This window comes from Streptomyces sp. NPDC059906, from assembly GCF_042730645.1.
Classification (GTDB): Bacteria; Actinomycetota; Actinomycetes; order Streptomycetales; family Streptomycetaceae; genus Streptomyces; species Streptomyces rubrogriseus.
In genome coordinates, this window is record NZ_JBHWKU010000028.1 from 1 (window position 1) to 57,357 (window position 57,357).

The following is a 57,357-nucleotide window of genomic DNA, read 5'->3' on the forward strand; positions in this document are numbered from 1 at the left end:
GGTCGAAGGAGCGCGGCCAGGACCCGCGGCCGCCCGCGCTCCTTCGACCGGGCGACGGCGCTGGAGGCGGCGCTGCTGGCCTTCTGGGAGCACGGGTACGAGGCCACGTCCGTGTCCGACCTGACCCGGGTCATGGACATCGGGGCCCCGAGCCTCTATGCCGCCTTCGGCGACAAGCGCTCGCTCTTCGAGGAGGTCGTCCAGGAGTACGGGGTGCGGTACGGCTCGTTCGGCGAGCGCGCCCTCGCCGAGGAGCCGAGCGCGCGTGCGGGCATAGAGAGGATGCTGCGCGAGGCCGCCGCCGAGTACACGGCCCCCGGCCGGCCGCACGGCTGCCTCGTCATCCACGCGGCCGCCAACTGCTCGACCGCCGAGGTGGAGGAGTCCCTGCGTGAGCGGCGCAACGCGAACATCGCCGCCATCGAGAGCCGGATCGGCGCCGACGTGGCCGAGGGCGTGCTGCCGCCGGACACGGACGCCGCCGCGCTCGCCCGGTACACCGGCGCGATGATCCAGGGCATGTCCCAGCAGGCGCGCGACGGCGCGAGCCGGGCGGAGCTGGAAGCGCTCGCGGAAATTGCCCTGGCGGTCTGGCCCCGAGGTTGAGCCAACGGGGTTAGGCTTCTGGCGGCTGCCCGGACGGCGGTGCGGTCGGCGCACGTACCAACAACAAACAACGTCCACCGCATGGACACGGTTAGTGGTCTAGTCCACAATGGTTGCTGAGGAACTGACCGTGTCGCTCACGCAAGGTGATCGTCAGGCTTCCGCCCTCCCCGCACAGGAGGACGGACCGAGGAACCGGCGCTCTCTGCCCTGACTGCTCCGGCTCCTCATCCTTCGGCCGACCGGGACCGCACACCCCACGGCCGATGTTGCTCCGGGCTGCGGTGCCGAGAGGGCTGAGGGTCCCTCTCAGGCGCCGCGGCCCGCGGGTGTTTCCGGGGGACCCGCCGACCGCGTCGGGGCGGGGGCGTCGGAGGCGGGGCGCAGTGGAGAGTGGCTGGTTTCGAGCGCTGTCCGTACCGCCAGGTACGCTCGGCCCCGTGCCCTCCATGAACGAACTCGTACGCCAGCACACCGCGCTCGACGACTCCGACCTCGAGTGGCTCCATCTGCTGGTCTCGGAGTGGCAGCTCCTCTCCGACCTCTCCTTCGCCGACCTGGTCCTGTGGGTCCCCACCCGCGACGGCACGCGCTATGTATCCGTCGCCCAGATGCGGCCCAACACCGGACCCACCTCGTACCAGGACGACATGGTCGGCCACCTCGTCCCGCGCGGCCGGCGCCCCATGCTGGACGCCGCCCTGGACGAGGGCCGCATCGTGCGCGAGGGCGACCCGGAGTGGCGCGAGGAGGTCCCGGTCCGCGTCGAGTCCATCCCCGTCCGCCGCCAGGGACGCGTCCTCGGGGTCATCGCCCGCAACACCAACCTGCTCACGGTGCGTACGCCGAGCCGGCTGGAGCTCACCTATCTGCAGAGCGCCTCCGACCTCGCCCAGATGATCGCGGCCGGCGCCTTCCCGTTCGAGAACCAGCAGGTCGACATGGACGCCTCGCCCCGCGTCGGCGACGGCCTGATCCGGGTGGACGGCGACGGCATCGTCCAGTACGCCTCCCCGAACGCGCTGTCGGCCTACCACCGCATGGGCCTGGCCGCCGACCTGGTGGGGCATCACCTCGGCCGCACCACCGCGGAACTCGCCCCCTCCCGCGGGCCGGTGGACGAGGCGCTCGCCAAGGTGGCCAGCGGCTGGGCGCCGCGCGAGTTCGAGATCGAGGCGCACGACGGGGTGATCCAGTTCCGCGCCATCCCGCTCAAACCCAAGGGCACCCGCATCGGTTCGCTGGTCCTCCTGCGCGACGTGACGGAACTGCGCCGCCGCGAACGCGAATTGATCACCAAGGACGCCACCATCCGGGAGATCCACCACCGGGTGAAGAACAACCTCCAGACGGTGGCGGCCCTGCTGCGCCTGCAGGCCCGGCGCATCGAGTCCGACCGGGGCCGCGAGGCGCTGGAGGAGGCCGTGCGCCGGGTCGGCTCGATCGCGATCGTGCACGAGACGCTCTCCCAGAACCTGGACGAGCGCGTGGAGTTCGACGAGATCGCCGACCGCGTGCTGGCGATGGTGGCGGAGATCTCGCCGGGCAAGGTCACCGGCCGGCGCACCGGACGCTTCGGCATCCTCGACGCCGAGGTCGCCACCCCGCTGTCCATGGTGCTGACCGAGGTGCTGCAGAACGCCCTGGAGCACGGCTTCCGGGACGGCGACACCGGCACGGTCGAGGTCTCGGCGGTCCGCGGCGGCACGACCAAGGAGGCCCGGCTGCTGGTCACCGTCCAGGACGACGGGGTCGGCCTGCCCGAGGACTTCGACCCGCACCGCTCCGGCAACCTCGGCCTGCAGATCGTCCGCACCCTGGTCGAGGGCGAGCTGGGCGGCGCCTTCGACATGGTCCGGGCCGCGGAGCGCGGGTGCCGCGTGATCCTCGACATCCCGGTGCCCGCAGAGAAGTAGCACGAGAAGCGGAACGAGCGAACGGGGAGTGGCGCGAGAAGCGGACCGGGGGAGCGGCACCGGAAGCGGGCAAGCAAAAAGCCCCGGACCGGTGAAGGTCCGAGGCCAGTGCTCGTGCGATACATCGTCCGATGCGCATCGGGGGTACTGCGCGCTGCGGCTCGGGAGCGGGGGATGCGTACTCGCTGTACGCGCCGCCAAGCTGAGGCTGTCAGTAGGGGTGGGTTGTCAGGCGGAGGCCTGACGAGCCCGGTTGCGGGCGGCACGGCGCTTCATTGCGCGGCGCTCGTCCTCGCTGAGACCACCCCAGACGCCGGAGTCCTGGCCGGACTCGAGCGCCCACTGCAGGCACTGCTCCATGACGGGGCAGCGACGGCAGACGGCCTTGGCTTCCTCGATCTGCAGCAGCGCGGGACCGGTGTTGCCGATGGGGAAGAAGAGCTCGGGGTCTTCCTCGCGGCAAACGGCGCGGTGACGCCAGTCCATGGCTGCTACCTCTCCTTGGTATTACATGCTGGGATGCTTGTGAATGTGAACGCTTTCACGAATCCCTCAACAAGGGAAGGGCCTACCGCCAGGTTCCCTGGCGTGGTCCTGTGGTTTGAAGAGGGGTTCCGGTGATCTGTGGATGCCGGTCCTGCGGGCTGTCCCGATCGCCAAGAAGAGACTCGCAAACCTCGGCGGCGGATACAACCCCTTCCGGAAAGTTTTTTTTGATTCTTCGGTGTCGACTAGGTCACAGCCGTACTTCCATGGGGTGGATCCTGGTCTAAACGTTCGAGTGAAAGGACTTTCGCCCCTTCTGCTCACACAATCACACGCAGTGCACGGCGTACGCCTGTGAACGTCACGCTGGTCCGCAACCCCAGGTGGTCACCGTCCATCTGAAGGGGCAGGGGCACCTTCGAATGCAAGGTGAACTCGGTCAGATCGTGTAGGGAGACCGCGTGGCGGCCCCGCGGCCCGCGCTCGGGGGACGAAGTGAGCAACTGGGTGCCATACCGGGCAACCGCGGCCGTCGACAGCCGGCTGAGGCCGAACACGTCGAGGGCGGTGTCGAACGACGCCTCGGGAGAGGCGTAGATCGGGCGGTTCCCGAGGAACGTCCAGGGGCAGGTGTTCGAAACTATGGACAGGACCAGATCGGTGACCGGGTCCTCGCCCGCCCGCTCCAGAGTGATCGTCCCGCTGCGGCGGTGCGGCTCGCCGATGAGCTGACGCACCACCTGGCGGACGTAGAGGGCGTGCGTCGACTTCCTGCCGCGCTCGCGGTGCTGCTCGACACGGCCGACCACGCCCGCGTCGAACCCCAGACCGGCGTTGAAGGTGAACCAGCGGGCCGGAACCGCCTCGTCCTCCGAGCCGGGCGTCCCCGACGCCAGCCCCAGGCCGACGGTCCGCTCGCTGCCCTCGCGCAGGGCGTCCAGCAGGGCACCGGTGGCCTCCACCGCGTGGTTGGGCAGGCCGAGGGCGCGGGCGAAGACGTTGGTGCTACCGCCCGGGACCACCGCGAGACCGGGCAGGTGCTCCGGGTCGGGGCCCGCGTGCAGCAGACCGTTGACGACCTCGTTCACCGTGCCGTCGCCGCCGAGGGCCACCACCAGGTCGATGTCGTCGCTCTGTGCCGCCTGCCTACCGAGGTCGCGCGCGTGGCCGCGGTACTCGGTGGTGACCGCCTCCAGCTTCATCTCGCTCGCGAGCGCGTGGATCAGCACGTCGCGCGTGCGCGCACTCGTGGTGGTTGCCGCCGGGTTGACCACGAGAAGTGCACGCATGGTGTGCAGGGTACCTACTGGGTGGTACTCGGCCCAGACCGAGGTGAAGATGGTCACCGGCGGGCGGCACGCGTGATACGTGGGACACCGCGGCGGACGCCGGAGCGCCGAGGGCTACCCTTTCGGGGTGAGCAGTGAGCAGACCCCCACCCCCGCCTCCGCAACCGCCGAAGAGGCGGGCCCTCGCCCCGGCCGGCTGACCGCCGCGGCCGCGATCGCCGCACTGGAGGGGCTGGCGCTCCTCGTCGGCGGCGGCTGGATGCTCGTGGAGGGCCTCACCGGACACCCCGACGACCGGACCTCGGCCGTCACCGGCGGAGTCACCCTGATCGTCCTCGCCCTGCTGCCGCTGCTCGCCGCCCGCGGACTGATCGCCCGACGGGGCTGGAGCCGGGGGCCCGCCGTGATCACGCAGATCATGGCGCTGCCGGTCGCCTACAACATGGTGCGGGCCGACAGCCTGGCCGTCCCGGCGGGCATCGTGCTCGGCGTCGTGGCCGTCACCGCGCTGGTGCTGCTCGTCAATCCGACGACCACCCAGGCCCTCGGTATCCGGGGGCCCGGCAGCGCCGGGAAGCAGCCGTAGGGGGCACCCGCCGACCGGCGGTCACTCCTCGACGAGCAGCTTCTCGCGCAGCTGTGCCAGCGTGCGGGCCAGCAGCCGGGACACGTGCATCTGGGAGATGCCGACCTCCTGCGCGATCTGGGACTGGGTCATGTTGCCGAAGAAGCGCAGCAGCAGGATGCGCTTCTCCCGCGGTGGCAGGTCCTCGAGGAGCGGCTTGAGTGACTCCCGGTACTCGACGCCCTCCAGGGCCTCGTCCTCGGCACCGAGGGTGTCGGCGACCGCCGGGGACTCGTCGTCGGTGTCCGGGACGTCCAGGGACAGCGTGGAGTACGCGTTGGCCGACTCCAGGCCCTCCAGGACCTCCTCCTCCGAGATCGACAGCTTCTCGGCCAGCTCGTGGACCGTGGGGGAGCGCCCGTGCAGCTGGGACAGCTCCGCCGTGGCCGTCGTCAGGGCCAGCCGCAGCTCCTGGAGCCGGCGCGGCACACGCACCGCCCAGCCCTTGTCCCGGAAGTGCCGCTTGATCTCGCCGACGACCGTGGGCGTCGCGTACGTGGAGAACTCCACGCCGCGGTCCGGGTCGAAGCGGTCCACCGACTTGATCAGGCCGATGGTGGCGACCTGGGTCAGGTCGTCCAGGGGCTCGCCGCGGTTGCGGAAGCGGCGCGCGAGGTGCTCGACCAGCGGCAGGTGCATGCGGACCAGTCGATTGCGCAGCTCCGCGTACTCCGGGCTGTCCTTCGTCAGCGTGCGCAGCTCGGCGAACAGGAGGCGCGCACCGCTGCGGTCCTGCGGGTCGTGCCGTGTGCCCTGCGTGCCCCGTGCACCCGGCGCGTGGCCCTCGGAGTGTCGCTCGTGCTCGCTCATCGTCCCGCCCGTTGCCCTTTCCCGAGCCCTCGTCTCCGCTCGGACGGGCCGGACGGGGGTCTCCCCGGTCCGCTGCCCCTCGCCCGGAACGACGGCCCCGGGCGAGGTCTCGTCCTCCGGATGCGGCCGGGCCTGCTCGGGGATGCCGTCGATGCCGTCCGCCGTGCGTCGCGCCTCGTTCGGAGAACGTGTGCCCTCGGCCGGCAGCTCCCGTGTACCGCGCTCTTCGTCCCGCACCGGCCCGTCCCCGTCCCTCACGTCGGCCCGGGTCCCGCGCCGCGCTGTTTGTAGAGGCTGATCGAAACGGTTTTGTCCTCGTCCACGGCGGAGGAGACCTTGCCCGCGAGGGCGGAGAGCACCGTCCAGGCGAAGGTGTCCCGGGACGGCGCGTGGCCGTCCGTGGTCGGCGCCGAGACGGTGACCTCGAGCGAGTCGTCGACGAGGCGGAAGACGCAACTGAGCACCGAGCCGGGCACGGCCTGCTGCAGCAGGATCGCGCAGGCCTCGTCGACTGCGATGCGCAGGTCCTCGATCTCGTCGAGGGTGAAGTCCAAACGAGCTGCGAGGCCGGCCGTCGCCGTACGCAGCACCGACAGGTAGGCACCCGCGGCCGGCAGCCGGACTTCGACGAAGTCCTGGGTCGCGGGCTCGCCTGCGATCTGGGACACCCTCACCTCCAAGGTGGTACAAGCGTTACAGGGCCGAGGGACGCCCCTCGGGATAACGCGACACGTGGTTCAGCGGTGACGTTATCGCGCTCCGAAGTTTCCTGTCCCCGAGACCCCAACCCCGTGCTGTCACTCATAGTAAACACGCGAACACGCACAGTGGCTAGGGGGTCGGCGGGCTCAAATCGGAAGAGCGCGCGCCGGGTTGACGTACCCAGACGTCAGACGGTCGAACCGTCCCGGGCACAGGTCACACCAGGACGTGATCGACGAAGCACCAGCGCCAGCTCTCCCCGGGTTCGAAGGTCCTCATCAGCGGGTGGCCGCTCTCCTTGTAATGCGCCGTCGCGTGCCGGTTCGGCGAGGAGTCGCAGCAGCCGACATGACCGCAGACGAGACACAGCCTCAGCTGCACCGGGTCCGTGCCCTCGGCCAGGCACTCGGGACAGGTCTCGCCGCACGGCTCGGGTTCCGGGTGCGGCAGCGCGTCGGCGTGCGTGCACTGTTTCATGATTGCCAGGTTACGACGGGTGTGCGGATGACCGCGCGGAAAACGAGGGCGGGCGAGGACGATGGACGTGATGCCGCTGCTGTTGCTGGTGGCGGGCAGCGCCGCGGTCGCCGCGGCGGGACGACGCGTACCGGTGCCGGTGCCGCTGCTCCTGGTCGCGGTCGGCCTGGCGGTGAGCTACGTGCCCGGTGTGCCCGACTACACCCTCGACCCGCACATCGTCCTGCCCCTGCTGCTGCCCCCGCTGCTCTACACGGCGGCCACCGACAGCTCCTACCTGGACCTGCGGGCGCAGGCCCGGCCCGTGGCGCTGCTGTCCGTGGGCTACGTCCTGTTCGCCACCTTCGTCGTCGGCTGCGCGGCGTACCTCATCGTGCCGGGCCTGCCGCTGACCGCGGCCCTGGTGCTCGGCGCGGTCGTGGCGCCCCCGGACGCCGTCGCGGCCACGGCGGTCGCCCGCCGGGTGGGGCTGCCCTCCCGGATCACCACGATCCTCCAGGGCGAGTCCCTGGTGAACGACGCCACCGCGATCACCGCCTTCAAGGTGGCGCTCGCCGCGGCCGTCGGCGAGGGGGCGACCTGGGCCGGCGGGATCGGCGAGTTCCTCATCGCGGCGGCGGGCGGGGTCGGCGTCGGGCTGGTCCTGATGGTGCCGCTGCACTGGCTGCGCACCCACCTGAAGGAGGCGCTGCTGCAGAACACGCTCTCCCTGCTGATCCCGTTCGTCGCCTACGCGGTCGCCGAGCAGGTGCACGCCTCCGGGGTGCTGGCGGTGGTCGTCGTCGCGCTCTACCTCGGCCACCGCGCGTGGGAGGTCGACTTCGCCACCCGTCTCCAGGAGGAGGCGGTGTGGAAGATGGTCGCGTTCGTCCTGGAGTCGGCCGTGTTCGCCCTCATCGGACTCCAGCTGCCCGTCGTCCTCAAGGGCCTGGGGGAGTACGAGGGTGCCGACGCCGCCTGGTACGCCCTCGCCCTCTTCCTGGTGGTCGCCGTGGCGAGGTTCGTGTGGGTGTACCCGGCGACGTTCCTGCCCCGGCTGTCGGCACGGGTACGCGCGCGCGAGGGCGAGCTCTCCTGGAAGGGGCCGTTCGTGATCGGCTGGGCCGGGATGCGGGGCGTGGTCTCCCTGGCCATCGCGTTCTCCATCCCGCTCACCGTGCACGGGGGCGAGCCCTTCCCCGAGCGCAACCTCATCCTGTTCCTGACCTTCACCACGGTCATCGGCACGCTGGTCGTCCAGGGCGTCAGCCTGCCGCCGCTGATCCGCCTGCTGAAGTTCCCGGCGCACGACGTGCAGGCGGAGACGCTGGCGGAGGCCAACGCCCAGGCGCAGGCCTCGCGGGTCGCGGAACTGCGCCTGGACGACCTGCTCGCCGACGAGCGCAACGCCCTGCCGGCGCCGCTCGCCGACCGCCTCCGCATGGTCCTGGAGCGCCGACGCAACGCCGTCTGGGAACGGCTCGGCCAGGTCAATCCCGTCACCGGTGAGACCGTCGACGACACCTACCGGCGACTCTCCCGGGAGATGATCAGCGCCGAGCGCGAGGTGTTCGTCCGGCTTCGGGACGGCCGCTACATCGACGACGAGATGCTCCGGACCCTGCTGCGCCGGCTGGACCTGGAGGAGGCCGCCGCGTACCGGGAGGCGACGTGAGCGGGCGCGGGGGCAGGCGGGCGCGCCGGGGCGGCGGTCCCGGCCCGCGCTCAGGGGAAGGGCCGGCCGGTGACGACCGCCGCCAGGGTCGTCCCGCGCGGGAAGGCACCCTCCTCGGTGAGGGCGAGCAGGGCGTACAGCATCTTGGCGACGTAGACGCGCTCCACGGGGAGGCCGTGGCGGTGTTCGAAATCCTCGGCGAAGGCGTCCAGAGCGGGCGTCGTGCGGGCGTACCCGCCGTGGTGGAAGCGGTCCTCCAGGCTCCAGTCGCCGCGCGGCCCGCCGAACGCGCGCTCCTGGAGCCGCCGTATGTCAGCCTCCAGGAAACCGCCCTTGAGCACGGGTATGCCGAGGGCCCGCCGCCCCCGGGGGAGCCCGGCGGCGAGGCCGGCGAGCGTGCCACCGGTGCCGCAGGCGACGGCGGCCACGTCGGCGTGGGTGCCCAGCTCCTCGCCCAGGGCACGGCAGCCGCGGACGGCCTCCGCGTTGCTGCCGCCCTCGGGGACGACGACGGCGCCCTCGGCGCCCGCCGCGCGCAGGAGGGCCGCCAGGGTTTCGGGTTCGGACTTGCGCCGGTACGTCGAGCGGTCGACGAAGTGCAGCCGCATCCCGTCGGCGGCGCACCGGGCCAGTGAGGGGTTGAGCGGCAGGCCGGCCAGCTCCTGACCGCGGACCACGCCCACCGTGGGCAGCCCGAGCAGCCGGCCGGCCGCGGCCGCGGCCCGCAGGTGGTTGGAGTAGGCGCCGCCGAACGTGACGACGGTGCGCCCGCCGGCCGTGGCGAGATTCGGCGCCAGCTTGCGCCACTTGTTGCCGACCAGCTCGGGGTGGATCAGATCGTCCCGCTTGAGCAGCAGCCGGACACCGTGCCGCTCGAACCGTCCGTCGGCCACCTCGTGCAGCGGGGAGGGCAGACGGGGCCGCAGGGCCGCGAGCTCACGGGTGTCGATGCCGGTCACCCCGTCATTGTCGCGCCCCCACACACGTCGGCCACCTCACCCCGTCCGCTCCCGGCTCACCCCACCGGTCCGGTCCCGGGCCGACCCGGCCGGTCCGGGAGCGTCGACCGGTGCTGGGGCGCGTCGGCGTGTCCGGGGCATCTCGGCCTGCCGGGGATGGCCCCGGTGGTCCCGGCGTCTCGGCCGGTCTCGGGTCGACTCGGTCGGTGCCGGGCGGCTGCGCCGGGCCGGGTCACTTCAGGCGGTCCCGAATCCGGTTCCGCATCGACGACATCGTGAAACCGCGCGGATCCACCTTGCCCGGCTGCCATTCCAGGTGGCCGATGACGGACCGCTCGTTCCAGCCGTGGTGGCGGCACACGGCCGCGGCGGCCCGCTCGATCGCCTCCAGCTGCGCCGCCGGCCAGGGGTCGTCGCCGTCGCCCAGGTTCTCGCACTCGAAGCCGTAGAAGTGCCGGTTGCCGTCGGTGTTCGCCTCGTTGTCCCGGGGCAGCGCCCTCTCCGCGATCACCGCGCGCAGGACGTCGTCGTCGCCGAGACCGGCGTGGTTGGCCCTGCCGTACCCGACCAGGTGGACCCTGCCGTCCTTGGTGACGACCCCGTGGCACAGGGGGCCCGGCAGACCCTCGTAGCCCTTGCGGCAGATGTCCACCGTCCGCGCGCTGCCCTTGGTGACCGTGTGATGGATCATCACACCGTGCACGGGGCCCCACGGGCCCTTGTGGTTGCGGTTGTGGTCCCGCCAGTCGCCGACCTGGACGACGGTGAGGCCCTCGGCCTTCAGTGCCTTGAGGAAACTGCTCGCGGACATGGGTGAGGCCACGGCCGGCTCCTTCACGCTGCGCGACGACCGCCCGACGCGACCGCCTCGTACGGAGCTTGTACCGAAACGGAGCAACTCCTATTACCTGTTCGGCCCGTGTGCGAGTCGTTTCGGACAATCTCATCCCGGCCAGGGGGTGCCGAAGTCGAAACAAGCCCCCATATCTGCCCCGGCCGCCTGTGATCCATTCCCGCTCGTTCGTGTAATAGCACCGGCACGCTCCGTGAGGAAGGCTGGTCCACGCACATCGATGCCGGGCGCAGCCGTCCGGCACGACCGGGAGGGCAATTCCTTATGTCGGTAGGCGAAGAGGTCCGCACCGAGCAGACCAGGCCGCAGCAGAGCCTCGGCACGGCGGCCGCGCGGAACCTGGCCACCACCACCAAGTCCGTTCCTCAGATGCAGGAGATCAGCTCTCGCTGGCTGCTGCGCTCGCTCCCCTGGGTGGACATCCAGGGCGGCACGTACCGGGTCAACCGGCGCCTGACCTTCGCCGTCGGCGACGGCCGCGTGACGTTCGTGAAGACCGGCGACCGCGTCGAGGTCGTCCCCGCGGAACTGGGCGAGCTGCCGGCCCTGCGGTCGTACGAGGACGACGAGGTGCTGTCGGAGCTCGCGCAGCGCTGCGAGCAGCGGGAGTTCGGCCCCGGCGAGGTGATCGCCTCCTTCGGCGCACGGGCCGACGAGGTCTACCTGCTGGCGCACGGCAAGGTCGAGAAGGTCGGCACCGGCCCCTACGGCGACGACGCGGTGCTCGGCGTCCTCGCCGACGGCGCCTACTTCGGCGACCAGGCGCTACTCGACGGGGACGCCATCTGGGAGTACACCGCCCGCACGGTCACCGCCTGCACGGTGCTCGTGCTGCCCCGCCAGGAGGTGGACCAGGTCGCGGAGCGGGCCGACTCCCTGCGCGAGCACCTGGAGCAGCGGCGCTCGATCCCGGAGCAGCGCACCAACAGGCACGGTGAGAAGGAGATCGACCTCGCGGCCGGCCACAGCGGCGAGCCGGACATCCCGCACACCTTCGTCGACTACGAGGCCCGGCCGCGCGAGTACGAACTGAGCGTCGCCCAGACCGTGCTGCGCATCCACTCGCGCGTGGCCGACCTGTACAACCAGCCGATGAACCAGACGGAGCAGCAGATCCGCCTGACGGTCGAGGCGCTGAAGGAGCGCCAGGAGCACGAACTCATCAACAACCGCGAGTTCGGACTGCTGCACAACTGCGAGTACGACCAGCGCATCCAGCCGCACGACGGCGTGCCCGGTCCCGACGACCTCGACGAACTGCTGAGCCGCCGGCGCGGCACCAAGCTGCTCCTCGCCCACCCGCGCGCCATCGCCGCCATCGGCCGCGAGTTCAACAAGCGCGGCCTCGTCCCCGAGACCATCGACGTCGCCGGGAACCGCATTCCGACCTGGCGCGGTGTGCCCATCTACCCGTGCAACAAGATCCCGGTCACCGAGGCCCGTACGTCCTCGATCATCGCGATGCGTACCGGCGAGCAGGACCAGGGCGTCATCGGCCTGCGGGCCACCGGCATCCCGGACGAGATCGAGCCGAGTCTGTCGGTGCGCTTCATGGGGATCAACGAGCAGGCGGTCATCAAGTACCTGGTCACGGCCTACTACTCGGCCGCGGTCCTCGTGCCGGACGCGCTCGGCGTGCTGGAGAATGTCGAGATCGGCCGCTGGCGGTGACGTCACTGTCCCGAACGCCGTGTCCCCGCCCTCCCGGGCGGGTACACCCCCGGGGTACGGACGGGCCCAGGGGGAAGGTGAGTCCATGACGGAGACCCGGCGCGGCGCCACCGCGACGTGCCGTCCCACCGGGGCGCCGGAAAGGCACGGGACCATCGGCACACAGCGCGAGAAGGAGCCGGGGGAGTCGTCCGACGGACCGGGGCAGGCGGTGGTCGAAGGGCACGAGGCGGCCCTGCTCCTGAGCGAGTCACGAGCGTCGGTCGATCCCGAACTGCGGTCCGCCATCGCGACGCTGCCCGAGTCGATGCGCCGGGTCGCGCTCTACCACTTCGGCTGGCAGCACGCGGACGGCACGCCCGCGGCGGGCAACGCGGGCAAGGCGATCCGCCCCGCGCTCGTCCTCACCGCGGCGGCCGCGCTCGGCGGTCCGGCGGCCCGCGCGGCCGCCGTCCGGGCCGCGGCGGCGGTGGAACTGGTCCACAACTTCACCCTGCTGCACGACGACGTGATGGACCGCGACGCCACCCGGCGGCACCGGCCGACCGCGTGGACCGTGTTCGGCGACGCCGACGCGATCCTCACCGGCGACGCACTTCAGGCGCTCGCCCTGCGGCTGTTCGCCGCCGACCCGCACCCGGCGTCCGCGGCGGCGGCCACCCGGCTCGCCGACTGCGTCATGGAGCTGTGCGAGGGCCAGCACGCGGACACCGCGATGGAGCGGCGCCCGCCGGGCGAGGTGACCCTCGACGAGACGCTCGTCATGGCCGAGGCCAAGACGGGTGCCCTGCTGGGCTGCGCCTGTGCCGTCGGCGCGCTGTACGCGGGCGCCGCCACCGAGGACGTCGAGGCCCTGGACGCCTTCGGCCGTGAGGCGGGGATGGCCTTCCAGCTCATCGACGACGTCATCGGCATATGGGGCGACCCGCGCCATACCGGCAAGCCGGCCGGTGCGGACCTGGCCGCCCGCAAGAAGTCACTGCCGGTGGTCGCCGCCCTCACCTCCGGCACCCCGGCCGCCGCCGAACTGGCCGAGCTGTACACCGGCCCGTACGACGAGAACAAGGAGGACCTGGAGCGCACCGCCCTGGCCGTGGAGCGGGCCGGCGGCCGGGACTGGGCACAGGCCCAGGCGGCCGACCGGATGGCCAGGGCCATGCAGGAGCTGGCGCGTGCCGTGCCCGAGCCGGAGGCGGCGGGCGGCCTGCTCGCGCTGGCCGAGTTCGTCACCCGGCGCAGCACCTGAGCGCCGCCCCGGCCCCCTCGACCGGCCCGGCGTCGTGGATCGCCGGGCCGGCCACGCAAGACCCCGGAGCCCGTGCAGGGCCGTACGGCACCTGACCGACGTACGGCCGCACCGCCGACGGCTCCGGTCCGGCGGGTCCCGCACTTCCCCACGGTGTGCGGGGCCCGCCCCTCTGTCTCTCCCCGTGGGGCCCAGGCCCAGCGGCTAGGCTCAACCGCCGTACAGGCAAGCAGTGTTGAGCCGAAGGGGCGAGGCATGGGTGTGGTGATCCGCACGGCGGGGGAGGGCGACCGGGAACGGGTCGTCCGGCTGCTGGACGAGGCCTTCCAGGACGATCCGGTGAGCGGCTGGGTCTTTCCCGGCGCGGAGTACCGTCGCCGGACCCATCATCGGCTCATGGCCGCGTTCGCCGACGCCGTCTTCGCGGACGGCCGCGTCGACCTCACCGAGGACGGCGCCGCCTGCGCGCTGTGGCTGCCCGTCCCGGCGGAGGAGCACGAGGGTGCCGAGGACGGCCCCGCCCGGATCCGCGAGGCCGTCGACCCGGAGAACGAGCGCGTGGAGCTGATAGCCCGGCTCACGGACGGGATCCACCCCTCCGGCCGGGCCCACGCGTACCTGTGGATGATCGGCGTGGTCCCGGGGCGGCAGGGCGAGGGCCTGGGCACCGCGCTGATCGAGACCGTCCTCGACCGCTGCGATCTTGAAGGGATGCCCGCCTACCTCGAGGCGAGCAGTGCCCGCGGGAAGGCGCTCTACGAACGTCTCGGCTTCGAGTTCACCGGCCGGGCCCTGGATCTGCCGGACGGCCCCCGCATGTGGCCGATGTGGCGCGAGCCGCGGACTCCGTGACCGCGTAATCCATTGATCGTGCAATCCGCTCCTCAAACAACTACGCATGGAGTACTGTGGTCGCAGTGGTCAACATGAAAGGGAGACCGGTTTGCGCAATCTCACGTACTTCATCGCCTGCTCGATCGACGGATTCATCGGCGGGCCGGACGGCGACGCGTCGTTCATGGTCCCGTTCGTCGACGAGGAGTTCTTCGAGTTCCTGAAGTCGGAGTACCCGGAGACGCTGCCGACCCACGGCCGTCGTCCGCTGGGCATCGACGACCTGCCGAACAAGAAGTTCGACACGATCGTGCAGGGACGCGCCAGCTACGACCTGGCCCTCAAGGAAGGCGTCACCAGCCCCTATGCCCACCTGCGCGAATACGTCGCCTCGCGCACGCTCACGGAGTCGCCCGACCCGAACGTCGAGATCATCTCGACGGATCTGGTCGGCAGGGTCCGGGAGCTGAAGGCCGAGGACAGTGCCCTCGGCATCTATCTGTGCGGCGGATCGGCCGTGGCCGGCGAACTGGTCGACGAGGTCGACGAACTGGTCGTCAAGACCTACCCCGTGGTACTCGGCACCGGCATGCCGATGTTCGGCTCCGGCTTCGAGGTCTCCGCCTTCGTGCCGGACTCGGTGCGGACCTTCGGCAACGGTGTCGTGGTGCGTACGTACCACCGCAAGCGCTGACGAACTCCGGGGCCGCCGAAGCCGAGGCACGGCCCGGGAGGCCGGAGCACTCCCGGGAATCGGTCACCGAGAACCCCTGACCACGACAACGCCGAAGGGGCCCGGCCGGGATGGCCGGGCCCCTTCGGGCTGCCCTGCGGCCTGCGATGGTGCACCGATCGCCGGCCCCGGGATGCTGACGTCCGTCAGGCCTTCTTGGTCTCCCAGAAGATCTTGTCGATCTGGGCGATGTAGTCCAGGGCCTTCTGGCCGGTCGCCGGGTCCTTCGAGCCCTTGGCGGCCGACAGGGCCTTCAGGGTGTCGTTGACCAGCTGGTGCAGCTCCGGGTACTTCTCGAAGTGCGGGGGCTTGAAGTAGTCGCTCCACAGCACGGAGACGTGGTGCTTCGCGAGCTCGGCGCGCTGCTCCTTGATGACCGTGGCGCGCGTCTGGAAGTGCGGGTCGTCGTTGCCGGCCATCTTCTCCTGGACGGCCTTCACCGACTCCGCCTCGATGCGGGCCTGGGCAGGGTCGTACACGCCGCAGGGCAGGTCGCAGTGGGCGCTGACCGTGACCTTGGGGGCAAACAGGCGGGAAAGCATGAAGCGTTCCTTCCTCGTGATCGTCTTCTCAGGGGGGACATTACTCCCTGGGAGACCTGATTTCGCGGGTGCCCCCGTGGGCTTAGGACAAAAGTCCGGGGTGAGACTGAGACTGGTGGAGGAAAGACCGGGGAGGTGCCGGGTGATGCCGGAGCAACTGTCGCAGGAGACCGAGCGCGCCAGAGGGGCGCTGCCCTTCGGGCCGGCCGAGGTGACCGGGCCGTCGATGGTGCCCACGCTGCACCACGGTGACGTGCTGCTCGTGCACTGGGGGGCCCGGGTCCGGCCGGGTGACGTGGTCGTGCTGCGGCACCCCTTCCAGCAGGACCTGCTCGTGGTCAAGCGGGCGGCCGAACGGCGTGGGGCCGGCTGGTGGGTGCTCGGGGACAACGCGTTCGCGGGCGGCGACAGTACCGACTACGGGGTGGTCCCGCAGGACCTCGTCCTCGGCCGGGTCCGGTTCCGGTACCGGCCGCCGCGGGCGGGTCAGCGTTCGCCGCTCGCCGTGGTCCGCTGGGTGCTGTCGGCGGTCAGGCCGGTGCTGGCCGACCGGTCCGCCTCCAGGCGCTTGCGGGCGCGGTAGGCCGCCACGTTGGCGCGGGTGGCGCAGCGGTCGGAGCAGTAGCGCCGGGAGCGGTTGGTGGAGGTGTCCAGATAGGCGTTGCGGCAGGGGGCCGCCTCGCACAGGCCCAGCCGGTCCACCCCGTACTCGGTGAGGTGGAAGGCCAGGCCCATCGCCGCGATGGCCGCGAATCCGGCCGTCGCGTTGGAGGGGTGGTCCGCCAGGTGCATGTGCCACAGCGGGCTGCCGTCCTCCGCGCGGTGGTCGTGGCCGGAGATCTGCGGGCTCACCGGGAACTCCAGGAGCAGTGAGTTCAGCAGGTCCACGGCGAGGGTCTCGTCGCCGCCGTCGGCCGCCTCGAAGACCGAGCGCAGCCGCCCCCGGACCGAGCGGAACCGCGTCACGTCGGCGTCGGAGGCGCGCCGGGCCGCCGACTGGTTGGCGCCGAAGAGCTCACGGACGGCCTCCACCGAGGTCAGGGAGTCCTGTCCCCGCGACGGTTCCTCGGTGTTGACGAGACGCACGGCGTAATCCGAGTAATAGGCCAGTTCCACTTGTAGTCCTTACGACGGGGCTCTAGGGTCGTGCCTGCGGTCGGGTAACAGCTGATCGTGCTTCCAGGGTATTACGCGACGCAGTGCGGAGGGGCTCGATGACGAACGCGGACACGACCACGGCCACGGCCACTACGGCCACCACGACCACCACCACGGCCACGACGCCGGCGGCCGGTGCCGACTGGCAGGCCTGGCAGCAGAGCTGGGACCGGCAGCAGGAGTGGTACATGCCGGACCGAGAGGAACGGTTCCGGATCATGCTCGACATGGTCGAGGCGCTCGTCGGTCCCGCGCCACGCGTGCTGGACCTGGCCTGCGGCACCGGCACCATCACGGCCCGGCTGCTCGACCGGTTCCCGGACGCCACGAGCACCGGCGTGGACCTCGACCCCGCCCTCCTCGCCATCGCCGAGGGCACCTTCGCGGGCGACGGGCGGGTCTCCTTCGTCACCGCCGACCTCAAGGACCCCGACTGGCCGGCGAAGCTGCCGTACGACGCGTACGACGCCGTGCTGACCGCCACGGCCCTGCACTGGTTCCACGCCGAACCCCTCGCGGATCTCTACGGCCGGGTCGCGGAGCTGGTCCGCGACGGCGGTGTCTTCATGAACGCGGACCACATGATCGACGAAGCGACGCCCCGGATCAACGCGGCCGAGCGCGCGCAGCGGCACGCGCGGATGGACGCAGCCAAGGGGCAGGGCGCGCTGGACTGGTCCGAGTGGTGGCAGCTCGCCGCCAAGGACCCGGCGCTCGCCGGGCCCACCGCCCGCCGCTTCGAGATCTACGGCGAGCACGCCGACGGCGAGATGCCCTCGGCGGCGTGGCACGCGCGCGTGCTGCGCGAGAAGGGCTTCGGCGAGGCGCGGCCGGTGTGGTGCTCGCCGTCGGACACCCTGCTCCTGGCGGTCAAGTAGCCACGCGCCGAGGAACACGCGCCGAGGGGCGGTACGGAGATCCGTACCGCCCCTCGGCGCGTAATCGTGCGGCTAATCAGAGGACCTTGGACAGGAACGCCTTCGTCCGGTCGTGCTGCGGGTCGGTCAGCACGTCGCGCGGATTGCCCGACTCGACCACCACGCCGTTGTCCATGAAGACCAGGCTGTCGCCGACCTCGCGGGCGAAGCCCATCTCGTGGGTGACGACGACCATCGTCATGCCGGACTCCGCGAGGTCGCGCATGACGTCGAGGACGTCGCCGACCAGCTCGGGGTCGAGCGCCGAGGTCGGCTCGTCGAACAGCATCAGCTTCGGGTCCATCGCCAGGGCCCGCGCGATGGCGACCCGCTGCTGCTGGCCGCCGGAGAGCTGCGAGGGGTAGTTGCCCGCCTTGTCGGCCAGGCCCACGCGCTCCAGCAGGCCCCGCGCACGGTCCCTGGCCTGGGCCCGGCTCATGCCCTTGACCTGGACCGGCGCCTCCATGACGTTCTCCACGGCCGTCATGTGCGGGAACAGGTTGAAGCGCTGGAAGACCATGCCGATGTCCCGGCGCTTGAGGGCGACCTCGCTGTCCTTCAGCTCGTAGAGCTTGTCACCCTTCTGGCGGTAGCCGACCAGCTCGCCGTCGACGTACAGACGCCCGGCGTTGATCTTCTCGAGGTGGTTGATACACCTGAGGAAGGTGGACTTGCCGGAGCCGGAGGGGCCGATGAGGCAGAACACCTCGCCCTGCTTCACCTCCAGGTCGATGCCCTTGAGGACCTCGACGGCACCGAAGGACTTGTGCACGCCCTCGGCCTTGACCATGGCGGTCATGCCGCACCTCCCGTCGTGCTGGAGCGGTTCGACAGGGAGAACAGGTTCGCCCTGATCTTCTGCATCGGGGTGGGCGGCAGACTGCGGCTGGAGCCGCGGGCGTAGTAGCGCTCCAGGTAGTACTGGCCGACGCTGAAGACCGAGGTCAGCAGCAGGTACCAGGCTGCCGCGAGGAACAGCATCTCGGCCGGGGCGCCCGAGGTCTGGCCGATGTCCTGGGCGACTCTGAACAACTCGGCGTACTGGACGACCGACACCAGTGAGGTCGTCTTCAGCATGTTGATGACCTCGTTGCCCGTCGGCGGCACGATCACGCGCATCGCCTGCGGGACCACGATCCGGCGCAGCGTCTTGGTGTGGCTCATGCCGAGCGCGTGCGCCGCCTCGGTCTGGCCCTCGTCCACCGCGAGCAGACCGGCGCGGCAGATCTCCGCCATGTACGCCGCCTCGTTGAGGCCGAGGCCGAGCAGCGCCGTCAGGAACGGCGTCATGAAGTCGGACCACTCGTCGCGGTAGAACGGGCCGAGGTTGATGTACTCGAAGACCAGGCCGAGGTTGAACCAGACGACCAGCTGCACCAGGACCGGCGTGCCGCGGAAGAACCAGATGTAGAACCACGCGATGGACGAGGTCACCGGGTTCTTCGACAGCCGCATCACGGCGAGCAGGATGCCGCCGACGACACCGATCAGCATCGCGAGGACGGTGATCAGGAGCGTCTTGCCCATGCCGGTCAGGACACGGTCGTCGAAGAAGTAGTCCGGGATCGCACCCCAGTTGATCTTGCCTTGGGAGAAGGCGTAGACGACCGTGGCCAGCAGCGCGATCGCGACGACCGCGGAGACGTACCGCCCGTAGTGCCTCACCGGGATGGCCTTGATGGCCTCGGGCGGGGTCGGCGGGGTGCCGGCCGGGCCGCCCGCCGTCTTGTCTATGTCAACAGTCACGGATGTTGCCTTTCAGCGCCCGCCGCGCGGTCACTTGCCGCCGTTGACGGTGGCCTCGGTGACGGCGCCTTCCGACACGCCCCACTTGTCCATGATCTTCTTGTACTCGCCGTTCGCGATCACCGCGTCCAGCGCCGCCTTCAGGGCGTCGCGCAGCTGCGTGTTGTCCTTGGCGACCGCGATGCCGTACGGGGCGGCCTCGACCTGCTCGCCGACGATCTCGAAGTCCTTGCCGCCGCCGGAGGTCTTCACCGCGTACGCCGCGACCGGGAAGTCGGAGGAGCCGGCGTCCGCGCCGCCCGCGCGCAGCCGGGTCTGGGCCTGCTGGTCGTTGTCGAAGGCCTCCATGGAGATCTTCTTGCCGGCCGGGCACTTCTCGTTCTCGGCCTTGGCGAGGTCCTCGGAGACCGTGCCGCGCTGGAGCACGAGCTTCTTGCCGCACAGGTCGGACCAGGTCTTGATGCCCTGGTCGTCGCCCTTCTTGGTGTAGATCGAGACACCGGCGGTGAAGTAGTCGACGAAGTCGACGCCCTGGCCGACCTTCTTGCCGGTGTCGGCGTCGATGCCCTCCTGGCGGTCCTTGGTGTCGGTCATCGCGGACATGGCGATGTCGTACCGCTTGGAGCGCAGGCCGGTGATCAGGGTGTCGAAGGTGCCGTTCTCGAACTCGAACTTCACACCGAGCTGCTTGCCCAGGGCGTCCGCGAGGTCGGGGTCGATACCGACCGTCTTGCCGGAGTCGTCCTTGAACTCGACGGGCGCGTACGCGATGTCCGAGCCGACCTTGATGGTGCCCTTGTCGCGGATCGACTGCGGCAGCTTGTCGGCCAGCGGAGCACCGCCGGCGGACTGGTTGTCGCTGCCGCCGGAGTCGCCGTTCTCGGTCTGGTCGCCGCATCCGGTGAGCAGCAGGGCGCCGGCGACCGCGATCGCACCGACCGCTGCTAGCCGGGAGTGCACGGCGGTCGTACGACGGGTGGAGCGTGCGGTCATGGTGGTTCCTCCGGCGGATGAGGGAGTTGCCGATGGGGACGGTGGAGTTCCGGTGGGACGGGACGCCGGCCGGGGTCCGGCCGGTGCCGTGGGTCGACGAGAGCACACACCTTCGAGTGCCGCGACCTCGTGTGATTACGGCATCTTGCCATTCGGACTCGGCCATTCAGGGGGGCCGTCATGTCAAAATCGGATAACGGGTCACCCCCCGAACCGCACCAGGTCGGTACATCACGACCGAACCTTTGCGGGAATCTGCCCTTCCGGCCGGAAGATCTGCGGAATTTCTCGTTATCCGACCATGGATCGCGGGCGAGCAGGGCTGTCGAAGGTGCCGTGCGCGGGTCTGTCAAGGGGTCCGGAGAGGTTGTCCGGAACCCTGGCTATGAGCCATGTCACCGACATGCGGCGTTCGGGGTCCGGCATGTGAGCTTGCGCTTATCGGACTCGTCGCCGGGGGCGTCCGTCGGGTAAGAAGGTTCTTTACACCCCTCATCAGGGGCTCAGGGCGCGTGTGCGGCGCGCCCGTCGCGCAGGGGTCCACGTGGCCCAGACAGTCATCTCCCTGTGCGGTGCCCGCCCATTCCTCACCAGGAGTGGACAAACCCTCAAACCATGAACTCTTAAGGGGTAAGACAAAGTGGCAGCGGAGATCGTCAATCCTCGCAGCGACAGCGAAGCCGGTGCGGAGCAGGAGGCGGGCGCCGAGCCGCTCGACTCCTTCGACCCCGCGTTCGCGCTGCACCGCGGCGGCAAGATGGCCGTGCAGGCCACCGTGCCGGTCCGCGACAAGGAAGACCTGTCCCTGGCGTACACGCCCGGCGTCGCGAAAGTGTGCAGCGCGATCGCCGAGCAGCCCGACCTCGTCCACGACTACACCTGGAAGTCGTCGGTCGTCGCGGTCGTGACGGACGGCACGGCGGTGCTGGGACTCGGTGACATCGGGCCCGAGGCGTCCCTCCCGGTGATGGAGGGCAAGGCCATCCTCTTCAAGCAGTTCGGCGGCGTGGACGCGGTCCCGATCGCCCTGAACTGCACGGACGCCGACGAGATCGTCGAGACCGTGGTCCGGCTCGCGCCCTCCTTCGGCGGCGTCAACCTGGAGGACATCTCGGCGCCGCGGTGCTTCGAGATCGAGCGCAAGCTCCAGGAGCGCCTGGACATCCCGGTCTTCCACGACGACCAGCACGGCACGGCCGTCGTGACGCTGGCCGCCCTGCGGAACGCGGCGCGGCTGAGCGGGCGGACGCTGGGTGAGCTGCGGGCGGTGATCTCGGGTGCGGGCGCGGCCGGGGTCGCCATCGCCAAGATGCTGGTGGAGGCCGGCATCGGGGACGTCGCGGTCGCCGACCGCAAGGGTGTCGTCTCCGCCGACCGGGCGGACCTGACCCCGGTCAAGCAGGAGTTGGCCTCCTTCACCAACAAGGCCGGGCTCTCCGGCCCGCTGGAGGCGGCGCTCGCGGGTGCCGACGTCTTCATCGGCGTCTCCGGCGGTACGGTGCCCGAGCCGGCGGTGGCCTCGATGGCCGAGGGTGCCTTCGTCTTCGCGATGGCCAACCCGAACCCGGAGGTGCATCCGGAGGTCGCCCACAAGTACGCGGCGGTCGTCGCGACGGGGCGCTCGGACTTCCCGAACCAGATCAACAACGTGCTGGCGTTCCCGGGCATCTTCGCGGGCGCTCTCCAGGTGCGGGCGTCGCGGATCACCGAGGGCATGAAGCTGGCGGCGGCCGAGGCGCTGGCCTCCGTGGTGGGGGACGACCTCGCCGCGGACTATGTCATTCCGTCCCCGTTCGACGAGCGGGTCGCGCCGGCCGTGACGGCGGCGGTGGCCGCGGCGGCCCGGGCGGAGGGGGTTGCGCGCCGGTGACGGTGTGACGCCTGCGGTGTGATCTCTGCGGTGTGGTGAGTGGCCTCGTCCTTGGTGGGCGGGGCCGCTTGTCTTTTGGGTGCGGGTGCGGGTGCGGGTGCGGGTGCGGGTGCGCTGGTGCTGGGCGTGGGGTGGGGGCGCTGACCGGCGCTGGGCGGGTGCCGCTGCGCCCACCCGTGCCGCCCCAGCGGCACGACTGCCCGCAGCTGAGGGCGGGGCGGCTGCCCGCAGCTGAGGGCGGGGCGGCTGGCAAGAGGGGGTGTGTCACACGGGGCTGTGGTTCCGGTTGGCGGTCGGGGAACCTATCGTCAAGGTCATGTTCGCTGTCTATGCCGCCCGAATCGACCGCGACCAGCCCTTGGCCGGCCTGGAGTTGGGAGAGCTTCCGGCTCCCGAGGCCCGGCCCGGCTGGAGTGTCGTCGATGTCAGGGCCGCCTCCCTCAACCACCACGACCTGTGGTCCCTGCGCGGCGTCGGCCTCCCCGAGGACCGGCTGCCGATGATCCTCGGCTGCGACGCCGCCGGGATCGACGCGGACGGCAACGAGGTCGTCCTGCACTCCGTGATCGGCCAGACCGGCCACGGCGTCGGCCCCAAGGAGCCCCGCTCCATCCTTACCGAGCGCTACCCGGGCACGTTCGCCGAGCAGGTCGCCGTGCCGACCTGGAACGTCCTGCCCAAGCCCAAGGAGCTCTCCTTCGAGGAGGCCGCCTGCCTGCCGACCGCCTGGCTGACCGCGTACCGGATGCTGTTCACCAACGCCGGGGTGCGTCCCGGTGACTCGGTGCTGGTGCAGGGCGCCGGCGGCGGGGTCGCCACGGCCGCGATCGTGCTGGGCAAGGCGGCGGGGCTGCGGGTCTTCGCCACCAGCCGGGACGAGGCCAAGCGCAAGCGGGCGCTGGAGCTCGGTGCGGTGGAGGCCGTCGAGACCGGTGCGCGGCTGCCGCAGCGGGTCGACGCCGTGATCGAGACCGTGGGCGCCGCCACCTGGTCGCACTCCATCAAGTCGCTGCGGCCCGGCGGCACGCTGGTCATCTCCGGTGCCACCAGCGGCGACCGGCCCTCCCACGCCGAGCTGACCCGGATCTTCTTCCTGGAGCTCAAGGTCGTCGGCTCCACGATGGGCTCCAAGGACGAACTGGAGGACCTGCTGTCCTTCTGTGCCGCCACCGGTGTGCGTCCCGTCATCGACGAGGTGCTTCCGATGGACCGGGCCCGTGAGGGGTTCGAGCGGATGGCCTCCGGGGGGCAGTTCGGCAAGATCGTGCTCAGCAACTCCTGACGCGTTTCGCGAGATATGGCGGGCCCGGTTCTCCGGGCCCGCCTTCATGTCAACCAGGGTTGACAAGAGGGTCATGTCAACCTAAGTTGACTGTATGAGTGAAGCAACGGATCTCGCCACGCGTGCGGGTGACCGTGATCCCCGGATCGGGCTGCGAGCCGTCACCGCCCTGCGGAAGCTGGTGGAGCAGCTGGAAGCCGTACAGGTGCGCAGCGCCCGTGGGCAGGGGTGGTCCTGGCAGGAGATCGCCACGGAACTCGGAGTCAGCAGGCAGGCCGTGCACAAGAAGTACGGGAGGCATTGATGTTCGAGCGATTCACGAAGGACGCCCGCGCGGTCGTGCAGGGGGCGGTCGGACACGCCGAGGAGGCGCGGGCGGAGACCGTCGAGCCCGAGCACCTGCTGCTCGCCCTGCTGGACCGGGAGGGCAGGCGCGCCTCCTTCGCGCTGGCGGCCCTCGGCGTCGGCGAGCACCGGGACGCGGTACGCCAGGAGCTGGGGGACGCACGGCGCCGTGCGGGTCTGTCGCAGTCCGAGACGGAGGCCCTCGCCGGACTGGGCATCGACGTCACGGAGGTCGTCGCCAGGGTGGAGGAGGCCCATGGTGTGGGGGCGATGTCCGCCGACGACCGCAGGCGCGGGCGCCGGTGGTCGGGGCACCGGAGCTTCAGCCGAGGCGCCAAGGAGGTCCTGGAGAGGGCGCTGCGGGTCGCCGTCGCCCGCCGTGACCGGCACATCGGGGACGAGCATCTCCTCCTCGCCCTGGCCCTGCGTCCCGGAGTGCCCGCCGAGGTGCTCGCCGACCACGGGGTGACCCACGCGTCGCTGTCCAGGGTGCTGGGCGAGGGGGCCGGGAAGGCCTGCGCCTGACCGGTGGCACGGCGGCTCACCGGCGCGCGGCGCCCCTGGGGAACGGGGGCGCCGTGTCGTGTTGCGCTCAGGCCTCCGGCGTACGCAGGATCGCCCCGATGTGCGCCGCTGCCTCCGACAGCCGGCGGCGGGTGTCGCGCAACTGGCCGGACGTCACTCCGTGGTCCCGGGCGGCGTCGCGGATGTCGTCCCGGAAGCGGTCGAGCAGCCGGTCCAGGTCGCGCGCCGGGTCACCGGTGGATTCCGCGGCGTCCTCGTGGGCCCAGCTCGGCGCGTATCCGGCGGGGAAGTCCTCGGGCGTGGCGGAGTACTCGGGGCCCGGGGAACGCTCCGCGCGCGAGGCGGGGCTCCCGGTGTCGGTGCGTCCGAAGCCCCAGTCCTTGCCGAACTCCTTCCCGAAGTCCTTTCCGAAGTCGCCGACCTCCTTGGCCAGTTCGCTCAGGCCCTCACGCAGTCCCGTCGGCCAGTCGCCCCGCGAGAAGTGGTCCTGCACCTGTTCCTGCACGCGCTGGGCGATGCGCTGGACCTCCTCCTGCGCCTGGGTCCGGGCCCGCTCCTGGGCCTCCTTGGCCTGGCGCCGGGCCCGCTGGGCCTCGTCGCGGGCGCGGCGGCTCTCGTCCTTGGCGCGGCGGGCCTGCTCCTTCCACTCCTGCTTGACCCGCCGCATCTCCTCCTTGGCGGCCCGCCAGGCCTCCTTCTCGTCGCCTTCCCCGGCAGCGGCGGCGGAGCCGTCCCCTTCGTCGTGCGCCCCTGAGGTGCCCCGGCGGGCCGCGGTGGCCGCGGCGCGCATCTCCCGCCGCAGATCGCCGGCCGCACCCCGCACGTCGGCCCGGATCTCGGCGGCCAGCTCGGCGACCGACTCGCGGATCTCCAGCTCCAGGTCGGCCAGCTCACCGCTGCGGTCGGCCAGCTCGGCGCGACCGGCGTCCGTGATGGCGTACACCTTGCGGCCGCCCTCGGTGGTGTGGGTGACCAGGCCCTCCGCCTCCAGCTTGGCCAGGCGGGGGTACACCGTGCCCGCGGACGGGGCGTACAGGCCCTGGAAGCGTTCCTCCAGGAGCCGGATCACCTCGTAGCCGTGGCGCGGGGCCTCGTCCAGGAGCTTGAGGAGGTAGAGGCGGAGGCGGCCGTGGGCGAAGACGGGGGGCATGTCAGAGCACCTTCTTGTCGGTCGTACCGTCGGAAGGGGCGTCGGTGGCGCCCTGGTCCCGGACGGAAGCGGAATTGTCCCCCGAGTCGTCCCGTGCGGTGCCCGTCGGGCCGGATTCCGCCGGCTCCCGCTCCCACCGGGTGTCCTCCGTCGCCGGACGGCGGAGCAGGGCGATCGAGCCGGAGACCGTGGTGGCCTTCAGCCGGCCGTTGCCCGCGCCGAGCCGTCCGGTGATGCGCTTGGCCCCCCACTGGCCGCCCACCCGGAGGTCCTCGAAGGCGCTGCTGACCATGCCGCTGGCCGTGTTCGCCTCGACCTGGGCGTCGGCCGGCTGGGGCAGCCGGATGGCGATCTCGCCCGAGACGCTGTTCAGGCTGATGTCGGTGGGGCCTCCGGCCGGGTCCAGGTCGACGATCATCGAACCGCTGACCGAGTCGGCCCGCACGGAGGAGCCCGCCTCCACCACCGTCAGGTCGCCGGAGACGGAGTTGAAGCGGAGGTCGCCGGTGAGGGCCTGCGCCTCCACGTTCCCCGAGACGGTGTCGGCGCGGACGGGGCCCGCGAGACTCACCAGAGTGGTGTCCCCGGATACGCCCTTGACCTCGGCGGGTCCGTCGAGGCCGGAGACCACGGCTGCGGCGCTCACCGCCCCCACCTCCACGCGGGTGCCGGTCGGCACCGCCAGGGACACCACCGCACTGCGTCGCCAACCCTTGCGGTCCAGCCACTTCAGGAAGCCCTTCCAGGGCAGGTCCTCGTAGGCCACCGTGAGCACGCCGTCCCGGTGGGTCACGATCAGAGGGGGCCCCTCGATCTCGGAGACCTCCAGGCGGGCGGCACCTTCGTCCGTGCCCACCACGTTCACTGTTCCGCTGACGATGCGTACGTGGAGCCGGCTCACGGACTCGTCGAAGGTGAGCTTCCTGGGCTCCGCGACGGACCACTCGGACATGGTGCAGACCTCCTCGACCGAACGCGCCATATCGCGTCCTCCGAAATTCACGATATATCGCGGACACGGAAAGTCAAGACACCTGTTTTGGTGATCAATGATCGGCTGAGTGGGTCGATATGCCCTGGTGCGTAAATATGTCGACGGAAGAGTCCGTTTCCGCTCTCACTCCCGGCACCCGTGCGTCGCCCGTGCGTCGCCGCCCGCCTTCCGGCGCTGTCGCCTGTCTTCCCGCGTCCCTACTCGTCCTCGTCCTCGTCGTCCAGCCGTGCCAGCCACGTGGCCAGGCGCTCCACCGGTACTTCGAAGTCCGGGTTCAGGTCGACGAACGTGCGCAGCTGCTCGGCGAGCCACTCGAAGGTGATCTCCTCCTCGCCGCGCCGCTTCTCCAGCTCCTCGATGCCGCGGTCGGTGAAGTACATGGATCGTGCTCCGTCGGGTCTTTGCAGGGTTGAGAGCCTCCCGGGCGGGAAGAAACCTGTGCCTGCAGGGTGGAGAGATGGGGAGATGGGGTCTTTCCGTCAGTTGTGAAGAAGACAGCACAAGAATAGGCGCCCACGGGGCCGTGCCTTCCGGGGCCGTCGAGGGGCGCGGGGACGGGGGAATCGCATGGGACAGGAAGCGACGCGCGTCACGCGCATCGTGCTGCCGGACGGGACACCGGTCTGGGCCCGGATCTCGGGCGCGGCCGAGCTGCCGGCACCGTCCGGGCAGCTGTCGTACAGCGACACCGGCTTCACCGAGCGGATCGAGGCGAGCGTGGAGAGCCTGAACGCGCTCGTGACCGGCGTCGCGCGCTCGCTGGCGGAACCGCTGCGCGCGGTGCGGCCGGACGAGGTGAGCGTCCAGTTCGGCATCGAGTTGACGGCCAAGGCCGGCAAGGTCGTGGGCCTCCTCGCCGACGGCGAGGCCAAGGCGGGCATCTCGGTCACCCTCACCTGGAACGGCGGCCCGCCGGATCCGTCCGCGCCCGACCCGCGCGCCCCGGGCGGTGAGCCCCCCGACGCCACCGCGGACGCGTCCGCCCGCGCCCCGGAGCACGGCGGGAGCGGTGCCGCCGCTTCCGGGAGCGGGGCATGACGCACGGACGCGCCCCCGGCGCACCGGGGGCCCGGGACGCGGCCCGCCGTGCGCTGCGTGGCCTCGTCATGGCGGCGACCGTTCGCATTCATCGGCCGGACGCCGGGTATGCCCTCGACGAACCCGCGACGTTCCTCGGAAGCGGCTACTTCGTCGCCCCGAGCTGGGTTCTGACCTGCGCACACGTGGCATGCGGCGGTGAGGGGGGCGAGGTCGTGGTGGTGTACGAGTCCGCACCGGGCCGCGGCATGTCCGCGGTCTCGGGCCACGTGGCGGCGGCCCTTCCCGAGGGCGTCGGATCCCTGCCCGGCAACTGGCCCGCCCCCGACCTCGCGCTGGTGCGGCTGAGCGAGCCGGTCGACCACGAGTGCGTGTACCTCTCCGAGCGCCCGGCGGCCTACTTCGGCGAGGGCACGGTCCTGTACGCGGGCTGGACGGTGGTGGACGGACGACTGAGGATGCTCGACGGCACCCTCACCGTGCAGGGCACCATCGGCGGCTGGAACGCGGACGTCCAGATGCGGCTGGGGGACAACGACCTCCCGGACGGCGTCTCCGGCGGCCCCGTGATCGATCCGGAGCGCGGCGAGGTCATCGGCGTACTGAAGTCGCGCTCCGACCACGCGCGCGGGGGCACCTCCACCGGGCTCGAACAACTGCGGACGCTGCCCGTGCCCGCCGGAGAGCTGAAGACCGAACCCGACGACCTGTACCAGGCGGTGGTGCACGCCCACGACCGCTACCACCGCGACCGGCAGCGCCATCCGGACGCGCGCCGTCACACCTGGGCCGACGTGCAGGGCCGGCTCGGGGCCCGGCCCGGTCAGACGCTGAGCCCCGACGAGCGCGTCCAGTTGCTCGGACGCCTCGCGGACCTGCCGCCGCCGGCCAGCACCCGCTCCCTGCTGGACCTCCTCGACTCCCTCCAGGACTTCGAGGCACCGGCTCCGCTGCCCGCCCCGCGCGGCTGGCGCGACGGACTCGGCGCCCTGTACGAGTACGCGCGCGACGACGGCGCCCTCTACCTGGTGCTCGACTACGCGGTGCACGCCATGACCGCGGACCGCCCGTTCCTCGTGCCCAGCACGCCGGCCGCCGAGGAGGCCCTGTGGGCCGGGGTCTGGCAGGCCGCCCAGCGGCTCGGCCCCGGCCGCCGGAGCGCCCTCGTCGAACGGCGGATGGCCAGGATGACGGCCCGCCGACCCGCCCCGGGCCTGGTCGCCGGGCCGCGCGGGGCGCCCGCCGGTGGTCCGGAACGGTCGGCGGCCGGGCAGTCCTCCGTGCTGGTGGAGATCGTGCGACGCGGTTGGGAGCCGGACCGCTGCGACTGGTCGGTCTTCGCCGTGCGCTCCGACGGAGAGGCGAAGCGGCTCAAGGAGGTCCAGCGCGTCCCGCTGGCCGACCTCCCCACCCATCTGTCCGCGCCCCTCAAGGAGGGGTTCCGGCAGTGCGACACGCCGGGCCGGCCGGCGGTCCTGCAGGTGGCGACGGAGCACTCACTGCTGGCGCTCGACGTGGACGATTGGCGGCTCGGCCCCGGGGAGGAGCGACTCGGCACACAGCGCCCGGTCGTCCTGCGCTGCTCCGACCGCGACCAGCTGACCGAGTACGGCGAGAACTCCGAGTACGGCGAGAACTTCGAGTACGGCCAGAACCCCGAGTACGGCCAGAACCCCGAGTACGGCGACAACGCCGGATACGGGGCGTACCCCGGATACGGGGCGTACCCCGGACACGGCGAGAACGGTGAAGGCGGCGGAACCGGCCGGAGCCGTGGGACCGGCGGAGCAGGCGGCGGGCGGCCGGCGGCCGCTCCGGACGGTGACCACCGCCTGGACATCGACGAGGAACGCAGAGCCCGCTGGCGCTGGCTGCACGCCCACCCGGTGACGGCCGCGGTCCTGGACTGCGACGACGGGCTGCGCAAACCGGTACCGCCCGTCGAGGAGTTGCGGGGCCTGTCGCACGGCACGGTTCCGGTGCTGTGCCGCTTCGAAGCCCACGGCGACGAGGGCGACGCGGAGGGGCTCGCCCGGCTCGTGCGCGGCGGCTTCGGCGTGGCGCTGTGGCGCCGTGGGTACGGGCTGCCGGAGACGGTCTGCGGCGAGTTCCACCGCGGCACCCTGGACCAGATCGCGGGCCCGGCCGGAGCCCACCGACTGCCCGAGGCGGTGCGCGACCTGCGCCACAGGCTGCGATCGGGACGGCCGGAGACCTTCTGGGCCCACGGCATAGCGCTGCTGTACGACGACCCGCACCAGCCACTGCCCGGCGCGGGCGACCTGCTGGAGGCACCTTGACCACGGCCCGCGCGGGTCCGCGTGGACCGAGCGCCCCGGTGTTTCAACTCCCCCTGACAAGGCACCCCTTGAGCGATGTGCCTCTTACCAGTCCCGTTCAGGATCGATACCGTGATGGACGCCCCACGACGACAGCGCCCCCGGACGAGTGACGACGAGGATTGGATCATGAGCGAATCCAGCGAGTGGCTCATCTACCGGGGCGCCGGCGAACCCCACGACGGCATCGACCGCCTTCCCGACCCGCCCCCGTGGCGGGACTTCACCAGCCGGGACGCGGCAGGTTCCGGCGACGGGTCCGAGGACCGCAGACTCGGCGCCCACCGGCACCTGGCCGAACTGCACCGGCCGGGCGCCGAGGAACTCGAGATGATCAACGCCGCGCTGTACCTGCGCCGGCCGCTCCTCGTCACCGGCAGCCCCGGCGCGGGCAAGAGCACCCTGGCCCACTCGGTGGCGTACGAACTGGGCCTGGGCAACGTACTGCGCTGGTCCATCGTCAGCCGCTCCGAACTCCAGGACGGTCTCTACCACTACGACGCCATCGCCCGTCTCCAGGACGTGCAGATCGCCGCCCAGGCGGACAACGGACCGGGGTCCGGGACGCCGGGCGCGGTCGACGGCATCGGCGGCTACATCCGGCTCGGCCCCCTCGGCACCGCGCTGCTGCCCTCCGACAAGCCGCGCGTCCTGCTCATCGACGAGCTGGACAAGAGCGACATCGACCTGCCCAACGACCTCCTGAACGTACTGGAGGAGGGCGAGTTCGCCATCCCCGAGCTGGAACGCATCGCGGACCGGCTGCCGGACCGCACGGCCGAGGTGCTCACCGCGGACGGCGTGAAGGTGCCGGTGCGCGACGGCCGTGTGCGCTGCCGCGCCTTCCCGTTCGTGGTGCTCACCAGCAACGGCGAACGCGACTTCCCGGCCCCGCTGATGCGGCGCTGCATCCACCTGGAGCTCGGCCGCCCCGACCACAACCGGCTCGCCACCTTCGTACGGGCCCACCTGGGCGACGAGGCGGCACGCGCGGGCGACGACCTCGTCACCCGGTTCCTGGAGCGGTCCCGCAGCGAGCTGCTGGCCACCGATCAGTTGCTCAACGCGATATACCTCACCGACGCCGCCGCCACGCCCAGCCGCGACCGCCTGGCCGACCTGCTCATCCAGCGGCTCGATCGTCCGAGGTGACGCGATGCCCGACGAGACGGCGCGCCACGGTCCCGGCCACCACGGCCCCCCTGGCGGTCCTGGCGGTCCTGGCGGCCCCGGCGGCCCCGGCGGCGAGGGTTCCGAGGCAGGGCGCGCCGCCGTGCCCGCCGACGACCCGCTCGCCCGACTCGTCCTGAGGCTGCGGGAGATCGGCCTGGACCCGGACGCCGAGCAGCTCTGCGACGCGCTCTGGCTGGCCCGGTGGACCCGCTCCGCCGACGCCGCGGACGCTCCGCCCGCCCCGGACGCCCGCGTGGCGCCCCCGGTGGTCCGGCCACCCGCCGGACCCATGTCACCGCCACCGGACCGGACCCGGCCGCCCGCGCCCGAGCCGCCCGCCGTTCCGGCCGCCCGCCGGGTGGCCCTCTACCCGCTGCCCCCCGGCGACGGGCCCGGTGCGCACGGAGCCGGCCCGGCCCGCGCACTGCCGGTGGGTGTGCCCGCCGCCCCCGTGCTGCCCGCGCCGCTCGAACTCCAGCGAGCCCTGCGTCCCTTGCAGGGGTACCGCAGCCCGGCCACACCCCTGCGGTCCGAGCTCGACGAGGTCGCTACCGCGGAGGTGAGCGCCCGGGCCGGCGGACTGATCCTGCCCGTGCGCCGGTACCTGTCCCGCCGGGACGCCCGGTTGCAACTGGTGCTGGACGCCTCCTCCTCGATGCGCGTGTGGGGCCGGCTGTTCGCCGAACTGGCCCAGATCTTCAGCCGGCTGGGAGCCTTCTCGGACGTCCAGGTCAGCCATCTGCACCAGGGGCCGGACGGGGGCCCGGCGGTCAGCCGCAGCGCCGACCCCTACGGTGCGCCGCTGCACGCCGCCGACCGGCTCAGCGATCCGACCGGCCGCCGGATCGTCGTCCTGGTCAGCGACTGCGCCGGCCCGCTGTGGCACGGCGGCCACGCCCACCGGCTGCTCCACCACCTGTCCCGGCAGGGCCCCGTCGTCGTGCTCCAGCCGCTGCCGCAGCGCATGTGGAACCGCACCCGGCTGCCCGTCACCTTCGGCGGCCTGTCGCGCGGTGACACCCTGGGCGGCGGCGCCGTGCTGCGGGTGCGCACGGCCTCCGGCGCCGCCGAGGCCCGCCGCGGTGCGCTGGCCGTCCCCGTACTGCCGCCGGAGCCGGTGGCCCTCGGGTCGTGGGCACGGCTGCTGGCCGGTGCCGGTCCGGTGCCCGGCGCCGTGGGCTGGGTGCGTGCCGACCACCCGGCCGCCGCGGCCGCCCGCCCGGACCGCCGCCGCACACCGCTGGAACGGGTCAGCCGGTTCAGCGCCGGAGCGTCTCCGGCCGCCGCGCGCCTGGCCGTCTATCTCGCGGCGACCCCGCTCTGCCTCCCGGTGATGCAGCTGGTCCAGCGGACGATGCTGCCCGGGTCCGGCCCGTCCGAACTCGCCGAGGTCCTCGTCGGTGGCCTGGTCACCCGGGCCCGCGCGGACCAGGGCGGCGACGGCTCCCAGTGGTACGACATCGACCCCGAGGTGCGCGAGGCCCTGCTGTCCCGGCTCGGGCGGGACGAGGCCATGCTGGTCCTCAAGCACTGCTCGGAGTACATCGAACAGCACTTCGGCAAGGGCGGTCCCAACTTCCCGGCGCTCGCGCTGGCCCAGCTCGGCGACGGCGGCCCCGCCCGCCCGCACCCGCACCCCTCCGGCGCCGAACCCGGGTACCCGGGCGAGAACGGCGGCGACGCCGGGACCGCCCCGGTCCCGCAGCCCTTCGCGGAGGTCGCGGCCCGGATCCTGGAGCGGTTCATGCCGTTGCCCGAGCAGTTCGCGACGTACGACAGCCGCACCGGCCCGCAGGTCACCGCGGAGCGGCCCACGCACCGGGCGGTCGTCCGGGCGCGCGCCCTGCTCGCCCGGTTCGACGGCGAGGGCATGGTCCAGGACGTCATCGACGCCGTGCAGCTGCTGCGCGGCGCCACCGAGCAGGAACGCCCGGCCGGCGCCGACCCCGAGCTGTGGGGCGAGTACGCGCGCTGCACCCTGCGGCTGTGGGAGGTGCAGGGCGGTGCCGCGCTGCTGCGGGAGGCCACCCGGGCCGCCGAACGGGCCGCCGCGTCGCCGCACGCCCTGCGCGAGCGCGCCGTCCTCGCACGCGTACTGCACGCCGCCGCCACCGACGCGCGACGGCGCGGAGACCGGTCCGGCGCGCTCGACCTGCTGCGCCGCGCCGACCGGGAGTACGCGGTCGCCTGCGCGGCACCCGGCCTGGACGAGGCGGAGGCGCTGCGGCTCACCCTGGAACGGGTCGCCTCCCTGGAGACCCAGTGGCGCCTGGGCGGCGACAGCGCCCTCCTGCAGAGTGCCGTCGGCATGCTGGAGGCGTTCGCCGACGCCTGGCCCGACCGCGGCGACCGCCCCGCCGAGCTGCTGCTGGCCCACGGCCGCACCCTGCTGCGCCTGTCCGAGGTGACCGCGGACCCGGTCCAGGTCCGGCTGTACGCGGAGCAGTCGGCGCGGTCGCTGCGCCGGGGACTGGAGTCCGGCCCGGCACCGGACACCAACGAGTCCGTCCGCGACCGGGTCCGGGTGCTGATCGACCTCGTCGACGCGCTGCTGTCGGCGGGCGGCCCGCTGGACGAGGCCCAGGCCAGGACCGACGAGGCCCTCGGCCGGGTCCGCGAGCAGGGGCAGCGCGCGGCGCTGCTGGTCCGCGCCGGGCGGGTGGCCGTCGCGCGCTACGCCGAGTCGGGGGAGCCGCCCGAACTGCACGGGGCCGCCGACCGATTCGCACAGGCGGCGCACTGGATGTCCCGGGACGCGCCCGCGCACGCGGACGTGCTCGCCGAGTGGGGCGGCGTACTGCTCCGGCTGGCCACGCTGGAGCCCGCCGACCGGCGCCAGGACCAGTTGTCCCGCGCGATCCGGGTGCTGCGGGACTGCCGGATGGAGACCCCGGCGGGCAGCCGGCGCGTCGCCCACCGGCTGCTGCTCCTCGGACAGGCGCTCATGGTCCGGTACCAGGCGCGCGGCGACCGGGTCGACCTCCGGGAGGCGGAGCATCTCTTCGGGCTCGCCGCGGCCGACGCGGAGGACTCGTTGCTGGCGGCGCGCTGCCGACTGGAGCTCGGGCAGGCCCAGTTCGAGGCGTTCCAGAGCCTGGGCCGCGCGGCGCGCCTGGATGTGGCGGTCGACGCCTTCCGGGCGGCCGCCGAGTCGGCCCGCCGAGCCGAGGAGGAGGCCGAAACCGAGCGTCGGCGCCAAGAAGCCGTGGAGCTCGCCGCACAGGCGCACCACTGGCGGGGTATGTCCTTCGAGGCGGCCGTGCGGCCCCGCGCGGCCCGGGAGGCCTACGCGGCGGCGCGGGCGCAGTGGGACCGGTTGCCGGACGACCGGCTGGCCACGGGCGAACCGACCGCACGGCAGACGGCACAGCGGCTCGCCGACCTGGAGTGAGGGCGGAACAGCGGCGCGCAGCCGAGGAGAGGAACGGGGCATGGACATACGGGACGAGGCCGGGGCGGAGCAGGCGCCTGCGGGCGCCGGGGAGCCACTGCCGGACCTGCTGGAACTGGACCTCGCACAACTGGGCACCATCGAACACCCGGTGCTGCGCGAGGTGCTGGGGGAACTGAGGGCGCGGGCCGCGGAGCCGAGCGAGATGCTGTGGGGCTTCGACAACTCCTTCTGACCGGCGGCGGCGGCGGTCGTCCGGGCGCGTGAAGACATGTGAATAGGACAACTTTCGCGGAGCCGGGTTTTGCGCACCCGCCGCGCCGGGAATGCGGCTTCGTGCGGCACGGTGCCGTGGCGCCGACTCGGGGCGACGCCGGCGGACCGTCACGGCATGGGGGTGCTGGAGTGTCGGAACAGGCCATGACCGATCCGGCTCCGGCCGTACCCGGTGGGCGGACCGGACCCGAAGGACCCTTTCCCTTCCGGCAGTTCATCGTCAAGATGCACGGCCGCTGCAACCTCGCGTGCACCTACTGCTACCTCTACGAAGGCCCCGACAGCGGTTGGCGCGACCGTCCCGCCGCCGCCTCCGGCGCCGTCCTGGACCGCACCGCCACCCGCATCGCCGAACACGCCGAGCGGCACGCGCTGCGTGACCTCGCCCTGGTTCTGCACGGGGGTGAACCGCTGCTCGCCGGGGCCGGCCCGCTCGCCGAGGTCACCGGGCGGGTGCGGGAACTCGTGCCGCGAGGGTGTCAGGTCCACGCCACCGTGCAGACCAACGCCACCCTGCTCACCGAGGAACGCCTCGCCGTCCTGGCCGACGCCGGCCTCCGCGTCGGCATCAGCCTCGACGGCGGCACCGCCGCCCACAACCGACGGCGGGTGGACCACGCGGGCCGCCCGTCCTGGCCCGCCGCGGCACGGGGGGCCCGCCTGGTCGCCGAGCGCTTCCCCGAGTCGTACGCGGGGATCCTGACCGTCGTCGACCCGACGCTGGACCCGGTCGAGACGTACGAGTCGCTGCTCGGCCTGCGTCCGCCCGCGCTGGACCTGCTGCTGCCGCACGGCAACTGGACCGCGCCGCCGCCGGGCCGGACCGGCGTCCGGTACGGCGACTGGCTGTGCGCCGTCTTCGACCGCTGGTGGGCCGCAGGGCGGCGGGAGGTCCGGGTACGGCTCTTCGAGGAGTGCGTGGCGCTGCTGCTGGGTCTGCCCGCGGCCACCGAGGCGCTGGGGCTCACGCCGTTCGACGCGGTCGTGGTGGAGACCGACGGGTCGATCGAGCAGGTCGACTCCCTCAAGTCGGCGTACCCCGGGGCCGCGCGCACCGGCCTCGACGTGTTCCGCCACACCTTCGACGACGCGCTGCGGCACCCGGGCGTCGCCGCCCGGCAGGCCGGCACCGCGTCGCTCGCGGGGGAGTGCCGGGCCTGCCCGCTGCTGCGGGTCTGCGGGGGCGGGCACTACGCGCACCGCTACCGCGCCGGGCACGGCTTCCGGAACCCGTCCGTGTACTGCGCGGACCTCCAGCGCTTCATCCACCACGTGTCCTCACGGCTCACCGCCGCGACGAGGGGCCCGACTCCGGGCGGCCAGGTTGCGACCGGCCCGCCGGAGCACGGCCCGTCCGCGACCGGCCTGCCCGCGAGCGGTCTGCCCGCGAACGGTTCAGCCGCGACCGGCCCGTCCGCGATGGCCCCGGCGCAGGCTGGGCCGTTGGCCGTCGGTCCGGCGTCGGCTGGTGCTTGCGCGGCCGGTGGCGCAGCGCAGTCCGGGTCGGCTTCGGCGGGTCCGTCCGCGACCGGCTTGGTGTCGGTTGGCCCGTCCGTCGACGGCCCGGCGTCGGTCGATCCGTCGGTCGTCGGCCCGGCGTCGGCTGGTTCCTCCGCCGTCGGCCCAGCGCCGGCCGGGCTGACCGCGACCGCTCCGGCGCCCGCTGGGTCGGCTTCGGCTGGTTCGGGCGCCTCGGGAGGTCCCGCGTCGGCGGGTGTGGCCTCGGGGTGGCCGGTTGTCAGTGGTTCGGCTGCCGCCGGGACGGGCCCGGCCGGAGGGGGCGCTTCGTGATGTTTCCAGTCGTTCCCGAGCGGGCCCTTCTCGAACTCGCCCGGACCGAGGGCGGATCCGACACCCTGGCGCTCCTCGTGCGGGATCAGGACACGCGACGGCTGCTCCTGCTGCGTGCGGTGCTCGACGCGGCCGAGGCGGCGGAGCGGTCCGTCTGCACCGACGCGCAGAAGGCGAGGCTGCGCGCGGACTGGGCGCTGCTGACCGAGGCGGACCGGCTCCCGGCGCCGGGTGCGCCGACCTCGGAGCACCGGCCCGGCCGCGCGGCAACGCGCAGCGACCGCGAGGCCCTGCCCGGTGGGTGGAGTACCCGGGCCGCCGACGCCCCGCCCGGTGCGCGGGGTACCAGCGCCGTGGCCGACGCCCTGCCCGGTGCGTGGAGTACCCGGGCCGTCGGCGAGGCCCCGCCCGGTGCGGGGAGTACTCGGGCCGTCGGCGAGGCGCCGCCCGGTGCGTGGCGTGGTTGGGCGGGAGCCGGTGTGGCCCCGGCCGGTGTCGGCGCGCGGTTCGCGAACCCGGCACGTGACCGCCTGTTCCATCCCCTCACCGGCCCCTGGGCGCGCTCCTGTCTGCGTGGCCTCGACGCCGCCCCGGGGCCGGCGGGCGGCGAGCGCGAGCGGCGGCTGCGGCGCGACCTCGCGCACTTCAGCGCGATCGCCGCGGTGGTCGCCGCCGGTGCCGGCATCCCGTTCAGCACCCGCCTCACCGCCCGCGCCGGAGTCCTCGCCCTCCCCTCGCTCGGCGCCCTGCACACGGCCCGGTCCGGTGACGTACCCGTCGACGTCACCTGCACCGAAGGCCGACTGGTCCTGCGCCAGGCCGACGCCCCCGACGTGACCGTCCACCTGGAGAGCGGCGTCGGCGCCTGGTCCGGCGCCCTGGCCTGGACCCCCGCGCACGCGCTCCCCGGCCTCACCCCGACGGCACCGCCGCTGCCGCTCGACGACCTCGACCCGTACCGCGAACTGCCCGACGGCCCCGGCCACGGCGACCTGCGCACACCGCTCGCCCTAGACGACGCCGAACGTAAACGGTGGCTCCAGGCCTGGTCCGGCACGGCCCTCGCGCTCCGCGCTGGCGGCGCGCAACGCCTCGCCGAAGCGGGCGTGCTGCTGCGCTGCCTCGTCCCGCTGGAGACACCGCCCGACGTCGGCACCGGCCGCGGCAGTTGCAGCGCCACCCGCCGCGAGGCGTTCGGCGCCCTCCTCACCAGCACCCCGCCCGACCCCGTGACCCTCGCCGCCACCCTCGTCCACGAGCTGCAGCACGCCAAACTCGCCGCCCTCAGCGACCTGGTGACCCTGCACCGAGCAGGTCCCGCGGCCCGGTACTTCGCCCCCTGGCGCGCCGATCCCCGGCCCTACGACGGCCTGCTCCAGGGCACGTACTCGCACCTCGCGCTGGCCGCGTTCCACCAGCGCCGGGCACTCGTCGGCGGGCTGCCGGACCGGGACTGGGCGTGGGCCCAGCACGCGCGCTACCGCGCCCAGGTCGGGGCTGCCCTGCCCGCCCTCGTCGGCTCCCCCGACCTCACCGTGCGAGGGCGCCGGTTCGTCGACGAGATGGCCGCCACCCACGAACGGATGGCGGAACACCCCGCGCCCAGGGGCCACGTCGCACGCGCACAGGCGTACGTGGCCTCCGCGCGCACCCTGTGGACCCGGCGTCACGCCTCCGCGCTCCCGCCCTCTAACGGATGAATGCCCACGCGCGGCCGCCGGGTACGGAAAGATCGTCCGTACAGGGGGTGTTGCCGTAGGTCGGCGGACTTACGCGCGACGCTCCGGGGTCCTAGGATTTTGTGGTACTACGTGCTGGAGGCCACTGCATGTCTGGAGCTCGCAAGCCGGTCGAGACGGCCGAGAGGGGGACCGCCAGGCAGACGGTCACGATCCACTTCGCAGGCTTCAACCGCGCCTGGGCGGCCTGGATCGGGGACCGGCTGGAGCGGCGCGGCGTACGGGTGGTGCCCCTGCGCTGGGACTCCCCGGCCGATGTCCCGCTGGTGGACCTGCTGCGCGACCTGACGCTCGCCGAGGGCCGGGTGCTCATCATCGTCAGCGAGTGGTACTTCCAGCTCGGACCGCGCACCCACGAGGAGTGGAACGCGGCCCTGCGCGAGATCGTCGCCCCCGATCCCTCCCGGTTCGCGGCCGTGTCCGTCACCACGGCGGCGGTCCCGGCCGCCGCGGCCGTACTGGCACCGGTCGCCCTGACCAACATGGGCGCCGAGGAGGCGGAGCGCCGCCTGCTGGACCGGCTCGACCTGCCGTCCGAGGCGCTCGCCGAGACCCCGGCGGAGTCACGCCGCGCGCCGCGGTTCCCGGCCGCGATGCCGGACGTGTGGGGCGTGGTGCCGCGGCGCAACACCCGCTTCACCGGCCGCGAGCCGCTGTTCAACGAGGCCTACCACCTCCTGCAGAGCGCCGAGTCCGGCGCCGGCGTGCTGACCCTGCACGGCATGTCCGGGGTGGGCAAGACCCAGTTCGCCGCCGAGTACGCGCACCGTTTCGGGTCCGAGTACGACGTGGTCTGGTGGGTGAACGCGGAGAAGCGCGTCACCTACCGGCGGCAACTGGCCGAGCTGGCCCCGAAGCTGAACCTGCGGACCGGTCAGGAGTACGGCGAGCGGCTGCGCGCCGTACGCGACGCGCTCCGTCGCGGGGAGCCCTACTCGCGGTGGCTGCTGGTCCTCGACGGGGCGGACGAGCCGGACCAGATCTGGGACCTGCTGCCGACCGGGCCCGGACACGTCATCGTCACCTCGCGCAACCCCGAGTGGAGCGAGCACAACAGCAAGCTGCTCGAAGTCCGGGTCTATCCCCGCGACGAGTCGGTCGCGTTCATCCGCCGCCGCGCCCCCCGCCTGTCGGAGGCGGACGCCGACCAACTGGCCGAGGCGCTGGGCGACCTGCCGCTGCTGCTCGACCAGACGGCGGGCTGGCTGAACGACTCCGACCTGTCGGTCGACGAGTACATCGCCCTGCTGGAGGGCGGCATCGACAGCGACGTGGTGAAGGTGTCGGCGGACTTCCCGCTGGCCTTCCAGACCGCCTGGTCGATACTGCTGAACAAACTCCGGGAGACCGTCCCGGAGTCCGTCGACCTCCTGCGCCTGTGCACCTTCTTCGCGCCGGGTTTCATCCCCGTACGCCTGCTGAAGGAAATGCCCGTCGACGAACTGCCCGAGCAGCTCGCCGGACTGCTCAACGACCCGCTGCTGTGGAACAAGGCGATCAACCAGCTGCGCACCTACTCGGTGGTCCGGCTGGAGTCCCACGAGGCGTCCCTCGACGAACCGGTGTCCGCCGGAGAATCGCTCTACCTGCACCGCATGGTCCACCAGATCGTGCACAAGGACATGCCGGACGCCGACCGGGGCGAGTTCATCGACGTCGTACGGCGGGCCCTCGCCGCGGCCGATCCGGGCCGGCCGACCGAGACCCGGCTGTGGCCTGGTTACGCGGAGATCGTGCCGCACCTGAAGTACGCGGACGTCCTCAAGAGCAAGGACACGAAGGTCCAGCGCATGGTCCTGAACTGCCTGCGCTACATGTTGTTCTCCGGCGAGTACCGGGCCGGCATCAAGCTCGGCGAGCGGGCCCTCACCGCCTGGCGCCGCCTCCTCGGCCCGACCCACGCGCGGATCTGGGAGCTGACCCACCACTACACCAACCTGCTGCGCGCCATGGGCGACTACGCCCGCACCGAGGCCCTCAGCCGCGACGCGGTCGAGCACCTCAAAGAGGAACGCGGACCGCAGGACCTCGACCACCTGCGCGCCGCCGCGGGCCTGGGCGGCGACCTGCGCGGCCTCGCCCGCTACGACGAGGCCCTGGAACTCTCCCAGTGGGTCCTGGCGGCCTACCGCGAACTCCTCGGCGACCAGGACTCCAGGACCCTGAACGCGCAGAACAATCTGGGCGTCTCCCTGCGCCATCTCGGCCGCTACGAGGAGGCGCTGGAGACCGACCGGAGCACCATGGAGGCCCGCCGCCAACTGCTGCGCGCCCGCCATCCGTGGGCGCTCAACTCCGAGATCTCGTACGCCACCGACCTCCGCCTGCTGGGCCGCTACGCCGACGCCGAGTCCCTCCAGGCGAAGAACGTGCGCGAGAACCGCATCGTGATGGGCCCGGACAACCCGCAGACCCTCAAGGCCGAGTACAACCTGGCGCTGTGCCGGTACCGCCTCGGCGAGCGGGCACCTCGCGGCGAGGAGCCGGGAACGATGCTGAGCAGTGTTCTGGAGCGCGGAGAACGTGTACTGGGCGAGACCCATCCGCACACGCTGATCTTCGCGGCCGGACAGAGCTGCTACGCCCGCGAACACGGCGACATCGACCAGGCGCGCGAGCTGAGCGAGGCAGTCGTCGCCCGCTACGAGATGATGCTTCCCGCGGGACACCCGTTCATCGCCGGGGCCCGCGCCAACCAGGCACTGATCCTGCGCAACGTCGGGGAACGCGAGCACGGCCACGTCCTCGTCGAACAGGCGCTGGCCGAGATGGCGCAGGCCGTCGGCGACAGCCACCCCTGGACAGTCGCCTGCGCCCTGAACGCCTCCGCGCTGCGGAACCTGGTGGGCGACATCGAGGGGGCCGCCGAACTCAGCCGGGACACGGCGGCGCGGGCCATCGAGTCGCTCGGGCGGACGCACCCGCTCACGCTGTCGACCCGTATCGCGTACGCGGCGGACCTGCGCGGCCTGCGGGACCGCCGGCAGGCGGAGAAGGTCGAACAGGAGGCGCTGTCCGACCTCGACGCGACACTGGGCAGCAAGCACACGCACACCGTCTCCGCCCGTTCCCGCAACCGTCCGTACTGGGACTTCGAGCCCCAGACCCCCTGACCTCGCGAAGGACGAGACCGGTCGGTCACGTTCGTTGCCCCGGGGCGCATAACCCCCCGCGCCCCGGGGAAGAACACGGGTCCACTCAACACACCTGTAACACACACGAGTTGGGCCAGGGGGAGCGTGTGGTGATCTTGTTGGGACCCGTGCCGGAAGGCGCGGACGGGCCCATACCGGTCGAGGTCGACGCGCACCTCGACCCGTCCGGCGCCGACGGCCTCGACCTCGTCTTCGGCGACGAGAGGACCCGGGACGGCGCCGGACAGCGGGTCGTCCGGGTGGCCCGGGACGTCTACACCGACGGGCTGGACCTCGCCCGCAGATGCGCCGCCCAGGCCGTACGGCGCTTCGGCGAGCTGCAGGAGGGGCTGCGGCCGGACGAGATCGAGATGCAGCTCGCCATCAAGATCGACGCCGGGGTGGCCACCCTCGTCAAGAGCGGGGCCGAGGCCCAGCTCCAGATCACGCTCCGCTGGCAGACCGCCCCCGCCCCCGCCCCCGCCCCCGACGGCCCCGGACCCGGCGCGGCGGACGGGGCCGGTTCGTGAGCGGCGCGGCGCCGGGGCCGGGGCCGCGCATCCTGCCGTACTCCCGTGTCGTCGCCCAGGACGAGCTCAAGCTGGCACTGGAGCTCCACCACGTCGTCCCCCGCATCGGCGGCGTGCTGATGGCCGGACCGCGCGGCACCGCCAAGTCGACCCTCGTGCGGGCCTTCGCGCTGATGGCCCACGGCGAGCTGCCGGTCACCCTGCCCATCAACGCCACCGACGACCGCGTCGTCGGCGGCTGGGACCTGGACGCGCTCATCCGGGGCGAGCCCCGGCCGCAACCCGGGCTGCTGGAGGACGCGGCGGACAAGGGGCTGCTCTACGTCGACGAGGTCAACCTCCTCGACGACCACCTCGTGGACATCATCCTGGACGTCGCCGCCACCGGCGTCCTGTCCGTGCAGCGCGAGGGGCTGGACACCGCCAGGTACCTGTCGTTCGGGCTGGTCGGCACCATGAACCCGGAAGAGGGCGGGCTGCGGCCCCAACTGCTGGACCGCTTCGGACTGATGGTCACCGCCGAGACACTGGACGCGGCCGCCCGGCACCTGCTGCTGCGCACCGTGCTCGACTTCGAGCGGGAGCTCGGGCGCGAGGACTCCGCGTGGCTCTCCGACGCCCGGCGGGACGACGCGCGCACCCGGGACCGGCTGACGGCCGCCCGGCGCCGGGTCCGTGACGTCGATGTCCCCGACCAGGTGCTGGAGCTGTGCGCCCGGGCCGCGCAGCGGACCGAGGCGGTGGGCCAGCGGGGTGAGATCGTGGCCGTGCTGGCGGCCCGGGCACTCGCGGCCCTGGAGGACGCGGACCGGGTGACCCCCGGGCACCTGCGGCGGGTCCTGCCGATGGCCCTGCGGCACCGGCGGCCGGAAGCGGTGCACGGCGACAGCTTCGACTGGGAGCCGGACGACGAGGCCCGGCTCCGGGACCTCTTCGAGGTCTGACCGGGATGGCAGCCGCCCCGTACGACGACCCGGCGCACCGGCTCGGCCTCGCACTGGTCTGCGCGGCGGCCGATCCGGCCCTCTCCGGGGTCCTGCTCCTCGACCTGGATCCCCGGCTCGTCGACCCGGTCGCCCGGCTGTTCGGCGCCGTCCTCGCCGGAGCCGCCGAACCGGAGCGCCCGCCGCTCGTACTGGGCGCCTCGGACCGGGACGAGGACCTGTGGACCCGCACCAGGATCCGCGGCGGCGAGCACGGCATCACCGTCCGCACCGAGCCCGGCCCCCTGACCGAGGGGGACGACGCCGGCGGTGCGCCGCCGCTGGTCGTGGTGCCCGACCTCGCGCGGCTGAGCGTCGCCGGGATGCGCGCCGCTGTGCAGTTGCTCGGGGCCGACGTCGTGACCGTCGAACGCGGTGGACCGCGCCGGACGGTCCGGCCCCGGGCCCGCTGGCTGGCCGTCTGCCGCAGCGCCGACGTGGGGCGGGTCAGCCGGCACCTGCTGGACCGGTTCGCCGTACGGCTGTCGGCGGCGGGGCTGCGGCTGCCCGGTGTGCGCGAGGCACTCGTGGCGACGGGACCGGAGGCGGGCGAGGCGGGGGAGGCGGGCGAGGGGGAGGCACGGGAGGCATCGGAGGCGCTGTTCGCGGGGCTTCCGGCCGCCTGGCGTTCGGCGGCCGAAGGAGGCATCCGGCCCCTGCCCGTCGGCGACGCGGCGATCGGCCGGGCACGGGAGCTGCTCGGTCCCGACGCCGGGGTCCGCCGGGAGCTGGCCCTCCTGCGGCTCGCCCGCACCCTGGCGGCGCTGGACGGCCGCCCCTCGGTCTCGGCCGACGACAGCGACGCCGCGGCCCGGCTCATCGGTGTGGCCGTGCCGCAGAGCGCGCCGGGCCGCCCGCAGAGCGACCCGGAGCCGTCCGGTCCGGCGCCGGAACCGACGGGCCCGCCCGGCACCCTCCCGGAACGTCGCGCCGCCGACGGGGACGGACGACTCCGGACCCGCGAGGGCGACCGTGGGCTGCTGGACACCGGACCCGCCGAGGGAATCGGCACCGCATCCGGCGCCGCGGCCGCCCCGGCCGAGGGGAGCCCCTACCCGGAGGACGAACCGGCCGCGGCGTGGGACGCCGTGCCGTTGAGCGGTCCCCGGCGGCGCACCACCGGGCCGGTCTCCACCCGGGGCACCGTGATCGGCACCCGCCGTGCCACGGACCTGCGGGACATCGCCCACGTCCGCACGGTGCGCGAGGCCGCCGTGCACCAACGGGCCCGGGGCACCGCACGGTTCACCGTCTCGCCGGTCGATCTGCACAGCAACGTGCGCGCCGCCGCCCCCGAGCGGGTCCTGGTACTGCTCCTGGACCACACCTGCCGGGGCGGGACCGGGGACGGAAGCCGGCCGGAGGTGGTCCTCGCCCCCTTCCTGCAGTGGGCGTACACGAGCCGGGCCGCGGTCCAGGTGATCGAGGTCGGTGCGGCGGACGCGGCCGACGAGCTGCGCGCGGGGTCCTTCACGGCCCGCGGCGTCCTGGACCCCCGGGTGCCGGGTGCGCTGTACCGCCGGGCGGGCCGGGCGACGCCGCTCGCCCACGGCGTCGAACTCGCGGCGCAGGCGCTGCGCAGGCTGCTGCGCCGACAGGGCGCCGGCCCGGCGGAGGCGTGGCTGGTGGTCGTGACCGACGGCCGCGGCAACGTCCCGCTGCGGGCCAGCCACACCGGACGGCTCGCCGGGCCGGTGGCCGCCGCAGGGGTCGAGGACGCGGTGGAGGCCGCCGCCCGGATCGGGGCCATGGACCGGACGCGGCTGCACGTGGCGGTCGTCGACCCGGGCCGGGAACCGTACGGCGACCTGCCGTACGTCCTCGCCGACCGGCTCGGGGCGATCGTCGTCGACGGGCGCCACGCGCCCGGGGCGGAGGCCGCCGGTGAGTGATCCGCGCCGTGGGACCCCCGGACTCCCGGGCAACGGCACCGCCGGACTCCGGGCGGCCCTGCCGGGACTGAAGGCCGTGGCCCGCCGTCCCGCCGCTTCGGTGCTGAACCTGCGCCGCGCCGCGGAGCCGCCCGCCGGACTCGGCGGAACCGACGCACGGCCCGGCGCACGCCTGGAGGACGGCTTCGCCGTGCTGCGCGTCCTGCGCGCCGACGGGGCCGACGGACTGCCGGGCTACCGGCTGCAGGGCTGGTGCGGCGACCTGTCGGTGAACTGCGCGGCCGGACCCACCCGCAGGCCCGCTCCCGCCGTCAGCCTCGCCCGGCTGCGGCAGGACGGCGACGGGCACTACCCCTCGGAGGTGCTGCGGGGCATCCGCCTGTGGTCGGACAACCAGTACGAACTCGCCGGCTGGATCAACCGGATCCGCGCCCGGCACGGCGACGACCTGCGTCTGGTCGTGTGGGACGACACCGGATACGACCTGCCCTGGGAGCTGCTCCTGCTGCCCGGGGACGCCGCGGCCGGCCTGGCGGGCGGCCCGTTGGGGGCGCTGGTCGCCGTCGCCCGCTGGACCACCGTGCGCGACCTCGGCCAGGGCGGCCTGCCCGCCGAGACCGGGGACTGCCACGGCCGGGTGCTCGGCTACCTCCACCAGGACATGGCGGACGACGGCCGCGTCTTCACGTCGTACGCGCACCGGCTGCACCGGCGCATGACGCCCTTCCTCAGCGACCTCGACACCCAGGACGACCGCACCGGACTGGTCTACCTGGGCTGTCACGGCACCTACGGCGAGGCCGTGCCGGGCCTCACGCTCGGTGATCGCACCTGGGCCGAGCTGAACGGCGAGCGGATGTCGGCGCTGCGCCGGGACGGCTCGCTGGTCTGCCTCAACGCCTGCGACTCCGGCCGGTTCGTGGACAACCGGGCCCAGGGGGAGGAGGCGCTGCGCGGATTCGCGGAGCTGTTCCTGCGCAAGGGCGCGGGCGGCTGCATCGTCAGCTCCGGGAAGGTCGGTGACCTGGAGGCCCGGGCGATGGCGCGGCGTCTGGTGCGCGAGGTGGCCGAGCACCCCCGCCGTCCGGTGGTGCGGACGCTGCGGGACTTCCGGGTGCGGGCCCTGGAGGAGTTCGGACCCCTGGAGGAGTTCGGGTCCCTGGCACAGCTGCCCCGGGTCCGCAACGACGACGGACAGGTCGACGTCGTGGGCCAGAAACGGGTACTGCGGCTCCTGTACGCGTTCATGTTCCACTACTACGGGCATCCGAGGACGGCGCTGCGGCTCACCGCGGTGGACGCGCTCGGCACCGAGGGGGGAGGCGGCCGGTGAGCGCCGCCGGACGGCCGTCCGGGCAACCGCTGCTGATCGAGCCCGTCGTCGCGTGGCCCCGGCAGGCGGAGGCGGGGGGCGACTACCTCGTCACCGTCGATCTGCGCGGCCCCCTGCCCGCCCCGGACGGCACACCGGCCCAGTGGCCCCACCCCGAGGAGGAGTTCACCTTCACCGTCACCCTGGACGGCGCCCCGCACCTGGACTGCGCCGCCCTGGGCGAACCGAACGTCGTCCTGCACCGCTTCGGCGGCACCTACGGACCCGCCCGGTTCCGGGTCTCCGCGGGCACGGACCTCGGACCCGCCTCGCTCTGGCTGACCGTCAGCAACCAGTGGGGCGTGCCGGTCCGCAAGGCGGAGCTGCGCTGCGAGATCCAGGCGGCCACCGGCGCCGCGGCGGTACCGGCCCGGGGCGGACCGACGCCGCCGAACGTCCCGCGCACGCCCCTGCCCCACCCGTCCCCGGCCACCGTGCGGCCCGACCCGGACCGGCAGACGGTCACGATCAGCTTCGCCGGTCTCGACCGGGCCTGGGCGGCCTGGATCGGGCACCGGCTGGAGCGGCGCGGGGTGCGGGTGGTGCCGCTGCGCCGGGGCTCCCCGGCCGACGTCACCCCGGCGGCCCTGTTGCGCGACCTGACCCTGGCGCCCGGGCGGGCCCTGCTCGTCCTGAACGCCCCCTACTTCGGCGACGGCACCCATCCGCACGAGGAGTGGAACGCGGCCCTGCGCGAGGTCGTCGCCCCCGACCCGGCCCGGTTCGCGGCCGTGTCGGTCACCGGGGCCACGCTCCCGTCGGAGGTCTCCCTGCTGGCGCCCGCCGCACTGCACGGCCTGCGCGCCGAGGAGGCCGAGCGGCGCCTGCTGGAGCGGCTCGGCCTGCCGTCCGAGCCGGTGACCGAGGACGCGGCCGAGGCCGGGAACGGGCCGCGGTTCCCGGCGGACGCGCCGGGCGTGTGGGGCGCCGTGCCGCGTCGCAACACCCGTTTCACCGGCCGTGAGGCCCTGCTGGACGAGATCCACGACCTGCTGGGCGGTGCGCGGCCGGGCACCGGGACGCTGACGCTGCACGGCATGTCCGGGGTGGGCAAGACGCAGCTCGCCGCCGAGTACGCGCACCGGCTCGGCCCCGAGTACGACGTGGTCTGGTGGGTCAACGCGCAGGACCGGGCCGACTGCCGCCGCCAACTGGCCGAACTCGCCCCCAGGCTGGGCCTGCGGACCGGCCAGGAGTACGGGGAGCGGCTGCGCGCGGTGCGGGACGCGCTGCGCCGCGGCGAGCCCTGCTCCCGGTGGCTGCTGGTCCTGGACGGTGCCGACGAGCCCGAGGAGATCGAGGACCTGGTGCCGACCGGCCCGGGACACGTCCTGGTCTCCTCGCGGAACCCGGAGTGGGGCCGCCACGGCAGCGGACTGCTCGAAGTCCCCGTGTACACCCGTGACGAGTCGATCGCCTTCATCCGCCGTCGCGCGCCCGGCCCGACACCGGCCGAGGCCGACCGGCTCGCCGAGGCCCTGGGCGACCTGCCGCTGCTGCTCGCCCAGACGGCGGGCTGGCTGAACGACTCGGACCGCTCGGTGGACGAGTACCTGGCCCTGCTGGCGGACGGCGACGGCACCGAGGGCGAGGCGCGGAACGCGGCGGAGGACTTCCCGCCGGCCTTCCGGACGGCCTGGTCGATCCTGCTGGCCGAACTGCGCGAGAGAGCCCCGGAGTCCGTCGTCCTGCTCCGGCTGTGCACCTTCTTCGCCCCCGGCCTCGTCCCCGTCCACCTGCTGCGGAGCATGCCGCACGACGGGCTGCCCGACTCCGTGGCCGGACTGCTGAGCGACCCCCGGCGCTGGGACCGGGCCCTCGGCCACCTGCGCAGGCACTCCCTCGTCCGGGTGGAACCGGACCCGGCGGAACCGGAGCGCGAGAACCTGTACGTGCACCGGATCGTCCACCAGATGGCGCACAAGGCCATGCCGGCAGAGGTCCGGCGCGAACTCGTCGACGTCGTACGGCGGGCCCTGGCCGCGGCCGGCCGGGGCAGGCCCTCGGCCCCCGAGCAGTGGCCCAGGTACGCCGAGATCGTGCCGCACCTCAAGTACGCCGACGTTCTCGCGACCACCGACGAGGCCGTGCAGACGCTGGTCCTCGACAGCCTGCGCTACCTGTACCTGTCGGGCGAGTACGGACCGGGCGTCCGGCTCGGCGGCCACGCCACCAGGATCTGGCGTTCGCTCCTCGGCGACCAGCACCCCCGTGTCTGGGAACTGACCTACCACTACGCCAACCTGCTGCGCGCCGCCGGAGACTTCCACCGCACGATGGAGATCGAGCGGGCGGCCGTGAGGCACCTGAGCGAGCAGCGGGGGGAACGCGACCCCGACCTGCTGCGGGCCCTCGGCGGCCTCGCCGCGGACCTGCGCGGCCTCGGGCACTACGCGGAGGCGCTGGAGATCTCGCGGCGGGTGCACGGCACGTACCGCGAACTCCTCGGCGACCAGGACACCCGCACCCTGAACGCACGGAACAACCTGGCCGTCTCACTGCGGCTGCTGGGCCGCTACGAGGATGCCCTGAGCGTCGACCTGCCCACCCTGCGCGAGCGCCGCCGGTTGCTCGGGGACCGGCACCCGTGGACGCTGGGTTCGGACACCACGTGCGCCGTCGACCTCCGGCTGCTCGGCCGCCACGAGGAGGCCCTGTCGAGGCAGGACGCCAACTGGCGGCTGGTGCGCGAGACGCTGGGCGCCCACAACCGGCAGACCCTGCTCGCCGCGCACAACCTCGCGCTGTGCCACTACGCGGTGGGCGACAGCGACGAGGCGGCCCACCGCGTCGGCCGCGCACTGGAGCTGGGGGAGCGGGTGCTCGGCGACAGCGACCCGCTGGTGCTGATGCTCCTCGCCGGCCGGAGCTGCCTCGCCCGGGAGCAGGGGGACCTCGACCTGGCCCGGGAGCTGAGCGAGCGCGTCGTCGGCCGCTACGAGGAGACGCTCACCGCCGGCCACCCCTACGCCGCGGGCGCCCGCGCCAACCACGCCCTGCTGCTGCACCGGGCGGGCGAGCACGACCGCGCACGGCACCTCGCCGACGCCGCGCTGGCCGACATGGACGCCGCCGTGGGGCACGACCACCCCTGGACGCTGGGCTGCGCGCTCAACGCGGCGATCCTGCACGGGGACGCCGCAGACGCGGACCGTGCCCTCGCCCTGAGCCGGGACACGGCCGGCACGGCGGCGCGCGTCCTCGGCCCCACCCATCCGTTCACGCTCTTCGCGGGGGTGGCCCTCGCGGCCGGACTGCGCGTGCGGGGGCGGCACGGGCAGGCCGACGCGGTGCACAGTCAGGCCCTGGAGGGGCTGGACACCGCCCTCGGCCCCCGGCACCCGCGCACCCTGTCGGCCCGTGCCCGGCGCGCTCCGTTCTGGGACTTCGAACCCCAGCGCACCTGACCGGGCACCCGAGTGCGCCGGGGAACGCCGAAGGGCCCGGCCCCGGGAGTTGCGGAGTCGGGCCCTTCACGGCGCGGCGGTGGCCGGCGTCAGAGGCTCACGCCTCGAACACCTCACGCACCAGCTGCTCCTGCTCGGCCTGGTGCCGCTTGGCGGAACCGACGGCCGGGGACGAGCCGTGCGGCCGCGAGATGCGGCGCAGGCGCTCGCCGTGCGGGACGTCGGCGCCGACCGCCAGGTCCAGGTGGTCGATCAGGTTGAGCGCGATGAACGGCCAGGCGCCCTGGTTCGCCGGCTCCTCCTGGGTCCACAGGTACTTCTCGGCGTTCGGGTACTTGGCGATCTCCGCCTGGAGCTCGGCACCCGGCAGCGGGTACAGGCGCTCGATGCGGATGATGGCCGTGTCCGTGATGCCGCGCTTCTTCCGCTCGGCGTCGAGGTCGTAGTAGACCTTGCCGGCGCAGAAGACGACCTTCTTGACGGCGGCCGGGTCGACCGAGTCGTCGCCGATGACCGGGCGGAACTGGCCCGTCGTGAACTCCTCCGCCTTCGACGCCGCCGCCTTCAGGCGCAGCATCGACTTCGGGGTGAAGACCACCAGCGGCTTGTGGTGCGGGTTGTGCACCTGCCACCGCAGGAGGTGGAAGTAGTTCGACGGCAGGGTCGGCATCGCGACCGTCATGTTGTTCTGCGCGCACAGCTGCAGGAACCGCTCCGGGCGGGCCGAGGAGTGGTCCGGGCCCTGGCCCTCGTAGCCGTGCGGGAGCAGGAGCGTCACGCCGCTCGTCTGGTTCCACTTCTGCTCGGCCGAGGAGATGAACTCGTCCACGACCGTCTGCGCGCCGTTGACGAAGTCGCCGAACTGCGCCTCCCACATCACCAGCGCGTCCGGACGGGCCAGCGAGTAGCCGTACTCGAAGCCCATCACCGCGTACTCGGAGAGCAGGGAGTTGTAGACGTTGTACCGGGACTGGTCCTCGGACAGGTAGAGCAGCGGCGTGAACTCGTCGCCGGTCTCCCGGTCGATGACGACCGCGTGGCGCTGGCCGAAGGTGCCGCGCTGCGAGTCCTGGCCGGTCAGCCGGACCGGCACGCCGTCCAGGAGGAGGGAGCCGACGGCGAGGGTCTCGCCCATGCCCCAGTCGATCGTGCCGTCCTCGACCATCGCCGCGCGGCGCTGCAGCTGCGGCAGCAGCCGCGGGTGCACGGTGATGTGGTCGGGGATGTTGACCTGGGACTCGGCGATGCGCTTGACGGTCTCGGCGCTGATCGCGGTGTTCACGGCGACCGGGAACTCCGCCTGCGGCTCCGAGGGCTCCGCGGACGCCGGCTGGGAGACGGCCTCGCGGACCTCGGTGAAGACCTTCTCCAGCTGCCCCTGGTAGTCCTGCAGCGCCTGCTCGGCCTCCTCCAGGGTGATGTCGCCGCGACCGATGAGGGACTCGGTGTACAGCTTGCGCACCGAGCGCTTCTTGTCGATCAGGTCGTACATCAGCGGCTGGGTGAAGGCCGGGTTGTCGGTCTCGTTGTGACCGCGGCGGCGGTAGCAGATGAGGTCGATCACCACGTCCTTGTTGAACGCCTGGCGGAACTCGAAGGCGAGCCGTGCCACGCGGACGCAGGCCTCCGGGTCGTCGCCGTTCACGTGGAAGATCGGGGCCTCGATCATGCGGGCCACGTCGGTGGCGTACATCGAGGAGCGCGAGGACTCCGGGGCGGCGGTGAAGCCGACCTGGTTGTTGATGACGACGTGGACCGTGCCGCCGGTGCGGTAGCCGCGCAGCTGCGACATGTTCAGGGTCTCGGCCACCACGCCCTGGCCCGCGAAGGCCGCGTCGCCGTGGATCGCCACCGGCAGGACGGTGAAGTCCGTGCCGCCCTTGTTGATGATGTCCTGCTTGGCGCGCGAGACGCCCTCCAGGATCGGGTCGACCGCCTCCAGGTGCGAGGGGTTGGCGACCAGCGAGACGTTGATCTGCTCGCCGTCCAGGCCGGTGAAGGTGCCCTCGGCGCCCAGGTGGTACTTCACGTCGCCGGAGCCGTGCATCGACTTCGGGTCGAGATTGCCCTCGAACTCGCGGAAGATCTGCGCGTACGACTTGCCGACCACGTTGGCCAGCACGTTCAGCCGGCCGCGGTGGGCCATGCCGATGACGACCTCGTCCAGGCGGGACTCGGCGGCCGAGTCGATGACCGCGTCGAGCAGCGGGATGACGGACTCGCCGCCCTCCAGGGAGAACCGCTTCTGGCCGACGTACTTGGTCTGCAGGAACGTCTCGAACGCCTCGGCGGCGTTCAGGCGGCGCAGGATGCGCAGCTGCTCCTCGCGCTCCGGCTTGGTGTGCGAGCGCTCGATGCGGTCCTGGATCCACTTGCGCTGCTTCGGGTCCTGGATGTGCATGAACTCGATGCCGGTGGTGCGGCAGTACGAGTCGCGCAGCACGCCGAGGATGTCGCGCAGCTTCATCAGGGACTTGCCGGCGAAGCCGCCGACCGCGAACTCGCGCTCCAGGTCCCACAGGGTGAGCCCGTGCTCGGTGATGTCCAGGTCGGGGTGCTTGCGCTGCTGGTACTCCAGCGGGTCGGTGTCGGCCATGACGTGGCCGCGGACCCGGTAGGAGTGGATCAGCTCGAAGACGCGGGCGGCCTTGGTGACGTCGTCGTCGTGCGAGGCGTCGATGTCCTTGAGCCAGCGGACCGGCTCGTAGGGGATGCGCAGCGCCTTGAAGATCTCGTCGTAGAAGCCGTTCTCGCCGAGTAGCAGGTTGGCGACCTGGCGCAGGAACTCGCCGGAGGCGGCACCCTGGATGACCCGGTGGTCGTAGGTCGACGTGAGCGTCATGACCTTCGAGATGCCGAGCTTGTTCAGGGTGTCCTGGCTGGTGCCCTGGAACTCCGCCGGGTAGTCCATGGAGCCGACGCCCAGGATGACCGACTGGCCGGGCATCAGGCGCGGCACGGAGTGGACGGTGCCGAGGCCGCCGGGGTTGGTCAGGGAGACGGTGACGCCGGTGAAGTCGTCCATCGTCAGCTTGTTGTCGCGGGCGCGACGGACGATGTCCTCGTAGGCCTGCCAGAACTCGAAGAAGTTCAGCGTCTCGGCCTTCTTGATCGCCGCGACGACCAGCTGGCGGTCGCCGTTGGGCTTGACCAGGTCGATGGCGAGGCCGAGGTTGATGTGGGCCGGCTTGACCAGGGTCGGCTTGCCGTCCTTCTCGCCGAACGAGTGGTTCATCGTCGGCATGGCCTTGATGGCCTGCACCATCGCGTAGCCGATCAGGTGCGTGAAGGAGATCTTCCCGCCCCGGGCGCGCTTGAGGTGGTTGTTGATGACGATGCGGTTGTCGAACAGCAGCTTCACCGGGACCGCGCGCACGGACGTGGCCGTGGGCAGCTCCAGCGAGGCGTTCATGTTCTTCGCGACCGCGGCGGCCGGGCCGCGCAGGGTCACCAGCTCGGGGCCCTCGGGGGCGGCGCCGGCGTCCTTGGCGGGCGCGGCGGCCTTCGCCTGCGGCTTGGCGGCCGGCTTGGCCGGCGCGGCGGCGGGCTTGGTGGCCGGAGCGGCCGGAGCCGCGGGGGCGGCAGCGGCGGGCTTCGCGGGAGCGGGCGCCGGGGCGGCGGCCTGCGGCTGCGCCGGGGCCTGCGCCTGCGGGGCGGGGGCGGCCGGTGGCGTGCTGCCGGCGTCCGTGGTCACGGTGCCGGCGGCGGCCGGGGTGGCCGCCGCGCCGGGCTTGTAGTCGGCGAAGAAGTCCCACCAGGCTCGGTCCACGGAGTTCGGGTCCTGGAGGTACTGCTGATAGATCTCGTCGACGAGCCACTCATTGGCACCGAACGCGGCCGCGGGGTTCTTTCCCGCGGTGCCCGCTTGGTCGGTGTCGGTCGAGATGCTCGAGTTACTGGGGGACTGTGGCGACACGGCGAGAACCGCCCTCTTCCGCTTCACAAGATGGTGGACAGCGGGAATCAAGGCTACGCCTACCGGCCCCGGAAGGTCAGGCTGGGCCCGTTCATCGTCGCGTAAGTCACATTGCAGACCGCGTTTCGGCGCTGGAAATGGCGGGAAACAACCGAGGTTCTGCCGCGTGCGGGATCGGGAGACCGGGACCCGGCGCCTCGAAAACGCGGGCCCGTGCCTGATCACACGTGTCTGCCAGGGCGGACGCAGTGGATCTTGACGCTCCGCTTCGAACCCTACGTCAACCGGACGTCGACGGCAGGCCCGGAAGAGTGATGAGGATGCGGCAGCCCCGCTCGGATTCGGCCACCCCGATCCGGCCGCCGTGCAGATCCACCGCCCAGCGCGCGATCGCGAGGCCCAGACCGGTGCCCCCGTCGCTGCCCGGCCCGTGCGGCCGCGACACCGAACCCCGGTTGAACCGCTCGAACACCCGGCGCCACTCCGAGCGCGGAATGCCGGGGCCCTCGTCGAGAACCTCCAGCTCCAGCGACTCCGGCAGCTCCCCGCGCCGCGCCCGGACCGTCACCCGGCCGTGCGGCGGGCTGTGCTTGACGGCGTTGTCGATCAGGTTGGCGACGACCTGGTGGATGCGCTCGGGGTCGGCGTGCGCGGTCAGCTCCGGCGGGAAGACGTCCAGGGCCAGGTGCACGTCGGTGCGGGAGTGGCTGCCGGACCCCGAGGCGATGCCCGCGCGCGCGGAGGCGACCATGTTGGCCTCCTTCAGCACGCCCGACAGGTACGGCCACACCTCGAAGCGGCGCTTGCGCAGCGGTATGACGCCGTTGTCCAGGCGGGAGAGGTCGAGCAGCGTCTCCACCAGCCGGCCGAGCCGCTCGGTCTGCCCGAGCGCCGTGCGCATGGTCTCCGGGTCGGCCTCGGTGACGCCGTCGACGATGTTCTCCAGCACCGCGCGCAGGCCCGCGATCGGGGTGCGCAGCTCGTGCGAGACGTTCGCCACCAGTTCCTTGCGCTGGAGGTCCTGGGCCTCCAGGTCGTCGGCCATGCGGTTGATCGTGACGGCCAGGTCGCCCAGCTCGTCGCGGCGGTTCTCCCGCACCCGGCGGGTGTAGTCGCCGTGCGAGATGGACCGGGCCACCGCGTTCATCTCGTCCAGCGGCGCGGTCAGCGAGTGCGCCACGAACTGCGTGATCAGCAGCGTGGCGATCATCGAGAAGACCGTGATGAACCGCAGCTCCGTCTTGGTGTGCACCGCTATCACCGACAGGCCGGTGGTGATCAGCACCGACGTGACGACCAGCGCGCCCAGCTTGGTCTTGATCGAGAACGGGCGCACGCCGCCCCAGGGCTCCCCGGTGGTCCGAGGGCCGGGGCTCCTCCGCGCGGCTTCCCGTCCTCCGCTGCTCATGGCGTCGGCGTCTCCAACGCGTAGCCCACGCCGTGCACGGTACGGATGCGCTCGGCGCCGATCTTCCGGCGCAGCGCCTTGATGTGGCTGTCCACGGTCCGGGTGCCCGAGGCGTCGGCCCAGTCCCACACCTCGGCGAGCAGCTGCTCGCGGGAGAGCACCGCGCGCGGGGTGTTCGCCAGGCAGACCAGCAGGTCGAACTCGGTGGGCGTGAGGTGGACGTCCTCGCTGCGCACCCGCACCCGGCGCTGCGCGTGGTCGATCTCCAGCTCGCCCAGGCGCAGGATGCCGCTGCGCGGCGTGGAGGCGGCCACCACGGCCCGCTCCACCCGCCGCAGCAGTACGTGCACGCGGGCGGCCAGCTCGCGCATCGAGAACGGCTTGGTCATGTAGTCGTCGGCGCCCACGCCGAGGCCGACCAGCATGTCCGTCTCGTCGTCGCGCGCGGTGAGCATCAGCACCGGCACCGGCCGCTGGGCCTGCACGCGCCGGCAGACCTCCAGACCGTCGAAGCCGGGCAGCATGATGTCGAGGATCAGCAGGTCGGGCTGCCAAGCCTCGGCCGTGTCGACGGCGGACGGACCGTCGCCCGCCGTTTGCACCAGGAACCCCTCGGCGCGCAGCCGGGTCGCGATGGCGTCCACGATCGTCTGATCGTCCTCGACCACCAGCACCCGGCGCTGGGCGCCCTGGGTGGCCGTGCCGTTGTGGGAGGTCTGTGTCTGCTCCATCGCCCGCCCCTGAGGTGTGCTTTCCGGAATCCGTGGGGTGATCCCATGACTGCGCTTGACGCTTGAATGATCCGCGTCAGGGCAGCAGCGTACGGGGAGTCACCGCGCCTTTGCTATCCAGGCCCGACGCCGATGTGCACGACGTCCGGAACGCCCCGGGCAACGGGGATCTCTTCGGTACGCACCTGCTGGAAACCGGCATTACGCAAGGTTTCTTCGAATTCCGGAGAGGGCTGCGCGGACCATACGGCAAGCACCCCGCCGGGCCTCAACAGCCGTGCGCAGCCCGCGAGTCCGGACGGCGCGTAGAGCCCGTCGTTGCCCTCGGTGACGGTCCAGCCGGGGCCGTTGTCGATGTCCAGACACAGGGCGTCGTACGTGTCGGATGTCTCATTGACGTAACCGACCAGGTCCGCCTCGACGATCTCCGCGCGCGGGTCGGCCAGCGCGTCGGCGGAGAGCGCGGCCAGCGGTCCGGCGCGGTGCCAGTCGATGACGGCGCCCTCGCGCTCGACGACCGCGATCCGGCCCCAGCGGGGGTCGGCGGCCGCGTGTGCGAGGGAGAAGCCGACCCCGAGACCGCCGATGAGCAGGTGCGGAGCGGTCCGCGGACCGGAGGCGGCCAGCGCGTCGGCCGCCGCGTCGACCAGGCGCCGCTCCGACCGCCCGTCGGAGGTGTCCATCAGGAAGCAGCCGTTCGCGATGATCTGCAGCAACGTCCCGTGCCGGCGCAGGACCACCTCGCCGTACGGACCCTCGCGGCGGTCCAGCACCTCGGGCGCCTCGGAGGACGCCTCGGAGGACTCGGGGGAGTCGTGGGTAGTGAGGGGCATCGGCCCATCCTGGCACCCGCCCCGGCGCAGGAATGCCGACCGGTACGACGGTGCTGTCCCCAGAGGCGGGCTGTGGCCCCGCGGAGCTTGATCGCTCAGAGCGAACACGGCCCGGGGAACAATCAGGGGCTCCCTTTCATTGAGTCGATGTAACTCAACTTGACTGCCGAAGGGGAGATCATGGCTGCTGAGTCCGCCGCCTTCACACCGCTCACCCTGCCCGTGCTGCCGCTCGACGACGAAGTGGTCCTGCCCGGCATGGTCGTCCCCCTGGACCTGAGCGACGCCGAGGTACGGGCCGCGGTGGAGGCCGCCCAGGCCGCCGCCAGGTCCGAGCCCGGCAAGCCCCGCGTCCTCCTCGTCCCGCGCATCGACGGCGCCCACGCCGCCACCGGCGTGCTCGGCACGGTCGAGCAGGTCGGCCGCCTGGCCGACGGCGACCCCGGCGCCCTGATCCGCGGCCGGGGCCGGGTGCGCGTCGGCGCCGGCACCTCCGGCCCGGGCGCCGCGCTCTGGGTCGAGGGCACCCGGGTCGACGAGACCGTGCCCGAGCCCCTGCCCGGCCAGGTCGCCGAGCTGGTGAAGGAGTACAAGGCGCTCGCCACCGCCTGGCTGCGCAAGCGCGGCGCCTGGCAGGTCGTCGACCGGGTCCAGGCCATCGACGACGTGTCCGCGCTGGCCGACAACTCCGGCTACTCGCCGTTCCTCACCACCGAGCAGAAGGTCGAGCTGCTGGAGACCGCCGACCCGGTGGCCCGGCTGAAGCTCGCCACGCAGCAGCTGCGCGACCACCTCGCCGAGCAGGACGTCGCCGAGACCATCGCCAAGGACGTCCAGGAGGGCGTCGACAAGCAGCAGCGGGAGTTCCTGCTGCGCCGCCAGCTCGAAGCCGTACGCAAGGAACTGCGCGAGATCAACGGCGAGCAGGACGGTGAGGAGTCCGACGACTACCGCGCCCGCGTGGAGGCCGCCGACCTGCCCGAGAAGGTCCGCGAGGCCGCGCTCAAGGAGGTCGACAAGC

The 57,357-nt window shown here is 72.7% G+C and carries 46 protein-coding genes and 1 pseudogene (1 of these 47 only partly in view); 28 read left to right on the forward strand and 19 right to left on the reverse strand.

All coding sequences use genetic code 11. From position 1 onward, the window contains the following. Both ACFV9J_RS31395 and ACFV9J_RS31400 read left to right on the forward strand, forming a co-directional pair. On the forward strand, positions 1–606 hold a 606-nt coding region (locus tag ACFV9J_RS31395), incomplete at its 5' end, for a TetR/AcrR family transcriptional regulator (RefSeq protein WP_385359775.1). A gap of 440 nt (positions 607–1,046) precedes the next feature. Next, entirely contained in the window at positions 1,047–2,522 is a 1,476-nt protein-coding gene (locus ACFV9J_RS31400) for a PAS domain-containing sensor histidine kinase (protein ID WP_385359778.1), read from the forward strand. 228 nt (positions 2,523–2,750) lie between these two features. Here ACFV9J_RS31400 and ACFV9J_RS31405 read toward each other — a convergent pair whose 3' ends face one another. Further along, positions 2,751–3,008 carry a WhiB family transcriptional regulator gene (locus ACFV9J_RS31405; RefSeq protein WP_003973730.1) on the reverse strand — a complete coding sequence of 86 codons (258 nt, stop codon included), beginning with the start codon at positions 3,006–3,008 and terminating at the stop codon, positions 2,751–2,753. A 320-nt stretch (positions 3,009–3,328) separates the two neighbouring features. Then, on the reverse strand, positions 3,329–4,297 hold the full coding sequence (locus ACFV9J_RS31410; protein WP_381771907.1) for a diacylglycerol/lipid kinase family protein: 969 nt from the start codon (positions 4,295–4,297) through the stop codon (positions 3,329–3,331). Positions 4,298–4,424: 127 nt separating this feature from the next. On the opposite strand from ACFV9J_RS31410, the gene ACFV9J_RS31415 reads away from it, so the two are divergent. Continuing rightward, positions 4,425–4,883: a hypothetical protein gene (locus tag ACFV9J_RS31415; RefSeq protein ID WP_385359780.1), complete on the forward strand. Its 459-nt coding sequence runs from the start codon at positions 4,425–4,427 to the stop codon at positions 4,881–4,883. Between the two features lie 21 nt (positions 4,884–4,904). Here the strand turns inward: ACFV9J_RS31415 and ACFV9J_RS31420 are convergent, their stop codons facing one another. The 3 genes from ACFV9J_RS31420 to ACFV9J_RS31430 all read right to left on the reverse strand — a co-directional run bounded on the left by ACFV9J_RS31420 (position 4,905) and on the right by ACFV9J_RS31430 (position 6,911). Next, positions 4,905–5,990, reverse strand: a complete 1,086-nt coding sequence (locus ACFV9J_RS31420) for an RNA polymerase sigma factor SigF (RefSeq protein ID WP_385359782.1) — start codon at positions 5,988–5,990, stop codon at positions 4,905–4,907. After that, positions 5,987–6,400: an anti-sigma regulatory factor gene (locus ACFV9J_RS31425; protein ID WP_003973726.1), complete on the reverse strand. Its 414-nt coding sequence runs from the start codon at positions 6,398–6,400 to the stop codon at positions 5,987–5,989. The genes ACFV9J_RS31420 and ACFV9J_RS31425 overlap by 4 nt, the downstream gene beginning before the upstream one ends. A 250-nt stretch (positions 6,401–6,650) precedes the next feature. Next, positions 6,651–6,911, reverse strand: coding sequence for a UBP-type zinc finger domain-containing protein (locus ACFV9J_RS31430; protein WP_003973725.1), 261 nt, complete (start codon positions 6,909–6,911; stop codon positions 6,651–6,653). Positions 6,912–6,972: 61 nt separating this feature from the next. Between ACFV9J_RS31430 and ACFV9J_RS31435 the strand changes: the two genes are divergently transcribed. Further along, positions 6,973–8,565, forward strand: coding sequence for a Na+/H+ antiporter (locus ACFV9J_RS31435; protein ID WP_385359785.1), 1,593 nt, complete (start codon positions 6,973–6,975; stop codon positions 8,563–8,565). Between the two features lie 50 nt (positions 8,566–8,615). Here the strand turns inward: ACFV9J_RS31435 and ACFV9J_RS31440 are convergent, their stop codons facing one another. Further along, on the reverse strand, positions 8,616–9,524 hold the full coding sequence (locus ACFV9J_RS31440) for a 1-aminocyclopropane-1-carboxylate deaminase/D-cysteine desulfhydrase (RefSeq protein ID WP_385359787.1): 909 nt from the start codon (positions 9,522–9,524) through the stop codon (positions 8,616–8,618). Positions 9,525–9,756: 232 nt separating this feature from the next. Continuing rightward, entirely contained in the window at positions 9,757–10,335 is a 579-nt protein-coding gene (locus ACFV9J_RS31445; RefSeq protein WP_385359962.1) for an N-acetylmuramoyl-L-alanine amidase, read from the reverse strand. A 306-nt stretch (positions 10,336–10,641) separates the two neighbouring features. Between ACFV9J_RS31445 and ACFV9J_RS31450 the strand changes: the two genes are divergently transcribed. The 4 genes from ACFV9J_RS31450 (at position 10,642) to ACFV9J_RS31465 (ending at position 14,822) form a co-directional block, all read left to right on the forward strand. Continuing rightward, on the forward strand, positions 10,642–12,048 hold the full coding sequence (locus ACFV9J_RS31450) for a family 2B encapsulin nanocompartment shell protein (RefSeq protein WP_385359790.1): 1,407 nt from the start codon (positions 10,642–10,644) through the stop codon (positions 12,046–12,048). A gap of 85 nt (positions 12,049–12,133) precedes the next feature. Beyond that, positions 12,134–13,294: a family 2 encapsulin nanocompartment cargo protein polyprenyl transferase gene (locus ACFV9J_RS31455; protein ID WP_385359793.1), complete on the forward strand. Its 1,161-nt coding sequence runs from the start codon at positions 12,134–12,136 to the stop codon at positions 13,292–13,294. A 255-nt stretch (positions 13,295–13,549) separates the two neighbouring features. Continuing rightward, entirely contained in the window at positions 13,550–14,146 is a 597-nt protein-coding gene (locus ACFV9J_RS31460; protein WP_385359796.1) for a GNAT family N-acetyltransferase, read from the forward strand. A gap of 91 nt (positions 14,147–14,237) precedes the next feature. Then, positions 14,238–14,822 carry a dihydrofolate reductase family protein gene (locus ACFV9J_RS31465; protein WP_385359799.1) on the forward strand — a complete coding sequence of 195 codons (585 nt, stop codon included), beginning with the start codon at positions 14,238–14,240 and terminating at the stop codon, positions 14,820–14,822. Positions 14,823–15,007: 185 nt separating this feature from the next. Here the strand turns inward: ACFV9J_RS31465 and sodN are convergent, their stop codons facing one another. Then, positions 15,008–15,403, reverse strand: a complete 396-nt coding sequence (sodN, locus tag ACFV9J_RS31470; RefSeq protein WP_003973716.1) for a superoxide dismutase, Ni — start codon at positions 15,401–15,403, stop codon at positions 15,008–15,010. A 145-nt stretch (positions 15,404–15,548) separates the two neighbouring features. Between sodN and sodX the strand changes: the two genes are divergently transcribed. Next, entirely contained in the window at positions 15,549–15,986 is a 438-nt protein-coding gene (sodX, locus tag ACFV9J_RS31475; protein WP_385359801.1) for a nickel-type superoxide dismutase maturation protease, read from the forward strand. Here sodX and ACFV9J_RS31480 read toward each other — a convergent pair. Then, entirely contained in the window at positions 15,890–16,519 is a 630-nt protein-coding gene (locus tag ACFV9J_RS31480; protein WP_385359804.1) for a CGNR zinc finger domain-containing protein, read from the reverse strand. The two genes, sodX and ACFV9J_RS31480, sit on opposite strands and share 97 nt — an antisense overlap. Before the next feature lie 98 nt (positions 16,520–16,617). Here ACFV9J_RS31480 and ACFV9J_RS31485 point away from each other — a divergent pair, with 98 nt between their 5' ends. Continuing rightward, positions 16,618–17,439: a class I SAM-dependent methyltransferase gene (locus ACFV9J_RS31485; RefSeq protein ID WP_385359805.1), complete on the forward strand. Its 822-nt coding sequence runs from the start codon at positions 16,618–16,620 to the stop codon at positions 17,437–17,439. Between the two features lie 76 nt (positions 17,440–17,515). Here the strand turns inward: ACFV9J_RS31485 and ACFV9J_RS31490 are convergent, their stop codons facing one another. The 3 genes from ACFV9J_RS31490 to ACFV9J_RS31500 are packed head-to-tail and all read right to left on the reverse strand — an operon-like array spanning position 17,516 to position 20,217. Continuing rightward, the gene (locus tag ACFV9J_RS31490; RefSeq protein WP_121709743.1) at positions 17,516–18,277 is read right to left on the reverse strand and encodes an amino acid ABC transporter ATP-binding protein; all 762 of its coding nucleotides are present in this window, start codon (positions 18,275–18,277) and stop codon (positions 17,516–17,518) included. Then, positions 18,274–19,224, reverse strand: a complete 951-nt coding sequence (locus ACFV9J_RS31495; protein WP_385359809.1) for an amino acid ABC transporter permease — start codon at positions 19,222–19,224, stop codon at positions 18,274–18,276. Before ACFV9J_RS31495 ends, ACFV9J_RS31490 begins: the two co-directional genes overlap by 4 nt. Positions 19,225–19,254: 30 nt before the next feature. Further along, positions 19,255–20,217 (reverse strand): ABC transporter substrate-binding protein, encoded by a 963-nt coding sequence (locus ACFV9J_RS31500; RefSeq protein ID WP_385359811.1) that lies wholly within the window; start codon positions 20,215–20,217, stop codon positions 19,255–19,257. Between the two features lie 640 nt (positions 20,218–20,857). Between ACFV9J_RS31500 and ACFV9J_RS31505 the strand changes: the two genes are divergently transcribed. From ACFV9J_RS31505 to ACFV9J_RS31520, 4 genes are all read left to right on the forward strand, one after another. Continuing rightward, the gene (locus ACFV9J_RS31505; protein ID WP_385359812.1) at positions 20,858–22,087 is read left to right on the forward strand and encodes an NADP-dependent malic enzyme; all 1,230 of its coding nucleotides are present in this window, start codon (positions 20,858–20,860) and stop codon (positions 22,085–22,087) included. Between the two features lie 316 nt (positions 22,088–22,403). Continuing rightward, on the forward strand, positions 22,404–23,369 hold the full coding sequence (locus tag ACFV9J_RS31510) for a zinc-binding dehydrogenase (protein WP_104633756.1): 966 nt from the start codon (positions 22,404–22,406) through the stop codon (positions 23,367–23,369). 94 nt (positions 23,370–23,463) lie between these two features. Beyond that, positions 23,464–23,673 carry an HTH domain-containing protein gene (locus ACFV9J_RS31515; protein ID WP_087807277.1) on the forward strand — a complete coding sequence of 70 codons (210 nt, stop codon included), beginning with the start codon at positions 23,464–23,466 and terminating at the stop codon, positions 23,671–23,673. Next, positions 23,673–24,239: a Clp protease N-terminal domain-containing protein gene (locus ACFV9J_RS31520; protein WP_385359815.1), complete on the forward strand. Its 567-nt coding sequence runs from the start codon at positions 23,673–23,675 to the stop codon at positions 24,237–24,239. Before ACFV9J_RS31515 ends, ACFV9J_RS31520 begins: the two co-directional genes overlap by 1 nt. Positions 24,240–24,306: 67 nt before the next feature. On the opposite strand, the gene ACFV9J_RS31525 is transcribed toward ACFV9J_RS31520, so the two are convergent. The 3 genes from ACFV9J_RS31525 to ACFV9J_RS31535 all read right to left on the reverse strand — a co-directional run bounded on the left by ACFV9J_RS31525 (position 24,307) and on the right by ACFV9J_RS31535 (position 26,763). Beyond that, entirely contained in the window at positions 24,307–25,389 is a 1,083-nt protein-coding gene (locus tag ACFV9J_RS31525; protein ID WP_385359818.1) for a helix-turn-helix transcriptional regulator, read from the reverse strand. A gap of 1 nt (position 25,390) precedes the next feature. Further along, positions 25,391–26,341 (reverse strand): DUF4097 domain-containing protein, encoded by a 951-nt coding sequence (locus ACFV9J_RS31530; RefSeq protein WP_385359965.1) that lies wholly within the window; start codon positions 26,339–26,341, stop codon positions 25,391–25,393. A gap of 239 nt (positions 26,342–26,580) precedes the next feature. Then, complete coding sequence (locus tag ACFV9J_RS31535; protein WP_014176503.1) at positions 26,581–26,763, reverse strand: DUF6104 family protein; 183 nt, start codon at positions 26,761–26,763, stop codon at positions 26,581–26,583. A gap of 187 nt (positions 26,764–26,950) precedes the next feature. Between ACFV9J_RS31535 and ACFV9J_RS31540 the strand changes: the two genes are divergently transcribed. The 13 genes and pseudogenes from ACFV9J_RS31540 (at position 26,951) to fxsT (ACFV9J_RS31600) (ending at position 49,448) form a co-directional block, all read left to right on the forward strand. Then, positions 26,951–27,421: a CU044_2847 family protein gene (locus tag ACFV9J_RS31540; protein ID WP_385359821.1), complete on the forward strand. Its 471-nt coding sequence runs from the start codon at positions 26,951–26,953 to the stop codon at positions 27,419–27,421. Beyond that, positions 27,418–29,721, forward strand: a complete 2,304-nt coding sequence (locus tag ACFV9J_RS31545) for a trypsin-like peptidase domain-containing protein (protein ID WP_385359824.1) — start codon at positions 27,418–27,420, stop codon at positions 29,719–29,721. The genes ACFV9J_RS31540 and ACFV9J_RS31545 overlap by 4 nt, the downstream gene beginning before the upstream one ends. Positions 29,722–29,889: 168 nt before the next feature. Next, positions 29,890–30,912 (forward strand): AAA family ATPase, encoded by a 1,023-nt coding sequence (locus ACFV9J_RS31550; RefSeq protein WP_385359825.1) that lies wholly within the window; start codon positions 29,890–29,892, stop codon positions 30,910–30,912. A 4-nt stretch (positions 30,913–30,916) separates the two neighbouring features. Next, positions 30,917–34,324, forward strand: coding sequence for an SAV_2336 N-terminal domain-related protein (locus tag ACFV9J_RS31555; protein ID WP_385359826.1), 3,408 nt, complete (start codon positions 30,917–30,919; stop codon positions 34,322–34,324). A 40-nt stretch (positions 34,325–34,364) separates the two neighbouring features. After that, positions 34,365–34,559: an FxSxx-COOH cyclophane-containing RiPP peptide gene (fxsA, locus tag ACFV9J_RS31560; protein ID WP_385359828.1), complete on the forward strand. Its 195-nt coding sequence runs from the start codon at positions 34,365–34,367 to the stop codon at positions 34,557–34,559. Positions 34,560–34,744: 185 nt separating this feature from the next. Then, a pseudogene (locus tag ACFV9J_RS31565) lies at positions 34,745–35,914 on the forward strand (FxsB family cyclophane-forming radical SAM/SPASM peptide maturase); the annotation flags it as partial. Positions 35,915–36,390: 476 nt separating this feature from the next. Beyond that, positions 36,391–38,091, forward strand: coding sequence for an aKG-HExxH-type peptide beta-hydroxylase (locus ACFV9J_RS31570; RefSeq protein WP_385359831.1), 1,701 nt, complete (start codon positions 36,391–36,393; stop codon positions 38,089–38,091). A 128-nt stretch (positions 38,092–38,219) separates the two neighbouring features. Beyond that, positions 38,220–41,243, forward strand: coding sequence for an FxSxx-COOH system tetratricopeptide repeat protein (gene fxsT, locus ACFV9J_RS31575; protein WP_385359833.1), 3,024 nt, complete (start codon positions 38,220–38,222; stop codon positions 41,241–41,243). A 131-nt stretch (positions 41,244–41,374) separates the two neighbouring features. Then, positions 41,375–41,794 (forward strand): CU044_2847 family protein, encoded by a 420-nt coding sequence (locus tag ACFV9J_RS31580; RefSeq protein WP_385359835.1) that lies wholly within the window; start codon positions 41,375–41,377, stop codon positions 41,792–41,794. Further along, positions 41,791–42,738 (forward strand): AAA family ATPase, encoded by a 948-nt coding sequence (locus ACFV9J_RS31585; protein WP_385359837.1) that lies wholly within the window; start codon positions 41,791–41,793, stop codon positions 42,736–42,738. The genes ACFV9J_RS31580 and ACFV9J_RS31585 overlap by 4 nt, the downstream gene beginning before the upstream one ends. 5 nt (positions 42,739–42,743) lie before the next feature. Beyond that, the gene (locus ACFV9J_RS31590; protein ID WP_385359840.1) at positions 42,744–44,669 is read left to right on the forward strand and encodes a magnesium chelatase; all 1,926 of its coding nucleotides are present in this window, start codon (positions 42,744–42,746) and stop codon (positions 44,667–44,669) included. After that, positions 44,662–46,002, forward strand: coding sequence for a CHAT domain-containing protein (locus ACFV9J_RS31595; protein ID WP_385359842.1), 1,341 nt, complete (start codon positions 44,662–44,664; stop codon positions 46,000–46,002). Before ACFV9J_RS31590 ends, ACFV9J_RS31595 begins: the two co-directional genes overlap by 8 nt. Next, positions 45,999–49,448, forward strand: a complete 3,450-nt coding sequence (fxsT, locus tag ACFV9J_RS31600) for an FxSxx-COOH system tetratricopeptide repeat protein (protein WP_385359844.1) — start codon at positions 45,999–46,001, stop codon at positions 49,446–49,448. The genes ACFV9J_RS31595 and fxsT (ACFV9J_RS31600) overlap by 4 nt, the downstream gene beginning before the upstream one ends. 97 nt (positions 49,449–49,545) lie before the next feature. Here the strand turns inward: fxsT (ACFV9J_RS31600) and ACFV9J_RS31605 are convergent, their stop codons facing one another. From ACFV9J_RS31605 to ACFV9J_RS31620, 4 genes are all read right to left on the reverse strand, one after another. Next, positions 49,546–53,364 carry a multifunctional oxoglutarate decarboxylase/oxoglutarate dehydrogenase thiamine pyrophosphate-binding subunit/dihydrolipoyllysine-residue succinyltransferase subunit gene (locus ACFV9J_RS31605; protein ID WP_385359846.1) on the reverse strand — a complete coding sequence of 1,273 codons (3,819 nt, stop codon included), beginning with the start codon at positions 53,362–53,364 and terminating at the stop codon, positions 49,546–49,548. A 280-nt stretch (positions 53,365–53,644) separates the two neighbouring features. Continuing rightward, entirely contained in the window at positions 53,645–54,772 is a 1,128-nt protein-coding gene (locus ACFV9J_RS31610; RefSeq protein WP_385359848.1) for a sensor histidine kinase, read from the reverse strand. Next, positions 54,769–55,503 (reverse strand): response regulator transcription factor, encoded by a 735-nt coding sequence (locus ACFV9J_RS31615; protein WP_003973686.1) that lies wholly within the window; start codon positions 55,501–55,503, stop codon positions 54,769–54,771. The genes ACFV9J_RS31610 and ACFV9J_RS31615 overlap by 4 nt, the downstream gene beginning before the upstream one ends. Positions 55,504–55,616: 113 nt before the next feature. Further along, positions 55,617–56,336, reverse strand: a complete 720-nt coding sequence (locus ACFV9J_RS31620; RefSeq protein ID WP_385359850.1) for a spermidine synthase — start codon at positions 56,334–56,336, stop codon at positions 55,617–55,619. A 180-nt stretch (positions 56,337–56,516) separates the two neighbouring features. Here ACFV9J_RS31620 and lon point away from each other — a divergent pair, with 180 nt between their 5' ends. Further along, positions 56,517–57,357, forward strand: the 5' portion of a protein-coding gene (lon, locus tag ACFV9J_RS31625; protein ID WP_385359852.1) for an endopeptidase La. Its footprint extends 1,631 nt past the window's final position; only the first 841 of its 2,472 coding nucleotides appear in the window; it begins with the start codon at positions 56,517–56,519; its stop codon lies beyond the right edge, outside the window.

Excerpts from the sequence above, each read along its gene's own strand:
- ACFV9J_RS31405 (WP_003973730.1), bottom strand. The coding sequence starts at position 3,008 with ATGGACTGGCGTCACCGCGCCGTTTGCCGCGAGGAAGACCCCGAGCTC.
- ACFV9J_RS31410 (WP_381771907.1), bottom strand. The coding sequence starts at position 4,297 with ATGCGTGCACTTCTCGTGGTCAACCCGGCGGCAACCACCACGAGTGCG.
- ACFV9J_RS31430 (WP_003973725.1), bottom strand. The coding sequence starts at position 6,911 with ATGAAACAGTGCACGCACGCCGACGCGCTGCCGCACCCGGAACCCGAG.
- ACFV9J_RS31435 (WP_385359785.1), top strand. The coding sequence starts at position 6,973 with ATGGACGTGATGCCGCTGCTGTTGCTGGTGGCGGGCAGCGCCGCGGTC.
- ACFV9J_RS31445 (WP_385359962.1), bottom strand. The coding sequence starts at position 10,335 with ATGTCCGCGAGCAGTTTCCTCAAGGCACTGAAGGCCGAGGGCCTCACC.
- ACFV9J_RS31450 (WP_385359790.1), top strand. The coding sequence starts at position 10,642 with ATGTCGGTAGGCGAAGAGGTCCGCACCGAGCAGACCAGGCCGCAGCAG.
- ACFV9J_RS31455 (WP_385359793.1), top strand. The coding sequence starts at position 12,134 with ATGACGGAGACCCGGCGCGGCGCCACCGCGACGTGCCGTCCCACCGGG.
- ACFV9J_RS31460 (WP_385359796.1), top strand. The coding sequence starts at position 13,550 with ATGGGTGTGGTGATCCGCACGGCGGGGGAGGGCGACCGGGAACGGGTC.
- sodN (WP_003973716.1), bottom strand. The coding sequence starts at position 15,403 with ATGCTTTCCCGCCTGTTTGCCCCCAAGGTCACGGTCAGCGCCCACTGC.
- sodX (WP_385359801.1), top strand. The coding sequence starts at position 15,549 with ATGCCGGAGCAACTGTCGCAGGAGACCGAGCGCGCCAGAGGGGCGCTG.
- ACFV9J_RS31485 (WP_385359805.1), top strand. The coding sequence starts at position 16,618 with ATGACGAACGCGGACACGACCACGGCCACGGCCACTACGGCCACCACG.
- ACFV9J_RS31490 (WP_121709743.1), bottom strand. The coding sequence starts at position 18,277 with ATGACCGCCATGGTCAAGGCCGAGGGCGTGCACAAGTCCTTCGGTGCC.
- ACFV9J_RS31500 (WP_385359811.1), bottom strand. The coding sequence starts at position 20,217 with ATGACCGCACGCTCCACCCGTCGTACGACCGCCGTGCACTCCCGGCTA.
- ACFV9J_RS31510 (WP_104633756.1), top strand. The coding sequence starts at position 22,404 with ATGTTCGCTGTCTATGCCGCCCGAATCGACCGCGACCAGCCCTTGGCC.
- ACFV9J_RS31515 (WP_087807277.1), top strand. The coding sequence starts at position 23,464 with ATGAGTGAAGCAACGGATCTCGCCACGCGTGCGGGTGACCGTGATCCC.
- ACFV9J_RS31520 (WP_385359815.1), top strand. The coding sequence starts at position 23,673 with ATGTTCGAGCGATTCACGAAGGACGCCCGCGCGGTCGTGCAGGGGGCG.
- ACFV9J_RS31525 (WP_385359818.1), bottom strand. The coding sequence starts at position 25,389 with ATGCCCCCCGTCTTCGCCCACGGCCGCCTCCGCCTCTACCTCCTCAAG.
- ACFV9J_RS31530 (WP_385359965.1), bottom strand. The coding sequence starts at position 26,341 with ATGTCCGAGTGGTCCGTCGCGGAGCCCAGGAAGCTCACCTTCGACGAG.
- ACFV9J_RS31535 (WP_014176503.1), bottom strand. The coding sequence starts at position 26,763 with ATGTACTTCACCGACCGCGGCATCGAGGAGCTGGAGAAGCGGCGCGGC.
- ACFV9J_RS31540 (WP_385359821.1), top strand. The coding sequence starts at position 26,951 with ATGGGACAGGAAGCGACGCGCGTCACGCGCATCGTGCTGCCGGACGGG.
- ACFV9J_RS31545 (WP_385359824.1), top strand. The coding sequence starts at position 27,418 with ATGACGCACGGACGCGCCCCCGGCGCACCGGGGGCCCGGGACGCGGCC.
- ACFV9J_RS31550 (WP_385359825.1), top strand. The coding sequence starts at position 29,890 with ATGAGCGAATCCAGCGAGTGGCTCATCTACCGGGGCGCCGGCGAACCC.
- ACFV9J_RS31555 (WP_385359826.1), top strand. The coding sequence starts at position 30,917 with ATGCCCGACGAGACGGCGCGCCACGGTCCCGGCCACCACGGCCCCCCT.
- fxsA (WP_385359828.1), top strand. The coding sequence starts at position 34,365 with ATGGACATACGGGACGAGGCCGGGGCGGAGCAGGCGCCTGCGGGCGCC.
- ACFV9J_RS31570 (WP_385359831.1), top strand. The coding sequence starts at position 36,391 with ATGTTTCCAGTCGTTCCCGAGCGGGCCCTTCTCGAACTCGCCCGGACC.
- fxsT (WP_385359833.1), top strand. The coding sequence starts at position 38,220 with ATGTCTGGAGCTCGCAAGCCGGTCGAGACGGCCGAGAGGGGGACCGCC.
- ACFV9J_RS31590 (WP_385359840.1), top strand. The coding sequence starts at position 42,744 with ATGGCAGCCGCCCCGTACGACGACCCGGCGCACCGGCTCGGCCTCGCA.
- ACFV9J_RS31610 (WP_385359848.1), bottom strand. The coding sequence starts at position 54,772 with ATGAGCAGCGGAGGACGGGAAGCCGCGCGGAGGAGCCCCGGCCCTCGG.
- ACFV9J_RS31615 (WP_003973686.1), bottom strand. The coding sequence starts at position 55,503 with ATGGAGCAGACACAGACCTCCCACAACGGCACGGCCACCCAGGGCGCC.
- ACFV9J_RS31620 (WP_385359850.1), bottom strand. The coding sequence starts at position 56,336 with ATGCCCCTCACTACCCACGACTCCCCCGAGTCCTCCGAGGCGTCCTCC.